This window comes from Bacillus cereus group sp. MS39 (genome assembly GCF_040448665.1).
Taxonomy (GTDB): Bacteria; Bacillota; Bacilli; order Bacillales; family Bacillaceae_G; genus Bacillus_A; species Bacillus_A wiedmannii.
On the sequence record NZ_CP123058.1, the window covers coordinates 3,623,432 to 3,681,102 of the forward strand.

Here is a 57,671-nt window from a genome sequence, read left to right on the forward strand (position 1 = left end):
TTCAGGAACTATCGAAGGAACTACCATACCGTTACTCCTTAAATTCACACCTGGCGGGAAAGTAGATGAGGTTGGGGTAAGGACGCCTCCGGAATCTTATATTATCCCGCATCCTAGATATGATCAACCTGCTTCCTATCAAGAACGTGAAATCGTCATTGGAAATTCTACCTATCCGTTACCAGCCACATTAACAGTTCCGAAACATAAGCCTGGTGAAAAGGTACCCGTAGTTGTTCTTGTTCATGGTGCTGGCATCCATGATCGCGATAGTACATATCTGGGAACAAAAATCTTACGAGACCTTGCGGTGGGCCTTTCGTCCAACGGCATTGCAGTGTTGCGCTATGAAAAACGCACCTTAGAACACGCATTAAAGATGAGTGCAGAACCTGTTACGTTAGACCGTGATACTACAGATGATGCCATATATGCAGCAAAATCAGCGGCGCAGCAGGAAGGCATTGATCCAAATAATATTTTCATTCTTGGACATAGTCTAGGAGCTGGCACAATGCCGCGTATACTGAGCAAATCACCTTCCTCACTTGTTAGAGGAAGTATCTTACTCGCACCACCTGCACGCCCATTAACTGACATTGCCATTGATCAGAATCAATACCTAGGGGCGCCAAAGGAAGTAATCGATGAACTAAAAAGACAGGCCGCTTTTATCCAAGATCCTACTTTCAACCCTGACCATCCTCCAGCTGGCTACAATTTTGGATCGCCTCATTTTATGTATGATGTTTCTAGGTGGCGTCCAGTTGAAGAGGCAAGATCACGAAAAGAGCCTTTACTGATTCTGCAAGGAGCACGGGATTATCAAGTAACAGTAAAAAATGAATATACAAAATGGCAGGAAGGGCTTTTAAACCACAGTAATGTTCAGTTCAATGAATACCCAAAATTGAATCATTTCTTCACGGAGGGTGATGGGGAATTAAGTCTTCCTAGTGAATATGAAATCCCTGCTAATGTTCCTGAGTACGTCATCCGGGACATTATTAAATGGGTCAACGAGACAAAAAAATAAGAAACATCAAAATCCTTCATATAATCATTATTACGTGAAGGATTTTTTGAAACTAGTGATTTTATCTAAATCATTCTCTTCTGTTTTATTGATCAACACTGATAAAAAATCTATCCTTTCCCTCTTTTTATCAATGTCGACACATAAAAAAGGTTCAGACACAAAAACAGGCTGTGGAGAAGACTTTCTCCACAGCCTAAAAATACCTATCTTTGCAAACCTCGTTTATAACGACTTGCTTCAAATATAATACGCTCTTCATCTAACGTTTTACATTCGCCATTCCAAACGACACGTTTTCCGTTAATAATTACATCGCTTATATCTTTTCCACTAGCAGCATATACAAGGTGTGATAACACTTCATCTGCTGGTTGTAAATGCGGCTTATTAGACGGATCAATCGTAATAAAATCAGCACACTTTCCAACCTCAAGTGATCCTGTTTGTTTCATGCCGATTACTTCAGCAGCTCCTTTAGTTGCAAGTGTAAGTGCTGTTTCAACTGGTAACGCTGTTGCATCTTGATGAATACCTTTTTGTAATAATGTTGCTATACGCATTTCTTCAAACATATCTAAATTGTTGTTAGATGCAACACTATCTGTTGCAATTCCAACTTTCATTCCTGCTTCTAGCATCGCTTTTACATTCGCTATACCCGATCCTAGTTTTAAATTACTATTCGGATTATGAGCTACTCGAACATCGTGTTCTGCTAAAAATGCACGCTCATTTTCATTTAACACTACACCGTGCGCAATGACTGTTGGGCGTTTAAACAGCCCGCAACTTGCTGCATATTCTACTGGGCGTTTTCCATACTGCGCTTCAATATCACGTACTTCACGCTCTGTTTCCGAAAGGTGAATATGAACCATCGTTTGATTTTCTACTGCAATACGTGCGCATTCTTCTAATAGTTCTGTGGAACATGTATATGGGCTATGCGGTGCAACCATCGTAGTTAACATACCACTTTCATTATAGTAACGCTTTACATATTTTTCAGCTTCTTCAATTGCTTTCTTTTCATCATCTTTCGTTCCGAAGCTAAATAAAGTTCTTGAAACAGCAGCTCGCATTCCACTCTTTGATACCGTTTCCATAATTGCATCTTGATCTACTCCAATTGGATTAAACATATCAGAGAATGATGTTGTACCACTTTTCACCATTTCAAGTAATCCTAATTCCGTACTAGCGACCGCAAGCTCTGGAGTAAATTGACTTTCAAGTGGCCAAATTCTTGTCTCAAGCCATGGCTGTAATAACATATCATCACCAATACCTCTTAAGAGACTCATTACAACGTGTGTATGTGTATTTACAAGCCCTGGTAAAACCCACTTTCCTTTCATGTCAATTACTTCATCTACTTCAAAATTATTAGCAAATTCTCCGCTTTTTACATCTATAATTTGATCATTTTCTACAATGATATATCCATTTTCTATCACTTCGTTTTGTTCATTCATCGTTACAATTGTAGCGTTTACATAAGTTGTTTTCAAAAGTATTTCCCCTTTCAACTCTATGAAGTTCCCTTTAATAAGTTACCACCATTATAGTAACTTATTAAAGATTAAGAGTCAAAAGATAATTTCAATTCTTTCATTTTTCAGCTTCTCCTACTATTAATTGTTTTACACATCATATTGCAAAAGAGGCAGTAAACGATCCTCAAAAACCGTTGATGGTGTCTCTCCTATTAACTTTGCTCCCATCTTCAAGTAAAACCCTTTTGCATTCGGATCACTATCAATTGTAAAACTTTTTATTCCTAGCTCATTTGCTTTTTCTAATACATACTCCCAAAGTATTTTCCCGTACCCTTTTCCTTTGTAACGAGGATGAATGTACAGGAAATCAAGAGCGTTATCATTACGTAAAAATGAGAAAAAACCAATCTTCGTATTATCGTTTTCTAAAACATATACATAATTATTTTTTATGTACTCATCAGTAATTGTTAAATCTTCCTTACAAGCAAGTATGAATGCTTCGCTATAGTTCCACGTTGCTTTTGAATGTAGTGCAAGTTCACTTAATTCATTTGCTTCACTTAATAACGCATTTCTTATCTTCATGATTCTTTCTCCTCACTTTCAATATGTAAACTACTAAATTGATTCGGAAAACACTTCAAAAAACCTTTTATTTTCATAGATTAGGGATAATTTTTATAAAACCAAAATGGCTGACCATATTATTGGTAACTGTTTGTAACAATTTCTTTAAATAAAAAGAACGCCATCCCTGAAAGTTGGCGTTCCCTTTTTTGAAAGTCTAATCTTCAAACTCAATCATTCGTTTTACTATTTCTTACGATACACACCTATACTGTTTCCACTACCGCTTCAAGCATCGTTCCATTTTTAGCATAATTCGTATGCCAAGAAAAAGCTTTTTCTAAAATATGAGGGGTTTGTCCACCTCTTGTTTTTGCTTCTTCGAAATAAGCTCGTAACTGGTCACGATACATTGGATGTGCGCAGTTCTCAATAATCAGTTCCACTCTTTCTCTTGGCGCCAGTCCTCTTAAATCAGCGTACCCTTGTTCAGTGACAATAACATCTACATCGTGTTCCGTATGGTCTACATGAGAGACGAAAGGAACGATACTTGAAATGTTACCACCTTTCGCAATCGATTTCGTAACAAAGATAGCTAGACGTGCATTTCTCGCAAAATCACCAGAACCACCAATACCATTCATCATTTTTGTACCTAAAACGTGAGTAGAATTCACATTTCCGTATATATCTAATTCTAAAGCAGTATTAATTGAGATTAACCCAAGGCGACGAATGATTTCAGGATGATTAGAAATCTCTTGCGGGCGCATCATTAATTTGTCACGATATTTTTCAAAGTTAGAAAATACTTGTTGCATTTTCTCTTCTGAGAGTGTGATCGAGCAGCAGGAAGCAAAATTGACTTTCCCAGCATCCATAAGATCAAAGACTGCATCCTGTAAAACCTCAGAATACACTTCTAAATCTTCAAACTCCGAATCTAACATTCCATGTAGAACTGCATTGGCCACTGAACCAATTCCCGACTGTAACGGCGCTAAGCGATTGGTTAATCGCCCTACTTCGACTTCTTTTCGAAGGAAGTCTATTAAATGCTGTGCCATAATAACAGTTTCTTCATCCGGAGGAACAATCGTCGATGGCGAGTCTAGTTGGTTCGTAAACACAATTCCCTTCACTTTTTCAGCATCAATTGGGATACCGATTGAGCCAATTCGATCGTCCGTTTTTACGAGCGGAATTGGAAGTCTTTCTCCTTGTTTACCTGGTTCATATAAATCATGCAGCCCCTCTAGTTGCGCGGATTGAGCCATATTCATTTCAATAATGATGGACTTAGCATTTAAAGAAAACGCCAAAGAATTTCCAATTGAAGTGGTTGGAATAATCATTCCATCTTCAGTAATCGCAACCGCTTCCAAAATAGCGACATCTATATCCATAACGTCAGCACGGAGTAACTCTGCTGTATGAGATAAGTGCTGATCTACAAATAAAAAGTCTCCGTTATTAATTCCTTTTCGCATAGTCGCATCGGCTTGGAAAGGTAACCTTTTCCCTAAAATTCCTGCTTCCGCAAATAATTTATCTACATCAGAACCTAAAGAGGCACCAGTATAAACATTCACTTTAAAAGATTTATCATTCTTAACTCGGTTTACAAGCGCAAATGGGACTGCTTTCACATCACCTGCACGTGTAAACCCACTTAAGCCTAAGGTCATTCCACTTTCAATCCATGAAGCTGCTTCTTCAGGTGTAACTACGCGATCTTTCAGACGTTGATCCCTAATTCTATCTAAATTATTCTCCATATGTAATCCCTCTCCCTGTGAATATTCATAATTATTTTACACTTTAACAGTATCTAAATAGGGATTTCAGTATACAATGCCGAAAATTCAGATAAAACAGCGAATCTAGGTTCTAAAGCAGAATAATCTAGAACCCTAGAAGTTTGCGAAAATAACTAGCGTATGATTGACTAACTGGTACCCTCTCTCCGTTATCCATCGAAAGTACAAAAGTAGAGTGCGTATCAGGATATATCGCTTTAATATGATTTACATTTACAATAAAGGCACGGTGGCATCTAATAAATGAATCTTTCGGAAGCAAGTATTCGAATTCTTGTAGCGAGTACTTATGTGTTCCTGTTAACTCTTCTGCATTCACATACGTTTTTTTATCTTTCGCCTCTAAATACATGACCTTTGAAAAAGGAACCGGAACCCATCCGTCTGTTGTTTTTAAAGTAACGACTGACTTACCATCCGTTAAAGCGGGATAAATTGCCGTCACGCAACCTTCAATCTTTCCATTATTTGAAAATGGTACGGCCATTCCATGATAAGGAATACCGAAAACATCCCGGTTAATAAACTCAGAGGCCTTTTGCTTCGTTACCATTGCTTTATGAGCAATTGTCCCTTCCTTAATAGGATCCCCAGCGCTAATCTTTAAATCAATTCGTTTACTTGGCCGATAATAAATATATTCTTTCGTATTCGAAACGGCGATTGATATTTCATCTGAAAACAACTCACCAACAACATCTAGTAGTATACCTAATGTTTTATCTTCCATATTATTAACACCTCATTTACTATTATACTACTATTTGAATAGGTATCTGTTGCTTTTAGATGTAGCGCAAGTTCATTGATTTCACCAGCTTCAATTACTATCAATTTTCTCACTCTCATAATTGTTTCTCTCCACCTTCAAAATATGAACTACTCAAACATTCCGAAAAGCAATTTAAAAACCGTTATTTTCATAGTCTTTAAATCAACTTGCTTCTTATATTACTTGCATTATAAAATAGAAAAGTATTCTAAAAAACATTTCATTTAGGGGGAATTGCCTATGCCGTTGGATTCCATTTCAGGTAACGAATATTCCAACATTTAAAGGAGTGCCTGAAATTTGTTAAATTCATATATTAATTCATTATTATATAAAAATACCGAAAAATTTAACGGAACAATCTTAATAGCCCATAAAGAAGAGACTCTTTATAATCAATCATTTGGAAAAGCTAATTATAATTGGGACATACCTAATACATCTACAACAAAGTTTCGTATTGGATCAATAACTAAAATCTTCACAGCAGTTTCAATTTTAATGCTTCTGGAAGAGGAAAAATTACAGCTACATGATACTTTAGATCGATTCATTCCAAATTTCCCAAAAGGAAATCAAATTATGATCAAGCATTTATTAAATCATACTGCTGGAGTCGGTAATATTACTGCTCAACATGACTTTTTACTACAGTCTGTTCAACCTCGAACACCGGATGAATTAATACAATGGATTATTGCGTGTCCCTTTGAATCTAGCCCTGGTGAAAAATTCAATTATTCCAATTCAGGTTATATTATTTTAGGGAAAATTATTGAAGTTATAAGTGGAATGTCTTATGAGGAATTTCTTAAAAAGAAGATTTTCTACCCACTCTCTATAATAAACACAGGTGTTGATTTAAATTATACCATTCAAAAACATAAAGCAACTGGGTATGAGTTACATCCAAATCATGGCCTACAGAACGCATCATTTATTGATATGTCTAATTCATATTCAGCTGGTGGATTATTTTCTACAGCCGAAGATTTATATAAATTTGATAAAGCGCTAAAAGAAAATTGCTTATTATCAAGTAGGATGACATCTCGCATGCTTACTGCCGAATCTTACGGATATGGTTACGGTTGGAATATTGCTATGACTGAAAGAAATAATAAACTTGTATTCCATCACGGTGGAATTAACGGCTTTACGTCCTCCTATTTACGATTAATTGACAAAGAGGCTACGATCATCATTTTAAGCAATGTATCTACATTATTAACATCGACTCTTGCTAATAAGATATCTTCTTATATAGAAAGTAATTTTTAAAACTATTATTATCTGTAAAACCGTTCAAATTGTTGAACGGTTTTACAAACAATTTAGTTCACCTTAGCCCCATAACATCTTGCTACTGCAACTGCCTGTGCTATATCTAATTTCACATTTTTTAAATCAAAACTTGTAAAATCAATTCGATCAACTACAGCTCCTCTTAAATCTGCGCCGCTAAGTTTCACCTTACCTAATTGGGCACCTGTTAAATCCGCTTCACGTAAATCTGCTTTTTCTAAATTACATTCATATAGGTCAGCTTCAATTAAACGTATACCCTTTAACATTTGTTTACTTAAGTTCGCAAACCTTAAATTCGTATATGACCAATCTCCCGATATTATAGTTATTCCGTCTAGATTCGCTTCTTCAAAATCAGAGCCAGTCATTTTACATTCTTCAAACTTCGATACAAATAAATTCGCACCAACAAACTTACAATTTGCAAATGTAGTTCCTTGATGGATAGAAGCGTTAAAAAGAGCACCCGTAAAATCACATTCTATGAAATTACAATTTTCAGTAGAAACTTCCGATGCATCTATCCCTCTAAAACGACATTTTAGGAACGTACAATTTTTCAATTCCTCTTCTTTAATCAAATCATGTTGAAAATCTATTTCTGTATACTCTTTATTTACAAATTCACTCATAACCATTCCTCCATTTCCTCAAAGAAACCTCACTTGAAAAAAGTGAGGTTTCTTCTCATACAATATGCCCATCTAACCAAGAAATCAAATCTTGAAATACTTCATCTCTATTTACTTCATGGAACATTTCATGTCTTCCATTTTCATATAAACGTAGTGTCACGTCTTTCACACCACATTTTTTATAGTTTTCGTATACTTCTTTTACACCTTTTCCCATATCTCCAACAGGATCACGGTCTCCAGAGAATATATGTATCGGAAGGGTTTTTGGCGTTTTCTTGTATTCTTCTAGTTTATTTACTTCTAATACACCAGAAAATAGTTCTCGATAAAAACTCGTCGTACAAATGAATCCACATAACGGATCCGCAATATATTTATCAACCTGATTATTATCTGAAGATAACCAATCAAATTTTGTACGATTTGGTTTAAAGTGTGAATTGAAGTTTCCGAAAGATAAAAAGTTTAGCATCGGACTTTTCGTTTTTTCCCCGCGTAATTTCATTTCAATTGTCGCTACTTTATGACCGATACTTCCTAAAAGCCCTGGATTTCCACCAGTTCCTGAAATAAGGAATCCATCATATAATTCACCTTTAAGTTGTACAGCACGTCTTGATAAAAAAGAACCCATACTATGTCCAAGTAAAAATAACGGGCATGTCTGCTCTTTTCTTATCGTTTCTGATACAAAGATAACATCAGAAACAGCCTCACTCCAACCTATATTTGGTTCAAAATGACCGTAATCCTCTTCTCTTTTCACTGTTTTCCCATGACCCTTATGATCATGCGCATAAACACCATACCCAGCTTCTAATAAAGCAACAATAAAATCTGTATAAACACCTGCATGTTCTGTCATACCATGTGCAATTTGAATAATCCCTTTTGGTTCACCTTCTGGTAACCACTTGCGTAAATAAATTTCCGATCCATCCAATGCCGTAACGAAACTTTCCTGTACGTTCATTTCGTCAGCTCCCAACTCTATTATGTATCTCAAAAAATGAATATCCATTCATTATCCTTATTATGTATTATATGCAATTGCTTTCATTATGACAAATGACGCACTTTTCCAATTAGCTCTTAAACTAATATATTGACGAACATAAAATAAAATTATATAGTTACTTACATAAAGTAATTATTATATTTTAGGGAGGTTACTATTATGATGCCATCATTATTTTTAGCACATGGATCACCGATGCTCGCTATTCAAGATACAGAATATACAAGTTTTTTAAAGACACTTGGAGAAACATATAAACCGAAAGCAATTGTTATTTTCACTGCTCACTGGGAAAGTGAAGTATTAACGATTTCCTCATCAGATAACGAATATGAAACAATTTATGATTTTGGAGGTTTTCCTCCTGAGTTATACGAAATAAAATATCGTGCGAAAGGCTCTTCTAACATTGCATCTATGTTAGAAACAAAATTTAAAAACAAAGGTATTCCAGTCCATCATAATATGACGAGAGGTTTAGATCATGGTTCATGGACACTCCTGCATCGTATGTATCCAGAAGCAAATATTCCTGTCGTACAAATATCAGTAAATCCTTTCCTTTCTGCAAAAGAACAATTTAAGATTGGAGAAGCATTAAAAGGACTTGGACAAGAAGATATTTTAGTAATCGGTAGCGGTGTTACCGTTCATAACTTACGAGCACTGAAATGGAATCAAACTACACCCGAACAATGGGCAATTGAATTTGATGATTGGATTATAAAACATATGCAGACTAACGATAAAGATGCATTGTTTAATTGGGAAAACAATGCGCCTCATGCACAATTAGCAGTACCAAGAGCAGAGCATTTTGTTCCTTTATTTATCGCTATGGGAAATGGTGAAAATAGCGGTGAAGTCATTCACCGTAGTTACGAGCTTGGTACATTAAGTTATCTATGTCTTAAATTTTAAAGAAAAGGATGAAGCAATCGTTGCTTCATCCTTTTTTCATTCACTTAGTTAACTAACTTCCAAATGTTGTTTCTCTGATACTTCTTCGTTCTTATTATGAAAATAAACCCAAATACACGCGATAAATAATAGTGATGAAGTAGAGAAGAACACATATTGGAATCCTGCATGTGCTGCAATTTGCCCCCCGAGTACTGGACCAATCATATTTCCTAAAAACTGAAACGATTGATTATATCCAAATATTCGTCCTGTAACGTGGGTTGGTGTATGTTGTTTTAGTAGAGTTTGTACGGAAGGTAATAATCCTGCTTGTGCGATACCTAATAAAAATCGAAGAATTAATAGTTGCCAAGCTGAGGTTACAAATGCTTGCGGGATAAAAATAACTCCTGCAGCAAACAACGCTACAACTAACGTTTTTTGAGGACCGATTTGATCTGATAATCGTCCTAATCTTGGTGCTGTCAAAATAACTGCTAATCCTGTCGCTGACATAACGGCACCCGCAATTGTTTCAATATGCGCAGTTTGAGGACCAACTAAATTTTTCACGTACAATGTAACAATTGGCTGAACAGACATATTAGCAAGTTGAATAATAAATGTTGTTACAAATAAACTAATAATTAAATGTTTTGCTGGGACCATCGTCCACACTTTTTTAGGTTGTATTTTTTTTGCTTGAGCGGAGTGATTTTCTTCATGTAGGAAGAAAAAAACGATGAGAAAGGAAAGGAATAAAAAAGCTCCTGTAACAAGAAAAACATGGCGCATTCCAATTAACTCAGACAAATACCCTCCAAGTAATGGACCAAGTAACGAGCCACTCACGCCACCAGTTGAAATTGTAGAAATTGCCCAACCTGAATGTTCTTTCGGAGTTTCTGCTGCGATGAATGTCATCGCCGTTGAAAGGAAACCAGATACTGCTCCCATCAAAAATCTTAGTGCGACTAGTTGATACACATCCGTTACAAACCCCATAAGCGTCATAATAATCGCCATACCAAGGCTAGCACGAATAAGCATCAATTTCCGTCCATGTATATCACCAAGCTTTCCCCATATTGGTGATACGATCGCACCCATTAAAAATGTTACACCAAATGCAAGTCCCGACCACTGTGCAATACTAGAAGTGCCAGTCACACCTAATTCCTCAATATAAAAAGATAAAAAAGGAATTACTAAACTCATACCGGCTGCAGTGGTAAAACAACCTAGCCAACAAATCATCAAATTTCGTTTCCAGCTGGCCATTTTCACACCTTCTTTCTTTAGATACCCATTCTACACCCTTTTATATAAAAAGTTTAGTAATTTGCTTTATTTGTAAGATTTACTACAAAACCCGCTATTTTCTAGTAAAAATCACTACAATCCCACATTTTTTTCATAATAAAACCAACTCCACCTAAATGAAGTTGGTTAATAATCCATTATCGGTATTAAACGTGCATTACAACATCGCTCATAAAACTCAACTGGACCCGCTTGTCCAATAATTGCATATTCATATCCCTCTTGCTTCATACTATGCAGACTACACTGTAACAATTGCTCCCCTACACCTTTCACACGATTTTGTTTCGCTGTGCCCATTGGACCAAACAATCCTTTTTTCCTCTCACTACGTCATAACAAGCAAAACCTACTATCACTTCTTCTTGTTCTGCTATATAAATAGGTAAATTTTCTTTATATGTACGAAATCCATACGCTATCGAATACAGCCAACGTTCACCAAATTCCGACTCAACAAAACTTGCTAATTTTTCGAAATCAGAAGAGTTAGCCTTTCTAACATTACAAGTTAAATGCTTATAAGTCGGAATAAAATATTTTAAATCGACCGCTAAATCTCTTGGCTCAGCTATAATGCGTAATATGTCTTTATGTATTTGTGGATTTTCAATAAACGTATCCGCGCGAAAGAGTGCATATATAACATGTCCTTCATTCATTAATACTTGCTGGAAATGTTTCATACGTTTCTGCGCTATTTGTAAAATTTCTAACACCTTATAAGATAACTTATATTGTCCTATTTTTTTATACCCTTGATCCGTTAAATCATCTTGTTTTCGTATTGAAAGTTTTTCTAAAAAATCCGTACTCACGTTACGAAACAAATACATATACAACTCGCTGCAAACGCCAGTACCTTCTTTACACATACCTATAAACAGATGAGTTGGTTGAATAATATTACATTCTGCCTCTTCTGCTGCAATCTGTAATATGTTATGAACACGTTTTGTAAATTTATATTCCTCCATATGTATCTCCATCCCCTACTACTTTACTAGTAAACCGTAACCATAAATAAGTGAAACAATTATTCCAACTACCACTATACCTGGTAGTAAATTTGCTACCTTGATTTTAATAACACCAAGTAAGTTCAATCCAATAGCGGCTATCATAATACCACCTGTAGCTGTCATTTCCACTATAAATTGATTCATTAATTCTTTCGGGACCAAACTATTAATTTGTGTTGCAAAAACCGCAATACCTCCTTCGTATAAAATAACTGGAATCGCCGAAAATACTACACCAATCCCTAAAGTTGTCGTTAATATAATAGAAATAAACCCATCGATAATCGCCTTTGTAAATAAAATATCATGATTTCCGCGAATCCCACTGTCGAGTGCACCAAGTATCCCCATCGCACCAATTGCAAAAATAAGTGTAGCTGTTACAAAACCTTCTGAAATGCTCCCTTTCCCTTTCGATCCAACTTTATTTTCTAGCCAATCTCCTAACAGTTTTAACTTTCCCTCTAGTTGTAGCCACTCCCCAATTACGGTACCAATCACTAAACTTAAAATGACAACAAGAAAATTTTCACTTTTCAATGCCATTTGAAGTCCAAGTACAGTAACTGCTAAACCGATTGCATGCATAATTGTTCCCTTCATACTCTCTGGAATCCTACTAAATAATTTACCTAGTAAAGTACCAAATATAATACAAACCCCATTTACAACTGCTCCTAATATAACCATTTCTTATTCTTCACCCTTCGAATTCTTTATTTCTATATTTTGGTTTATTCATTGATTTACAGGTTATCTATATGTTAACTTAATATTGAGAATATTAACAAATGTTTTCCACTACATAAGCCGCAATTTTTTGTAGCTATACATAAAATGAAACTTTAATTAGCGCGAGTTTTACTGCCCACTAATTGCGGGATAAACTCAAAAGGGAAGGTATTTATGAAAACTTTACTAAAACGATTTCTGTTAATAGCCTTTTGCATTACACCAATTGTTGTATTAATTAACTACTCTTTTACTTCAAAGGCGAAAGACAAACCCGATTTGCAAAATAAATCTAGTAAAACCGCTTCAAAAATTGAAAAGAAAATAGAAGACCCGGAAATTACCCTCACCTTCTCTGGTGATACAATGTTCGATTGGCAATTACGTCCGGTCATTGAAAAAAACGGAGCTGATTATCCATTCCAACATGTAAAAGAAGAAATAACAAAAGCTGATATTTCTTTCGTTAATTTAGAGTCGGCATTTACAACGAGAGAAAAGAAAACTCCTGGACAACTGTTTTGGATTAAAAGTGATCCATCCACGCTTCAAGCCATTAAAAATACTGGATATGACATCGTAAATATCGGGAATAACCATACACTTGATTACGGGCAAGAGGGATTATTAGACACAATCTCTCATGTGGAAAAATTAAAGTTCCCTTACATTGGAGCCGGAAAAAATGCAAAAGATGCATATACCGCACGAGAAATGACCGTAAAAGGGAAAAAGTTCAAATTTCTTTCCTTCGTTCGATTTATGCCTGATACGAATTGGGTAGCTGGTGACAATAAACCTGGTGTTGCGAACGGATATGATTTAAATCTTGTAACAAAAACAATTAAAGAGCAAAAACGAGATGCAGACTATTTAATCGTCTATATGCATTGGGGCGTTGAAAAATCAAATCGTCCGGTAGAATACCAAAAACAATATGTACCTAAAATGGTTGAAGCAGGAGCTGACGCGATTGTCGGGAGTCACCCGCATTGGTTACAAGGATTTGAGTATTATAATAAAGTTCCTATCGCTTATTCATTAGGTAACTTTTTATTCCCAAGTTATGTGAATGGGAAAAGCGCCGAAACTGGCGTATTAACTTTAACTTTTAAAGGAAAGGATGTCCAAATGTCATTCAACCCTTACATCATTCGCAACAACCAAGTTTCCCCTGTAAATGAGGAAGAAAAGAAAAAAGCTCTACAATATTTACAAACAATTTCAAATGATGTAGAAATTGATGATACAGGGAACATAAAAAACAAACGGAACTAGACAACGCAAGATCTATTTCTCTGTAACATACTTTACAGAATAGGTGATGAACATGCTGAAAAACTTATTAGAAAATGTAAGTTTGTTAGAGAATATTTATAAAATATCTATAGCCGTTCTACTTTTATGTTCATTTTTTTCTGTTAGACTTCTAAAAAAAATAAAACGTGAACGAAAGCTTACTACCTTTGAATTTACTATGTATGTAATCATTCGTATTGCGATACTCTTTTGGTTATCTAGCTTTCTACTGCTTGAATATGGAAAATATATAGTTTAATTATAAAAAGATAGATACAAGCAGTATTTCCGCTGTTTGCATCTATCTTTTTTATTTCTGGTACAACTGTATGTTACCTCTTTCCTTTTATTAAATAAGCAGATCAAACAAAACAGGGTTTTTATTAAGCTCCACAAATTGAATATTATTTTCTTTAAAACGAGTAATTAATTGCTCATAATCTTCTTTATGTTTTAACTCTACTCCGACTAACGCTGGACCATTTTCCTTATTATGTTTCTTGATATACTCAAAGCGAGTAATATCATCTTCTGGCCCTAATCCTTTATCCAGAAATTCTCTTAGCGCTCCCGAACGCTGCGGGAATTCAATGATGAAATAATGCTTTAACCCTTCGTAAATAAGAGAACGTTCTTTCATTTCTTGCATTCTATCAATATCATTATTTCCACCACTTAGCGTACATACAACTGTTTTCCCTTTTATTTCATCTCTGTAAAGGTCAAGCGCTGCAATAGATAGTGCACCAGCTGGTTCAGCTACAATTGCATTTTTCTTATACAATTCTAAAATCGTCGTACAGACCTTCCCTTCTGGCACTAAAACAATATCATCAATGACATCTCTACAAGTTTCAAACGTTAACTTCCCTACCTTTTTAACAGCTGCCCCATCCACAAAACTATCAATCTTTTCTAATGCAACATTTTCATTTTGAAGAAAAGCTTCTTTCATAGATGCAGCTCCCATTGGCTCTACGCCAATGACCTTTGTAGCAGGGCTAACACCTTTTACATATGTACCAACACCAGATGCTAACCCACCACCGCCGATTGCTGTAAAGATATAATCAACTGATTTTTCCATATCATGCATAATTTCAACAGCCACTGTCCCTTGGCCGGCAATTACATACGGATCATCAAACGGATGAACGAACGTCATTCTACTTTCCTCACAATAGCGCTGTGCTTCTTGGAACGAGCTATCAAATGTATCACCAACTAATACAATTTCCGCAAAATCACCACCGAAAAATTGTACTTGTGATACTTTTTGTTTAGGTGTCGTTGTTGGCATGAAGATTTTTGACGGAATCTTCAATAAATTACACGTATAAGCGACTCCTTGTGCATGATTACCAGCACTTGCACAAACAACACCGTTTTGTAATTGTTCTTTCGATAAACTTTGAATTAAATTGTACGCACCACGAATTTTGAAAGAGCGAATTAATTGTAAGTCTTCTCTTTTGACATAAACGTCACAATCATATTTTTCAGATAAAACTGTATCACGTTGTAACGGTGTTTTAATAACGATATCTTTCATGCAATTATGAGCCATTAAGATATCTTCAATTTTCACTCTCTCCTTTACCTTCTGCACCATTTCATATCATCCTTATCTCTTTTAAATTGGCTCAATCGAAATTCGGGATTTTTAGAACTGCACCTGTATTCGCCGATGTTACCATCTGTGCATAACGTCCAAGCCAGCCCGTTTTCACTTTCGGTTCTGGTCGTTTCCATTCTTTTTTACGTTTACCTAATTCTTCATCACTAACTCTTACTTCTAACAATCTTTCCTCAACATCGATACAAACGATATCCCCTTGCTTGAGAAGTGCAATTGTTCCGCCCGCAGCTGCTTCTGGCGAAATATGCCCTACCGAAATACCACGTGAAGCTCCAGAAAAACGACCATCCGTTAATAGCGCAACATCTGCACCTAATCCCATACCAGCAATCGCTGATGTTGGTGCTAACATTTCCGGCATACCAGGGCCGCCTCTTGGTCCTTCATAGCGAATAACAACTACATCGCCTTTCTTAACCTTTCCAAGCATAATGCCCGCAAGCGCCTCATCTTGTGAATTAAAAATAACGCAAGGCCCTTCAAATCGTTTCACTTCTGTTGCCCCACTTTTAATAACTGCCCCATCTTTCGCAAGGTTTCCTTTTAATATACGTAATCCCCCTTCTTCACTATGAGGGTTTTCGAGAGAATGAATAACTTCCTTATCTTTAATCTCTGCATGAGCAATGTTTTCTCTTAATGTTTGCCCAGTAGCAGTAATACGGTCTAAATGAAGCACCCCTTCTTTTCGACTCATCTCTTTCAAAATGGCACTAATCCCGCCTGCTCGATCAATATCTTCCATATGCCAATTGGAAGCAGGGCTTACTTTACATAAATGTGGTACACGTCTTGAAACGGCATCAATGCGGTTCATATCGTAATCTAAACCCGCTTCTTGTGCGAGAGCTAATGTGTGCAATACTGTATTCGTTGATCCACCCATTGCCATATCAAGTGCGAACGCATCATCAATCGCTTCTTCCGTTACGATGTCTCGCGGTTTAATATCTCTTTCAATTAAAATCTTTAATTTCTCTGCTGCTTGTTTAATTAATTCTTCGCGTCTTGGATCGATGGCTAAAATACTTCCGTTACCAGGAAGAGCTAAACCTAACACTTCACATAAACAATTCATAGAGTTCGCCGTAAACATACCGGAACAAGAACCACAAGATGGACAGCCATGATCTTCAATATCCTTTAATTCTTCTTCTGAAATTTTACCAGATTGATAAGCTCCTACTCCTTCAAAAACAGAACTTAAATCGACAACTTCTCCTTTAGATGTTTTTCCAGCCGCCATCGGACCACCTGAAACAAAAACAGTTGGAATGTTAATACGAAGTGCAGCCATCATCATACCGGGTGTGATTTTGTCACAGTTTGGAATACAAATCATACCATCAAACCAATGTGCATTTACAACCGTTTCTACTGAATCTGCAATGATTTCACGACTCGGAAGTGAATAACGCATACCGATATGCCCCATCGCAATACCGTCATCTACTCCAATTGTATTAAATTCAAATGGAACCATACCTGCTGCACGCACTGCTTCTTTAACAAGTTTCCCAAACTCATTTAAGTGCTTATGACCTGGAATAATTTCAATAAAAGAATTACAGATAGCTATAAACGGTTTATCAAAATCTTCATCTTTCAAACCAGTTGCTTTTAATAAACTACGGTGCGGCGCTTTATCAAAACCTTTTTTAATCATGTCACTTCTCATCTTGTCAAATCCCCTCTTACGTATTTTTCACTTACAATCGCTTACTCTATTTCTTTACTAATTCTTTCGGTGCATGAATCCAGCTCATCATTTCACGAAGCTCTGTCCCTACTTTTTCTAACTGATGATTTTGCTCTGCTTTTTTCATCGCATTATATGTTGGACGCCCAGCTTGATTTTCTAAAATCCATTTCTTCGCGAATTCACCTTGCTGAATTTCTGTAAGTACTCGTTTCATTTCTTTCTTCGTTTCATCTGTAACAATTCTCGATCCTGTTACATAATCTCCAAACTCAGCTGTATCGGAAATAGAATGGCGCATATTCGTTAAACCACCTTCGTACATTAAATCAACAATTAACTTTAATTCATGCAAACATTCAAAATATGCAATTTCAGGACGATATCCGCCTTCTGTTAATGTTTCAAAACCAGCTTTTACAAGTGCAGTTACCCCGCCGCAAAGCACCGCTTGCTCACCAAACAAATCTGTTTCTGTCTCTTCTTGGAAAGTCGTTTCAATTACACCTGCGCGTGTACAGCCTACACCTTTTGCATACGCTAGTGCTACACTTAATGCCATTCCCGTTGCATCTTGATGTACTGCTACTAATGCCGGAACACCATTTCCTTCTTGGAATACACGACGAACGAGATGACCTGGACTTTTTGGTGCGACCATTGCTACATCTACGTAACTTGGCGGATTAATTTGTCCGAAGTGAATATTAAATCCATGTGAGAAAAGTAACATTTGTCCTTCACGGAGATTCTCTTCTACTTCTGCTTTATACACATGTGCTTGCTGTTCATCTGGCAATAACATTTGTACAACTTGCGCGGTTCGAACTGCTTCTGAAACAGACATTACTTCAAACCCATCCGCTTTTGCTACTTCAAAAGACTTACCATGTCGAACACCAACTACTACTTCCACACCAGAATCACGTAAATTTTGTGCCTGTGCATGACCTTGAGATCCATAACCAATTACTGCAACTGTTTTCCCTTGTAATAACTCTACATTTGCATCTTTCTCATAATACGTTTTCATATCCATTCACTCCTTATAGTTTATTTACTTGCAGTACATCAATTAATTTTTTTAACTGACCAACAAGTAATCTCGCTTCATTTTCAGTACAAACTGCTGTGAGTTTCATTTCAGAAACGCCATTAGTATCTCTTTCGTTTAAATGTAAAGAAGAGATATAATAACCACGCCGAGCAAAGATCCCACTTATACGTAATAAGACGCTTGGCTCGTTATGAATAACGAGTGAAAAAGTATGACTCATTCTTCCCACCTCTTCATAATCATTTCGTTATTCCCTTTGTTTGGCGGAACCATCGGAAATACGTTTTCACCTTCCTCTACACAAAAATCAACTACAACAGGACCTTTATGAGCAAATGCTTCTAACATCACTTGTTTCGCCTCTGTTGAATTTGTTGCTCTTAACCCCTTCACTCCATAAGCTTCTGCCACTTTCACAAAATCTGGCGATCCAATTTTTGATTCTGATAACCGATTTTCATAAAACATTTCCTGCCATTGCCTTACCATCCCTAAAAATTTGTTATTTATAATAAATACTTTTACAGGGATATTATTTTCAGCAACTGTTTGTAATTCTTGAATGTTCATTTGAAAAGAAGCATCACCTGCAATACAAATGACGAGTTCTTCTTCTTTCGCAAGCTGAGCACCAACTGCCGCCGGGAAGCCAAATCCCATCGTCCCTAATCCACCTGACGTTAGAAAAGTCCTTGGGTTTTTCGCTTTATAAAAATGCGCAGCCCACATTTGATGCTGTCCTACTTCTGTCGTAACAATCGCTTCACCATTCGTTAATTCACTTACTAGGCTAATAACATGCTGTGGTTTTAACTCACATTCTGTTTGATTGTAGGAAAGAGGATATTCCTCCTTCCATTCCTCTATTTTCGTAAGCCATTCATTTGTTTGTGTATCAGTCGGCATATGTAACAACATATGTAACGCTTTTTTCACATCTCCAACAACCGGATACTCCACAGTTACATTTTTATGAAACTCAGACGGATCTATATCAATATGTACCTTTTTCGAATGCGAAGAAAAGAGTTCTAATTTTCCTGTTACACGATCATCGAAGCGAACACCTAACGCGAGTAGTAAATCACATTCTGTTACTGCCATATTTGCAGCATACGTTCCATGCATGCCGAGCATTCCTAAAAATAACGAGTCTCCCGGTGGATATGCACCAAGTCCCATTAAAGTGGAAACGACAGGAATACGATTCTCCTTCGCAAACTGAGTGAGTTCTTCAGAGCCACCTGCATGAATGACACCTCCTCCGATATAAAGAAGTGGACGTCTTGCTTTTGAAATGGCTTTAGCTACCTCTCTAAGCTTCATACTGTCTGGCATAGGCTCTAGTTTGTATCCTGGAATCTCAATTACTTCATTATAAAAACTTGTTACATTTTCATTTTGAACATCTTTTGGAATATCAATTAATACTGGTCCTGGTCGCCCGCTTTCGGCGATGTAAAAAGCTTCTTGTACAATGCGTGATAAATGATTCACATCACGAACTTGATAATTATGCTTCGTAACAGGTACTGTAATCCCGACAACATCTGCTTCTTGAAATCCGTCTTTTCCGATGAGAGGTTTTGCAACTTGCCCTGTAATAACAACTAAAGGAATCGAATCCATATAAGCATCTGCTAAACCCGTAACTAAATTTGTCGCCCCTGGTCCAGAGGTAGCAAAGACTACCCCGACCTTTCCAGAAGCTCTTGCATATCCTTCTGCCGCATGAATAGCAGCTTGTTCATGACGAGTTAATACGTGCTTCAAACCACTTCCGTATAACGCATCGTATACCGGCAAAATCGCTCCGCCCGGATAACCGAAAACAGTCGTTACACCTAATTTTTTCAAACATTGAATAACGTGTCCGGCACCTGTCACTTCTTCACAATGCAATTTCTCACATGCTGTATGCTGCTCCATTTTACTTAACTCCTCTCCCTACAGTAAGCTCTCCGCCAATCCTGGAACACGTACTCCTCTTTCTCTCGTTAACTTTTTAAACTCCTCTGTCAATTGTTTCGTTACACTTCCTGGTTTCCCATCTCCAATTTCTCTTGAATCAACTTTTACAACTGGAATTAATTCTGCTGCCGTTCCCGTTAAAAATACTTCATCTGCTACATATACGTCATGGCGAGTAAATGGCCTTTCCTCACACGGAATATTAAGTCGCTCACATAGCTCGATAACACTATTTCTCGTAATACCTTCTAGCGCTCCTAAATAAGAAGGGGGTGTTAACACTTTTCCATCTTTCACAACGAAAACATTATCACCAGATCCTTCACAAACATATCCTTGCTGATTTAACATAAGGGCCTCTAACACTCCCGCTTGTGCCGCTTCAATTTTTACCAGTACGTTATTTAAGTAGTTCATTGACTTAATGCGTGGGTCTAATGCATCTGGCGTGTTACGTCTTGATGCAACAGATACAACGCTTAGTCCATTATCATAAAATTCCTGTGGGAATAACTTTAATTGTTCTGCAATGATAATAACGCTCGGTTTCACACAACTTCTAGGATCGAGCCCTAAGTCACCTTTTCCTCTTGAAACAATTAATCGAATGTAGGCATCCGCATACTCGTTTTTTTGCAATGTTTGTAAAACTGCTTCTACCATTTCTTCAACCGTCAGCGGGATTGTAAGTAAAATAGATTTTGCCGATTCATATAATCGTTTTACATGTTCTTTTAAACAAAATACATTTCCACCGTAACTACGAATCCCTTCAAATACACCATCTCCGTATAAAAAACCGTGATCATATACTGAAACAACCGCCTTTTCTTTTTCTACAAATTCCCCATTCATGTAAATGTACTGGTTTCCCATCTCACATCGCTCCTCTTTTTTTCTCTCTATTTTTGCAATCTATTTCTATATCGATTGCTGAGATGAGTATTTTTAACAGAATATTCAGTATATAAACCTTAAAAATATACTCGTCTCAACAATCGATCACTTACACACTTGTAGCAATCCATTGCTGAGACGAGGGAATCGCGGTACCACTCAGCTTCCTTACACTTCTCACGAAATATAAGCTCTGCAAGTCCAATTAGACTTTTTGTTTTTCTATCGGAAACAACTCCGCTACTTTTTACTAATTTTCAAAAGTAGTGCTCCATGGTGATCTTCAATGATTAAATTGTTACCACCCTCACAGCTTCTAGGCAGCTCTCTGAAACAATTTTTATCATTTACTCTCCTCTTCTACGCATTCTCTTATTTTATTTTTTAAAATAAAAACTCTCGCCTCAGCAATCAACTACTACAATTTAGTAGCTTTGATTGCTGAGGCGAGAGTTTCGCGTTACCACTCAGCTTCCTTATACTTCTCACGAAATATAAGCTTTGTAGGTCCAATTAGACCCCCGTCCTTTTACCGGAGACGATGCCGCCGCCCTCTACTCAGTTTCCCTTTCGCAAGCGATGCTCCGAGGTGATCTTCAATGATTCGATTGTTACTACTCTCGCAGCCTTGGAGTAGCTCTCTGAAACGATCATAATCATCTACTTTCCTCTTCTTTGCATATACAACATATAAAGTTAGAAAATTCTTAATTAACTTTTATTTGTTAAACGTATTATAGGACGTTGTTCTTTTCATTGTCAACATGTTTTCAGAAAATATTTTTAATAATACATATATTTTCGAATCTTTTTTATTGCGCAATAAAAATTTTTGTATAATACTATATAAAACATATATATTTAGGAGGATTACAACAATGTTCGAAAAAACATACGAACTCGCAACCTTCGCAGGCGGTTGCTTTTGGTGCATGGTAAAGCCATTTGATAAACTTCCTGGTATTCATAAAGTACTTTCTGGCTATGCAGGTGGTCATGTAGAAAACCCAACATATGAACAGGTAAAAGCTGGTACATCTGGTCATTTAGAAGTTGTACAAATTACATTCGATCCTTCTATTTTTCCATATGAAAAATTACTAGATTTATATTGGCCACAAATCGATCCAACTGATGATGGTGGACAATTTTTTGACCGCGGTCCCTCTTATCGCACTGCTATTTTTTATCACAATAAAACGCAAAAAGAGCTTGCTGAAAAATCAAAACAAGCTCTTGCAGAAAGCGGTATGTTTAAAGAGCCAATCGTAACTGAAATTCGCCCGGCTGCACCTTTTTATGAGGCTGAAGAATACCATCAACATTTTTATAAAAAGAACCCAGAGAAATATGCTACTGAGCAAAAAGAATCTGGCCGTGAAGATTTTATAAAAGAAAATTGGCAAAAGAAATAATAAAAACGCATCGTGCTTTTTTAGTACGATGCGTTTTTATTTTTGATAAAAGTACCATACAATGATAAAAACAACAGCTGTTAATCTCCAAAGTACTATCTCGTTTTTTACTCTATTCTTTTTCTTACTCATTTCATCCCCTCCTAGTAGCAATTAAACATAGTCAAGACTTCCTTTGTTTAATTGTCCACTTGATGAATGTGAATAAATCCGTAAAAATTCTTATAGCAAGACCACCAATGATTCCGATTGCAATTGAAATTACTAACATCTGTACAAAACTAAGAGTAGTTGTGTATGTTATATAGAGAACAACGCATACAAGTAAAACATCCGGTAAAGAAAGCAAAAACTTTTTAAGCATTTCTTCAGCTCTCCTATGCTTTATTTATCTCTTCTACTGTAGCTTTGAAATAAAGCTTGTTCAAAAATTCCATTTAGACCCTCTTTTTAAAAAGGATCCTTATCTACATATCCTATTCCATAATTACTCCTAAAATAGAATAATATTACTAGTGATTTATTGTAAAGCAACCATTTTCATTCCATATCAACAAATCGTTATTAAAAACTAATTACCGGGCAATCGGATATTGTGCCAACTGCTTACAATGCATTGACCGTATGTATTATCACCTACTGCCACAACGGTGCCATCTGATTTCAGACCGACTGTATGCGCACAACCAGCCGCTATCGCTACAATATCACTCCAATCGCTTACATTACATTGACCATACTCATTCGAACCCATTGCCACTACAGTACCATCTGATTTCAGACCGACTGTATGCTTACTCCCTGCCGCTATTTCCACAATATCACGCCAGCTGCTTGCATCACATTGGCCATGTTTATTATTACCAACAGCCATCACCGTTCCATCCGATTTTAGACCTACAGTATGAAGATAACCTGCCGCCAATGCCACCATACCACTCCAGTCACTTACATCGCATTGTCCATATCGATTATTCCCCACTGTGGTCACTGTGCCGTCCAATTTAAGACCGACTGTATGCCAGTCACCTGCCGTGACCGCCACAATATCACGCCAGCTGCTTACATTGCATTCTCCTTCTTTATTTCGGCCCACCGCTATTACCGTACCATCCGGTTTAAGGCCAAGGGTACGACGCCACCCTGTCGCAACCGATACAATATTATGCCATTCGTTTACATCACATTGATCATGCTTATTCCACCCCACCGCTTCCACAGTATTATCACTTTTCAGAGCGATTGTATGGGCATTACCCGTGTTCGTCGCCATATGAACATTGCCCGCTGCGACTGCTTCAATATCACACCAACGGCTTACATTGCATTCTCCTTCTTTATTTCGCCCTACTGCCACAACTGTGCCATCCGATTTAAGAGCAACTGTATGACCACGACCTGCCGCTATCGTACCTTTAGGCCACCGTTTCACTTTTAATATCTCTTCGTAATTCATGTTTTACCTCCTTGCATATAAGCAACTGTATCCAAATAGATATTTTTATCTAATTTCATTATAAATGACCCGATTTTTTTATAAATTTACAACTATAAAAGAAGCCTATTATTACTTCTTCAAAAAATAAAAACCTCCAGTTTCAATACTAGAGGTTTTTTCTTTATTTCTTCAATCGTTCAATAAAATCGTTCAATTTATCAAGTGATTTCATATTCTGATTACAAGCTACACCATCTTTGCAAATATAGTTTCCCTTTTTAACGAAAGTTCCTTGTACATCACCTTTAATTTCAACTAAAAACATCCCTACTTCTTCATGTCCATGACATAATGAACAAATGCTTTTTTTATTTAAACTTTGGAACGTTCCTTGCAGACCAACAAACTTATTTTTATCATTTTTTGCTATAATAAATTTCCTGCTTGATCCCTTATCAATCCAACTTAAATAAGATAATTCTTTCATATCCAGTTCTTCCATATCAGGCAGTTTTAACTTTTTCGCTTTAGGAAATAATTTTTTTAATGTTTGTGCTGTAACTTCCTGAAATGGAATGACATACGGATTTATTTTCATTAAAAACGATTCTGCATCTTCTCTATTTTGAACTGTTAATACCGTATCCATTAACTCTTTTTGTTCATCCGTTAAATTCTCAAATACATGTATTATCTTTTCAATCGCTAGTGATTTTAACGCTTGAATTACACCTCTATCATTTGCCGTTGCATGCCCGTTTGCTAAAATATAAGCTTGTGACTTTATAAAATTATATTGATCACTTCTAATAAAAGCTTCCATCTTTATCACTCCATACAAATTGTTGATCTAGTTTTATTGTATACAATGATTCAGCTTTTTGATATGTAAAAGATAAATTAGAAACGAATATTACATACATCGATTATTCTCTACCGCTTCATTTCCTGACAAAAGAAGCCATCATCTGTCTTCCATTCTGCATATAATACGTCTTCAAATTTAGTAATCCCTTTTTGTTTTATTTGTTTATAAAGCCATCCTTCATCAAAGCCTGCTTCCCTCAAATTATCTTTCACTACTTTTCCATCACTAATTAATGAAATTGGTAAGTATACAGGCTTATGTTTCAAACTTAAATCATTTATAGTCGGTGATTCATACTTGCTCTTTTTCAGAACGCTTATGTTCCCATTAGGTTCCAAAATCATATACTCCACTTCTCGGATTGAAAATATATCTTTTTGTTGTCTTAGCATTTGTTGTAATTGGTTAATGTCCAAATGATTTACACTTAATTGTTCACGATCAATCTTTCCATTACGAATAATAATAGAAGGATACCCTTCAAAAAACCTTCTTGTTCCTCTTATTTTTTGTGTGATAACTTCTATTGTATAAATTAAAATTACCCAAACAAATACTGAATATAAAATAGACCACACTTTAATTTTAGGATCATATATTGAATTTCCAACAAGCTCACCAAGAACAATAGCAGAAATAAAATCAAATGGCGTCAGCTGAGATATTTGTGTTTTTCCTAATATTTTCGTAGCAATTAATAGAACAAAAAAACCAATTAAAAGCTCTATCGTTATTTGTCCAATATGATTCATAGATGGTCACCTTTCTGCTTTTCACTCAAATATTCTGTTTAATAAAAAAACGGCACATTTTTTCTATTATCTTTCCCATTCATACGCAACATATCCAATATTCACAAAACAAAAAGAGTCTAGTTCAAAATAATATTTGAACTAGACTCTTTTTATTTTCATTTAGAATACACAATCTTTTTAATCGTTTCTCCGGAAAGAAAATATTCCTCTGCAAGTTGATGAATGGAAATTCCGCTTTTAAACGCTTCTTTAATTGCTTTATTTCTTTCATCTAGTTGTTTTCTTCCTCCAGATCGTGTACCCCATTTATAATGTTTTGTTTCTTGTTTTGGAATGTAAATTGTTTCACCTTGTATATACTTTTGAATTTCAGTAATTAAACTTTCTGGTAAAACTGTCGCAGCTTTTACGTATTTCATTTCTGCTCGCCCCTTATTTTTTATGATTCATTTCAATAAGGTGCAAAGCCAAATATAAAAAATGATACGAGCTCATTTAGGCGATTGTATATTACTTGTCTACCTCACGCAAAGTATCGCCATTTCCATACTTGGCTTTGCATGAGACGTTGCAGTGTCCGGCAATTGAATTATAATCGCCATGTAAACACCTCCTAATATACCTTTTACATTTTATTATATGATAAATTCCTTCCCCTTGCATCCACATCCTTTTTAAAGCATGAAACTACTTAGTTTGATATAATACTTTTTAGTCCAATTCAAAAATATAGTGAGGTTGCTTTATGAAAAAGAAAATAATCATTACAATCGTTACATTATTCATTATTACTGTAGCATTATTCGGAACATACAAATTGATGAACGCAAGAAGTTTTCAATTGTTTGGAGATTTAACAAACCGAGTAGAAACAGATGAAAAAGTGGTAGCTTTAACTTTTGATGATGGCCCTACTAGCAATGTAAAACAAATATTACCGCTACTAGATAAATACAATGCAAAAGCTACTTTCTTTTTAATCGGAAATGAATTAGAGAAAAATCTATCGTTAGGAGAAGCTATCGCACACTCTGGACACCAACTTGGAAATCATACATATTCTCATAACAGAATGGTTTTTAAAACACCTTCTTTTATTAAAGAAGAAATTGAAAAAACGAATTCATTAATCCGCCAAACAGGATATACAGGCGAAATTGATTTTAGACCACCTAACGGAAAAAAGCTAATTGGTCTGCCCTATTATTTAAATAAAAACAATATCGAAACAATCACATGGGATCTTGAACCTGATACTTTTTATAAATCTGCTGCTGATAAAATTGAATATGTTAATAAAAATGTAAAACCAGGTTCTATCATTTTACTGCACTCTATGTATGATGAGTCTAATAAAAATTTACAGACCATTGAAGGTATTTTAGATTCTTTATCTAAGAAGGGATATCAGTTCGTAACAGTAAACGAACTACAAAAAAGAGCAAAATAAAGTGAAACTTTAATCAGTGGGGGCTTTTACGGGCAGTTGATCCCCCACCTAACTTCTTCGCTTTCGCTGAGTTTTGAGGCGGGGGTCTTACTTCCCGTTAATGCGGGATAAAAAGGTAGCGTATCATAAAATGATACGCTACCTTTCTCTTTAAATAATGCCAAGTACATTTAAGAATACGATAATTATCGCAATTGGTGCGATAAAGCGAAGTAAGAATAACCATAATACGAACAGTTTATAGCCTTTATTTTTACTTACACCCAGTTCTTTCATTAATACATCTTTCTTCATTTTTAAAGGAACAAAGATAGAAACTAATAAAACACCAAGTGGCATTAGTACGTTACTCACTGCATAATCCGCTAAATCAAAGATTGTCTTTCCGAAAATTTTCAAATCACCTAATATACCAAATGATAATGCTGATGGTACTCCCACAACGAAGATTAATACCCCTACGATTAAAGCCATTTTTTCACGTTTCCCTTTACCTTTTGCAGTTAAAGATGCAACGCTAATTTCTAACATCGAAATTGCCGATGTAATAGTCGCAAAGAAGAATAGTAATAAGAAAACGATGAAGAATAATTTCCCGAATGCCATTTTACTGAAAATAGCTGGCAGTACGATAAATAATAGCCCCGGTCCTTGAGATGGTTCCATCCCAAATGCGAACACTACTGGGAAAATTGCAAGCCCTGCAAGCAATGTAATTACCAGAGTTAAAGCTACGATAGAAAATGCTGAACGCGGTAAACTTTCCTCTTTCGGTAAGTATGAGCTATACGTTACCATAACGGCTACACCGACAGATAATGAGAAGAACGATTGTCCCATTGCATATAAAATGATTTCTGATGTTACGTTTGAGAAGTCAGGTTGTAAGAAGAAACGAACGCCTTCTCCAGCACCATCTAACGTAAGTGCACGAACGATTAATACAAAGAATAAAACGAATAATGCTGGCATGAAATATTTATTTACTTTTTCAACACCATTTTGTACACCTTTACTTACGATAAAAATAGTAATAAGGATGAATAATAGCTGCGAGCCAACTGCTAAATAAGGATTGGAAATGATTTCACCAAACGTAGCTTCGTATGAGCCATTTCCTTCCCATAGTCTACCTGTAATTGCATTCCATAAGTATAATAAAATCCATCCCCCTACAACACTGTAGAAAGAAAGTAATATGAAACAAGTTACAATCCCTAATTTCCCTAACCATGGCCATAATGTTTTTGGTGCGATTTCTCTATATGCATCAACAGCCTCTTTTTGTGTACTTCTTCCGATAACGAATTCAGCTAATAATAGCGGTAAACCAATTAATAATGTGAAACCGATGAAAATAAGGAAGAACGCGCCGCCTCCTCCGATGCCGGCCATATATGGGAATTTCCAAATCGCCCCAAGACCAATTGCTGAACCTGCTGCAGCTAATACGAAACCTAATTTCGATGTCCATTGCTGTGAATTCATCTGTTAATCTCCTCTCTTTCTCTTTTTCTGTTTTACAATTCGGTATTTATAGTGTTCATCCATACTCTTTTCTAATACGCTCACGTCCTCCCTAGTAATAAAAAACGCCCCTACGTAAATACGTAGGGACGACAAAAATATCGCGGTACCACCCTAGTTATGAAGATACACCAAAGTTAGAACCTAAATAAAAAACGTCCCTACGCAAATACGTAGGGACGATAAATTATCGCGGTACCACCCTAGTTATGAAGCCACAACAAAGTAAGACCTAAATAAAAAACGTCCCTACGTAAATACGTAGGGACGATAAATATCGCGGTACCACCCTAGTTGTGAAACAATCTTCACCACTTTATTTGATAACGGTATAAACTACCGTCTTTCATTTCCTCATAATGTGAGATTTATGAAAGATGCTCCAGGACGAACTTCATGAATAATCTATATACTGATTCACACCAACCATCAGCTCTCTGAAATAGGGAGATATTCACTACTATACCCTTTCATTGCCCAAATATTATTTTCCGAATTGATTACTATCATTTTTATCACACATTAAAAATAGTGTCAACTTATATTTTGAATTTTTATGTATTACATTCTATTTAAAAATGTAAAATATGACTTTTAAATGAATAGTATTAGAACATTTATGGTTTATACTGTATTAACTTCTCGAACAGGTTTATAGTAGTATACGATAAAGTGAAACTTTAATCAGTGGGGGGTTTTGTTCATCCCCACTGATTATTAGCCTTCACCAATCGGGCTTTTACGGGCAGCCGGATCCCCACCTAACTTCTTTGCTTCCGCTGAATTTTGAGATGGGGGTCTTACTGCCCGTTAATGCGGGACAAATGCAGGACAGCACGAGTAGGAGGAAAGAATTTTGTCTACTTCAAAAGTTTTAAAAGGAACTGCTTTATTAAGCGGCGCGACAATGATTTCACGTATATTAGGTTTTATATACTTCTTCCCTTTTCAACTATTAGTGGGAACACAAGGGGTCGCTTTATATGGATATGCATACTCTTGGTACGGTATTTTATTAAGCTTTTCAACTGCCGGTATCCCTATTGCCGTTTCCAAATTCGTTGCAAAGCATAATGCGCTTGGTGATTATAGTACAAGCAAAAAATTATACAACTCTAGCGTAAAATTAATGTTGTTTATGGGCTTTTTAGGATTTTTAATTTTATTTATTGGAGCACCATACATATCACAATTTATTATTCGCTCGAAAACGCCAGATCCACAATTTATCGCTGACGTAACACTTACGATGCGAGCATTAAGTTTTGCACTTATTATCGTACCAGCTATGAGTGTTACACGTGGTTATTTCCAAGGATTTCAACATATGAAACCAAGTGCTGTTTCTCAAGTCGTAGAACAAATTGCGCGCGTTGTTTTCATTTTAGTTGGTAGCTTCATCGTCTCAAAACTATTAGGAGGTTCCGTAGCCTCTTCTGTTGCAGTTGCTACGTTTGGAGCTGTTATCGGAGCGCTTGCCAGCGTTTCGATTTTAATGATGTACTGGAAAAAATATAACCGATTAAAGCCTCCCGAAGGAGAATTAAAGTCAAGAGCATCGAATATCCCATTAAAAAATATTTATATAGAACTACTTCGATATGCAATCCCAATTGTATTTGTCGGTATTGCAATTCCGCTTTACACGTTAGTAGATCAATACACTGTAGCTGATGTCCTTAGAGCAATGGGAGAGCCTTTAGAAACAGCGAATGCAGTTTTCGCTTATATAACGAACTATGCCCAAAAGTTAATTATGATTCCAGCTTCACTTGCAACTGGATTCTCATTAACGATCATTCCAGCAATAACGAAATCTTATACAAGCGGGAAACTAGAAGAATTACAAGAACAAATTTCAAAGATATTTCAAGTCTTATTATTCTTCACTATCCCAGCTGCATTCGGTCTTGCTAGCATCGCTTACGATGCATTCCGCATGGTTTATGTAGACCCTAAAATTGCACTTGATGGATCACAGTATTTAATTTCATTTGCACCTTCTGCTATATTAAGTGCTATTTTCACAGTTTCAGCAGCTATATTACAAGGAATCGATTATCAAAGAAAAACGATGATTGCATTCTCAGTCGGTATTCTCGTTAAAGTTTTAGTAAATACACCACTCTTACATTTGTTTGGCGGACACGGTGCTGTACTTGGAACCATTCTTGGATACCTCGTTTCCAATGTTATTATGTTGTACTGCATCGTTAAGTTTGCGAAATTTAAAATGGGTGAGACTGCAAAAACAGTACTTCTTATTACGATTTACTCCGCTGCAATGTCTGCTGTTGTAATTGCTTTAAAAACGATTTTAAAATGGTTAATTCCTGGACAATCTTATATCGAATCACTTCTCATTGTATTTATATGTGGCGCTGCAGGAGGACTTGTTTACCTTTTATTCGTCCTTACGAGCGGACTTGCTTCACATATTCTCGGTGATAGGATTCAACGATTACCATTACTAGGAAAATTAGTAAAATAAAAACGAAGAGATGTAACCCCTTGTTACATCTCTTCGTTTTTCACTTCGCATATTGAATACGTTTTTGTTGTTCAGCAATATTTAATTCTGGAACATGGTGTTCTACTAAATGTAATAGTTCTTCGATTAACACTTCTAACTCCTGTACACTATACTCCGGTTTCCCTATTAACGTATTCGCCATTCTCTCGTATAGATTTTCTGGCTTAATACTCATTTGTTCCACATTATTCGGCATCCATTTAAATGCTGGGTGATGTACATACATTTTATTCAGACCAAATAAGACCCCAAATATATTCCTTTGTACTTCACACATAACATCATATAGCATAAGCCAATCTTTTCGTTTTAAAAGAGCCTCTCGATTATGCCAGCGATTGCTTAACCAAAGATTTTCTGAAATCATCCGTTTCACTAAATCTTCTGGATACGCTACCACACTATCTTTTAATTCATTCACTTTCTCTTCTCCATACAAACTAACACCATCATGAACGGATGATACGATACATTGTTTTTCATAACTTATATCATATTGATCCACCACATCCGAAATCACTTTCTCTACTGTTTCTGTTAAAAAGTTACTAATCTCTAATTTAATTCCCTCTTTCGTCAAATATGTTTCCGACCATTCTTCTTCCTCGTAAGGATGATAGGACAAAATTGTTCCACCAATATGGTTAATAGGCCCTTTACGATCCTCATCCTCTAATGGTGCTGACCATAAAATATGTAATTCTATATCTGAATGTTCATCTTCTAACTTTCTAGCTACTGAACCCGCTAAAATAATAGCCTCCACTTTCGGATTTTGCCTATAAATCTCCGACATTTCTATCGCTTTCTCTTTTAATCCCACTTCATTTCCCCCTAAAATTGCAGTACACCCTTATTTTTTCCATTTATCTATTTCGATATTAAGCATTATATTTCCTTTTCAAAGTTTCACTAAATCATATTTCTACCCAATAACGCTGAATAATTTCACCAGTATGAGAAGAAACTACTTCATTTTCTAACACGCCGCCAACTTTTTGAATCGTTTTAGCCGAAGCGATATTAACTTTATCACAAGTTATTAACACTTTCTGCAACCCTAACTTTTGCGCTTCATCTAATGCGAGTTTTAATTGTTTTGTCGCGTAACCTTGGCGACGTTTATTCGGATGGACACTATATCCAATATGACCACTTTCCCACAATAATTCTTCGTTTAATCGATGTCTAATATTCACAAAACCTATAAGTTCCCCTTTTTCAAAACTTAAAAATTGGCTAGATGGTACTCGATTAGCTTGTAAGTTTTCTCCCACTTCTTGTATACTCATTTTTTCAAACCATTCATCGAGAGAATCAAAATTTTGTAAAGAACTACTACCATGTGGTTGTTCCTCAGCATTTAAAAATGCCTCCCGGTACTCCAAAATTTGTTCACTATATTCATGTGTTGGTTTTAATAGTTTCATTGTCATTCTCCCCTCTCTCCAACCTAAAACAAACACCTTAATCGTGACAATTTCACGATTAAGGTGTTTCTATCATTTTCATTCAAATAATCCCATACTTAAATAACGCTCACCTGTATCAGGTGCAATACATAAAACTTTTTTACCAGCGCCTAATCGTTTTGCAATCATAATCGCTGCATAAACAGAAGCTCCAGAAGATGGCCCTACTAATAAACCTTCTTGCCTAGCTAAGTTTCTCATTGTCGTTAAAGCCTCTTCGTCTGCAATTTGAATAATTTCGTTATACACTTCTGTATTTAAGTTTTTCGGGATAAACCCTGGACTTGTTCCTACTAGTTTATGAGGACCTGGAACACCACCTGATAAAACGGGAGATCCTTTCGGTTCTACTACTGCAATATATAAGTTTGGTAGTTTCTCTTTTAACGTTTCACCAGTCCCAGTAATCGTTCCGCCTGTTCCCGCCGTTGCTACGAATGCATCAAGCTCTCCATCCATTTGTTCATAAATTTCAAGTGCAGTTGTATAACGATGAATATTCGGGTTTGCTGGGTTTTCAAATTGTTGCGGAATAAAACTATTTGGAATTTGCTTTTGCAGTTCTAATGCCTTCGCAATCGCTCCTGGCATTCTTTGTTCTGCTGGTGTTAAAACTACTTCCGCTCCGTATGCTTTCAATAAATTTATACGCTCTTTTGACATATTATCTGGCATAATTAAAATCGCTTTATACCCTTTAGCAGCTGCATTCATCGCTAAGCCTATTCCTGTATTTCCACTTGTCGGTTCAATAATTGTATCTCCTGGTTTGATGAGACCATTCTCTTCTGCAACGTGCAGTAAATTATAGGCAGCACGGTCTTTCACACTGCGTGACGGATTAAACATTTCCAGTTTTACATACACATCTGCTGCGTCTTCTGGAATAAATTTAGATAATCGGACGACAGGTGTATCCCCTATTAATTCTGTTACGTTTTCACATAATTTCATAGCGCATCCCCTATTCTATCGTTTTCTTATCACTTGGTAATAACCAAGAAGTAAGTCCAATTAATGGTAGACAACTACATAGTAACATAATGAATTGTAGACTATATATATCAGCCAATTTCCCAAGGACTACAGATCCTAAAGCTCCGAGTCCAAACGCAAGCCCTACAATTAATCCCGATACCATTCCTACTTTTCCAGGAACAAGCTCTTGCGCATAAACAACAATTACACTAAAACTACTTGAACTAATAAAACCGATACATAAAAATAACGGTACAACCCACACGAGCGACACGTGAGGTAGCAAAAGTGCAAGTGGCGCCGAACCTAGCATTGAAAATACAATAATTGTTTTCTTTCCAAATCGATCTGCCAGTGGACCACCAAAGAAAGTTCCTAATACACCAGCAATCATAAATGCGAATACGAAATACTGGGCATTTTTTATAGATAAACCGTAATGCTCAATTAAGTAAAATTGATAGAAATTCCCGATACCAGCACCGTACCAAGATCGTACAAAAGTAAGAAAAACAAGAAGTAATATAACAAATTTAATATGTGTACTGACAATCGCATTTTCTGCCTCAAGCGCAGCCCTCTTTTTTCTTCTCACAGCGCCAGTTGCTAATTCATTCCTATACCAATTTGATACGAAAATTAATAACACAATTCCTACCGCTGCAAATGCGGTAAAACCTAAAGAACCAATTTGGCCGAGCGGAACGAAAATTAAAGCTGTAAAAATAGGAGCTAAGGAGTTCCCTGTATTTCCTCCTACTTGATAAATCGCTTGCGCTAAACCTCGCTTTGCACCGGACGCCATATAAGCAACACGAGCACCTTCTGGATGAAAGACTGCGGAACCTAATCCGATAAATAAAACAGAAATAATAACAATAATAAAGTTCGGTGCAAATGCAAGTCCAATCATCCCAAGCATACTCGAAAACATACCGAGCGGTAATAAAAATGGTGATGGCTTCTTATCTGAATACATACCAAAAACCGGCTGCATAATCGATGACGTCATATTTAATGCAAACGCAATCCACCCTACTTGCATATAGGATAAATTCATCGTTTTTTCCAAAATAGGAAATAATGCCGGCACGACTGCTTGCATCGAGTCATTTAAAAAGTGACCGAAACTAATCGCAAATAGTATTCGGTATATTGTCGGTGTTTCTACTGTGTTTTTTTGCGAAACTGCCTGCATATGTGTATTTCTCCTTCCTGTACAAAATATATATTTATTACAGCAGGTGTAATAAATTCTGACTTTTGAAACATTTCTATTCTATACTGGTTTCATTTCTTTTTCCAGAAATATCACTTTTTACATAATATATTTTCTCTATATGTTTTATCGGATTTATTTATAGAAATTTTCTATATTTTCTTTTATACTAAGGCAGAGATGAAGGAAAGGATGACAACTATGAAGAAAAAAACAAAAGGAATCGTTGCACTCTCAATCACGTTATCTATGTTTTTAACAGCATGTGGTCAAAAACAAGAGGCAACAACTACTGGAGAAAAGAAAAAAGAATCTTCAAAACAAGTATTAAACATTGTAGAAGCTGGGGAAATTTCTACACTTGATTCATCTATCGCAACCGATGGGTTTTCTTACGCTGCTTTAAACAACGTAATGGAAGGATTATATATGCCTGGGCCTGACAATAAACCTGTTCCTGCAGCAGCTGAATCATACAAACTGAGCGAAGACGGAAAAACATATACATTTACATTACACGATTCAAAATGGTCAAATGGCGATCCAGTAACTGCTCATGATTTTGAATATGCATGGAAACGTGCCGTAAATCCAGAGACTGCTTCTGAATACGCACATATTATGTTCGATATTAAAAACGCAGAAAAAATAAATAAAAAAGAATTGCCAATTGACTCATTTGGTGTAAAAGCAATTGACGATAAAACATTAGAAGTACAGTTAGAACACCCTGTTCCATACTTTTTAGGTTTAATGGGATTTGCAACATTTTATCCTCAAAACAAAAAGGTTGTAGAAGCACAAGGGAAAAATTACGGACTTGAAGCTGCAAATGTAGTTTATAACGGACCTTTCCAATTAAGTGAATGGAAACATGATACAAGTTATAAAATGACAAAAAACCCGAACTACTGGGATAATAAAAATGTGAAATTAAATGAAATTAATGTAAATATCGTAAAAGATACTTCAACAGCTGTTAATTTATTTGAAAGCAAACAAGTAGACCGAATTACAATTAATTCAGAGTTTGTTGATAAATATCAAAAAGATCCGAGCTTAAAGAAAATGGAACGTCCTTCCGTGACATTTTTCCGATTTAGCCAAAAGAATCCTTTATTAGCAAACAAAAACACTCGAAAAGCTATTTCGCTTGCTTTTGATAAACAGGGAATCGCAACAACGATTTTAAATAATGGTTCTATCCCTGCGAATGCATTCGTTCCGAAAGGATTCGTAAAAGGACCTGATAATACAGATTTTCGCAGTACAAGTAATGTAAAAGTAGAAACAAATGTGAAAGAAGCTAAAGCACTATGGGAAACTGCGAAAAAAGAAACAAACTTACAAAACACTTCTCTTTCAATCATAACAACTGATGAATCTAACGATAAAAAAATTAGTGAGTTTTTAAAAGGTGAACTAGAGAAAAACTTACCTGGACTAAAAATCACATTACAACCCCTTCCAGTAAAGGCATTTTTAGACCGTGAAGGAAATGGCGATTTTGAAATTTCACTTTCCACTTGGGGACCGGATTATCCTGATCCTACAACATTTTTAAATATGTTCGTCACAGACGGACCGTTTAATAAGATGAGTTACTCAAACAAACAATACGACGAATTAATTGAGAAAACGAGCTCTACTTTAGTAACTGACTTACCAGCACGTTGGAAAGCGTTCCAAGATGCAGAGAAAATCTTACTTGAAGATGATGCAGCTATCGCTCCAATCTTCCAATCAGGACTTGTATATTTAGAACGTCCAACAGTAAAAGATGTTGTTGTTCGTCCATTTGCAGGAATTTATTCTTATAAATGGGCCTCTATTACAGAATAAGAAAAAGGCGATCCTAAAGCATATTAGGATCGCCTTTTTTATTAAATTGCAAAACGCTTATACTTCTCGTAATCGCTCGTCTTACATTCTACTTCTAGTTTCGTACCTTCGTTTTCATAACTCGTAGATAGAACGTGCGCATGATTATTAAAATAAGAAACTACCTGTCCTTGATCATACGGAATTAACATTTCACACTTCGTATACTCTTTATAGATGTGTGAGCGAATCATTTCTACAAGTTCTTCAATTCCAACATGTTTCTTCGCTGATAAATAAACGCGGTCTTCTTGCACTTTCGGAATTTCAACATCTACCATATCTGATTTATTATAAGCATAGATTGTTGGAATATTTTCTACTCCAATTTTCTTTAACGTTTCATTTGTAATATCAATTAACTGTTCATAATTTGGATTTGCGTAATCTACAACATGAATAAGTAAGTCTGCTTCCGCTACCTCTTCCAATGTTGAACGGAATGCTTTTACAAGATGATGCGGTAATTTACTTACAAACCCAACAGTATCTGTTAATAAGAATGATTTGTTATCTGGCAAATCAATATTTCGTACAGATGTTTCTAACGTCGCGAATAACATATCTTTTTCAAATACTTGTTTTTCTTCTGTACCATTATAAATTTCAAGCATCGCATTCATCGTCGTTGACTTTCCTGCGTTCGTATAACCTACTAATGCTACAACTGGTACTTCATTTTTCTTACGTTGCTTTCGCTGTGTTTGACGCTGCGCAACAAGTGCCTCTAAATCCTTATTTAAAACTGAAATCTGCTCTTCAATTTTACGACGGTCTAATTCTAATTTCTTCTCACCGACACCTTTATTTTTCGTACCAACGCCGCCACTCTGTCTTCCTAATGATTCACGAAGACCGATTAAACGAGGCATCATATACTGAAGATGCGCTACCTCTACTTGCAACTGCGCTTCTTTCGTTTTCGCACGTTGCGCAAAAATATCTAAAATTAATATGGTACGATCAATAACTTTACAATCTAAATCCGCCTCTAAATTTCGAATTTGTGAAGGAGATAATTCGTCATTAAAGATTACCATATTCGCATCTACTTCATTTACATAGGCTGCTACTTCTTCAATTTTTCCTTTTCCAATATAATGGGATGGATTAACTCGTTGTAAATTTTGCGTCACTTGCCCAATTACCTCTACATCACAAGCTTCTGCAAGATTTGTTAACTCTTCCATCGAATAAGCAAAATCATCTTCCTTACCTAAATTTACTCCAACTAAAACTGCTCTTTGTAATAATTCTTCCATATATTTATTCCTCCATTTCGATTACGTAAAATAAAAAACACAGGTCGCTGCCTGTGTTTTCGTAAACGGATAAGGGTTCACCAAAGAAACAGGAGAAAGTTATATTTTCCTCCTACTTCATAGTCAAAAAGTCCCAAAATCATATACGTATCCACAATAAGTGTTCACCTATACGATCCCATTCTATTTATAAAGGCAAAACAAAAAGAGGGCGTATTCGTCCCTCCCTCTTTTTCACATATAAGCTTAATAAAGGGTTCCTTTAAAATAGGCAGACCAATCCCGTTCACTCTGTACACAGACAGAGCCTTTGAGCGCTATTCAATTATTGGCACAAAGTATTGAGACGTAATCTGATTAAGATCAAAGGAAGCCCCTCCGTTCATTTTAAGTTACATAAAGTGTAGCATAAGTAATTCGCTTTCACAAGATTTAACAACCTATCTCACGCTAAAGAAATTCTTTATATTTTTACTTTAAGCGTCATTTTTTGCGCGTTTTTCTTACAATAAAAATAACAACTGCAATAATCAATAACACACCTATAGAAATAACAGCAACTTGCCACCAACTTAAACCGTTCACCATCTCACCTTTTAAATCCACTTTCTTCGTTGGAGCTGACTCTTTTGCAATATGACTTAAGGCGTTTCTCTTCAGCTCTGCCTCATCTAATCTCTGTGTTCCACTACAAATAGATGTCTCTAATTTTTCCTCCCCTCTATAAGAAGAAAAGACTAAATATTCTCCTCCCTCTGCAAAACGAAATGTACAGCTACCAAAGCTTGTATATATAATAATTTGCGAAGAGCTTGTCCCTTTCCAAATTTTCTTCACTTCAAATAATGTTTTCATTTCCCCATCTTTCTCTTGAACTTCTAACACCTTACCTTCAAACACTACATTAGTTTTTTGTAACCTCTCTTCTGGTGATGCTTTCATACACTCACAAGCGTAAGACTTCTCTGCTAAAACAATAAGAATAAAACTACAAATAATGACAACAGGCAATATATACAAAGTTCTTTTCAAAGAGCCCAACTCTCTTCATAATCAATTTTAAAAACTTATCGTATATTATTTTTACACCACTCGCCAAATTCCTTCATAGTAAGTTAAGCATTATCACTTCAATACAATAAAAATCTTTATTGACATTTTCATAACCTGATATTAGCATCAAGTTATAAAAAAAGTTAGGAGATGCTCCCATGCATTCTAAATCTCGTATTACTGCAATTGGTACTTATGTTCCAAATCAAATATTATCTAATAACGATTTAGAGAAAATGATTGATACGAATGATGAATGGATTGTACAAAGAACAGGAATGAAGGAAAGACGAATCGCGAGCGAAGACGAATACTCCTCACACTTAGCCATTAAAGCAATTGAAAATTTATGTACAACTTTTAAAAAGAACTTAGAAGATATAGACTGTATCATCGTCGCTACAACAACCGCTGACTATATTTTTCCGAGTGTCGCGTGTCAAATACAACAACACTTCAACATACCTCATACAATAGCATTTGATTTAAATGCAACTTGCGCTGGTTTCACATATGGCCTGCACGTCGGTAATAGCTTAATCACTTCTGGATCACACGAAAAAGTACTTGTCGTAGCAACAGAGACATTATCTAAAGTTACTGATTACAGCGATAGAACGACTTGTATTTTATTTGGCGATGGTGCTGGAGCTATTTTATTAGAAAGAGATGAAAACAAACCGAGCTTTATTGCTGCTCATATGGGAACAAATGGGCACGGTGGCATTCATCTATACCGAACAAACTTATCTACTACTATGAATGGTACACCACTGCAAACAAATGAAAAAATCGTTCAAAATGGGAGAGAAGTATATAAATGGGCAACTCGCATAGTACCAGCAGGCATAAAAGAACTATTACATACCGCAAATATGAAAATAAATGATATAGACTGGTTTATTCCTCATAGTGCTAATTTAAGAATGATTGAATCTATTTGTGAAAAATCTCAAATTCCAACACAAAAAACATTAACGAGCGTGGAATATATGGGGAATACATCTTCCGTCTCTATTCCACTCGCTCTAGATTTAGCTAGAAAAAAAGAAAAATTAAATAACGGAGACACACTTTTACTATACGGATTTGGCGGTGGTCTTACGCATTTAGGCCTTATTGTGGAGTGGGATTTAAACTAACATTTTTCTTTTATATAACTAACTACAAAAAAGCTGCATTCAAAGATTGGTTACCTCCCTTTGAACGCAGCTTCTTTTATCTTAATTTTATTTACCTGTCCGAGCCCATATCACAATTGGAATAAGCATGAAAGCTAAAACTCCTCCAGCTAATGACAATGCCGCATAACTTGAATTCGCTACTACCATACCTGACATGGCTCCGCCTGAAGCTCCAGCTAGCGCAATAAATACATCTATTTTCCCTTGTGTTTTTGCACGTGTGGAAGGTATAGTTGCATCAACAATTTGAGCAGTACCACTTATTAAACCGAGGTTCCATCCTAATCCAAGTAAAGACAAAGCAACGATTAAAAGTATTAAAGAGTCGCTCGGCGCTAACGCAGCTATGACACCTGCTGCCAGTAAAATTACTCCACCAGCTATACTCATCGTAGTTCTTCCAATTTTATCAATTAGCATTCCCGTAACGAGAGATGGAAGATACATTGCACCAACATGAAAACCAATCACAAGCCCTACTTCACTTAATTCATGACCGTGGTGTCCCATATGAACGGGTGTCATCGTCATAATTGCAACCATCACGACTTGTGTAAGTATCATTACGATGGCTCCAACAGTAATACCTCGTTTGTTTTCTGTCGCTTCTTCTGTTACTGCTTGCCCTTTATATGTATGTTCTTGTTTATATGTTTCTATTATATTTGCAATAAGTAACGGATCTGGACGAAGCATAACAAAAAGGACAAGACCTGCCAGTATAAATGCAGCTGCTGATAATATGAATGGACCAGCAAGTTCAGGAATTCCAATTGAATGAGCAAACCTTCCCATTACTCCTACTAAATTCGGACCTGCGACTGCACCAAAAGTCGTCATTACCATAGTAATACTAATAGCAGTTGCTCTTTGCTTCTTATTCGCTAAATCTGTTCCAGCATAACGCGCTTGTAAATTCGTAGCTGTGCCCGCGCCATATATAAGTAAAGAAACTAGTAAAAGAATAATACTATTTGTTAAAGCTGCCACTACAACTCCAATAGCCCCTAGTCCACCTACTATAAAACCTCCTGCAAGCCCTATGCGGCGACCATGTTTTTGCGATAACTTCCCAACAAAGAAAGCTGCTACCGCAGATCCCATTGTAAACATAGCTGCCGGCAATCCTGCATATGCATCTGTCCCAAGCATTTGCTGCGCAAGAAGTGCACCTACTGTAATGCCAGCAGCTAACCCTGCTCCGCCGAACATTTGTGAAATACTTACGATTAGTAATGTTCTTTTGTATAATTTTTGTTGTTCTTCTTCTGTATATATATGATTACTTATTGAAGCATCTGCTGTATCTATCATTTTCTCACCCTTTCTATAAAACTAATACCTCTTGTTAATGTACTATAGAACAACAAAATCCCCAAATTTAAAATACTAAAATTTATTTATACATGTAAAGAACCCCACGGTTTATGTTTTCCCATTACCGAGGGGTTCCCAAACTTACAGGGTAACTCTACTTTATATTTCATATGTAAACTCTGTACTATTTTACAACTGCATCTTCATTAGTTGCAAAACCCTCTGTCTTTCCCTCTTTTATTTCATAATAATACGAAGGTAATTCTATATTATGTTCTAAGAGATAATCCTCAATTAATGAAATAATCACTTTCAACGTTTTCAATCGAGCATATAATTTATCGTTACTCGCGATAATTTGCCATTTCGCATTTGGCTTATTTGTTTTTTCAAACATGTCTTCCATTGCTTCAACATACTCATCCCATTTTTCACGGTTGCGCCAATCTTCGTCTGTAATTTTCCATTTTTTCAAAGGGTTGTTCTCTCTATCTTTAAACCTCTTTAATTGTTCATCTTTACTAATATGATAGAAGAACTTTCCGACTATATAATGATCATCTGTTAATAGTTTTTCAAAATCATTAATCTCATCATATGCTCTCGTCCACTCTTCCTTTGTAGCAAAACCTTCAACACGCTCAACTAACACACGACCGTACCATGAGCGATCAAAAATAGTAATTTGCCCGTACTGAGGTAATTTCCGCCAGAAACGTTGCAAGTAATGGTACCGTTTTTCATGAGGTGCTGGTGCTCCAATTGGATTTACTTGGAACCCACGTGGATCAAGGTGTTCTGTCACTCGCTTAATCGCTCCGCCTTTTCCAGCCGCATCCCAGCCTTCCATAACGAGCATCACTGCGATTTTTTCTTCTTTTACTATTTGCTGTAATGCTAATAAGCGCCTTTGATATTTTTCAAGTTTCTTATTGTACTTAGATTTCGATTCAATTCTTTTCGTTACATCTACTTTAGCAAGATGTCCATTTTCCATAAAACAAATCCCCCTTGTTGTATGACAATGTTATTTTAACATATTTTTGGGAATTTTTTCATAATCATATTCCTTTTGACTTATACTTCAAATCGAAAACCGAAATGATAAATCACATCCGTAAATACTTTATAGTACATCATTAACGAATGTATATTCCCCTTAAATCCAAAATAAAAACAACCATCATCTTCTACATAAACAAGATGATGGTTGTGTGAATTGAATAAAAAAGCTCTACACATGTTAACTATTCTCGATAAATATTTTCTAAGATTATATATTCATTGACTTTTCCTCACATCGATTCAACGCTACATAACAAGCTCCATATACACCAGCATCATTATGTAATGATGCTAAAACGATTTTCACCTTATTTTGATAGATGTCCATTATTTTGTCATAGAACCTTTCTTGAATTTGTTTCAAAAATGGTTCACCTTGCTCTGTAATACCTCCCCCAATAATAATTAATTCGGGGTTAAATATATAAGTAATATTTACTAAACCAGCAACAACATACTGTAGAAACTGTTCATATACATTTTTCGCCAACCGCTCTCCTCTGTACATACGTTCTATAATTTCTTCACCTGTGATTGTGCCTATCTCTAGCCCTTGAATTTTGGATGCTTCTTTATACTGACGAATCAATGCCGAAGTCGATGCATATCTCTCATAACATCCCTCTCCGCCACAACTACATTTTTCTCCATTATGAACAATTATCATATGACCAAGCTCTCCTGCTAGCCCTTTCACTCCCTGAAGCATTTTGCCATTTGTAATGATTCCACTACCAATCCCGGTTCCAAATATGTTCTTTCCCCCTCCCTGCTCCTTTCCACATTTCACCGAGGCAAGCTGAACGAACATCATTTTCAACTATCGCCACATACCCTGTCTCACTATAAATGTAATCTGCTATTTTTGTACCGCTATATCCCGAAATATTGGCAGAATACAGAACTTCCCCTTTGATATTATCGATAATCCCACACGATGATACACCTACAGAATGAATTTTATAGCTCTTTTCAAACTCATATAATACTTCACAAATACGATACAAAATTTCTTTCTTTTGATTTTGTACTGGTGTTGTTATTTTCCCTTGTTCATGTACTATTCCTTGTTCATCAATCATTGCATATTTTATAAAAGTTCCTCCAATATCAAAACAAGCAACGTACTTCCCCATATTTCTCCCCTTCCTACTTTTAGACAATTATAATTTCATTATAGAAATTCTCTACATTTTTAAGCTGTATGTAACCTGTTATTTCCTCAGCTGCGTTAGCCATTCCACACGCCACTGAAAAACGAAGTGCATCCTTTATCCCATACCCCTTTGCGAGTGCTAACGTTATTCCTGCAACCATTGCGTCACCTGAGCCAACAGCATTAATAGTTTTTATTTCTGAAATAATTGCCCTTATGCTTCCATCTTTCGTAATAAGTATCGCTCCTTCTCTTCCAAGTGATAACAAAACATACTGCACGCCCCTCTCGCAGATTTTAGTTGCTTCCGCAATCATTTCTTCCTGTGACACACGTTTTTTTTGAAGCAACTGGCAAATTTCTTGCCTGTTTGGTTTAATTAAAAATGGTTTTCCTTGTATGCCATGCAATAATGGTTCTCCACTTGTATCTAATATGAATTTTTTACCATTTCCAGCTGCCTTTTGTGCCAACTGCTGATAAAATGAATTTGGAATACCCTTGGGTAAACTTCCCGATGCAACAATAAACTCAAAATCTTTTACTATCCTTTCATATTTTTTTATAAAAAGAGCTATTTCATCCTCTGAAATAGCTGGTCCTGCTTCTAATACTTCAGTAGCTGACGCAGATTTTTTTGTGATTAACGCTATACAATTGCGAGTTTCTTCTTTAACGGAAACAAACTCATCAATAATTGATAAATCTTTCAAGTTTTTTCTTATGAACTCACCATTACTACCACCAAGTAACCCAGCTCCAGTTACTTCTTCTCCTAGCAAACGAAGTACTCTCGATACATTAATGCCTTTTCCACCCGCAGTTTTTTCATAGTCTTTCGTGCGATGTACTTTGTTTAGTTTTAATTCTCCTAATTCATATCGCATATCAACAGATGGATTCAATGTAATTGTCGCAATCATAAGAATATCTCCTTACACACGATTTAAACTTTTGCACATCTTTATTTTATCTGCAACAACCCGTTTCATCGCCATAATTGCATCTGAAAAATATTTACGCGGATCATTTTCTTCTGGATGAGAAAATAAATAATGACGTAATGCTGTTCCGAATGCAATTTTTAACTCTGTTGCGATATTCACTTTACAAATTCCTAAACGAATCGTTTCTTGCACTAAACTGTCCGATAATCCAGATGCACCATGTAATACAAGGGGAATATCAACTTGCTTTCTAATACTTGTTAATCTTTGTAAATCTAATTTTGGTTTCCCTTTATATAGTCCATGTGCCGTTCCAATTGCAACTGCCAATGAGTCAATATTTGTACGTTCTACAAACTCTTTCGCTTGGTAAGGATCTGTATAAATTGAGTTTTCCACTACTATATCTTCTTCTATTCCTGATAATTGCCCTAACTCAGCCTCTACTGTTACTCCATTTTGTTTTGCATACGCCGAAACTTCCTGAACAATCTGAATATTTTTTTCGAATGGATGATGTGATGCATCAATCATAACAGAGCTAACTCCTAAATCGATACAATTTTTAATATCACTTATATCTTCATGATGATCCAAATGTAGACTAATTGGTATATCATATCGCTTTCTCGCTGCTTCAATCATATGCAAAAGATATTCTTTTCCCATATATTTTATCGTGCCTGGTGTAGCAGCTATAATAACAGGTGACCTAAGCTCTACTGCTGATTCAATTACCGCTTTTAAAGTTTCTAAATTATGAATATTAAAAGCTGGTACTGCATAGCCCTGTTCTTGTGCATTTCTCAGTATAAATTGATTTGAAACAAGCATACTCTCAAATCCTTTCTTTTTTCTTTTTATATTTCATTTCTCCACCAACAACTGTTCCTATAAGATTTAAATCCTCTGTTAATATAAGAAAATCAGCTCTTTTCCCTGGTGCTATACTTCCAATTTCATTATCTACTCCAATACTTTTAGCAGGAATTAACGAGCCCATATGAACACATTCCCATAACGATGCATTTGTCCATTTCTCCATATTCTTCACACCATCAATAAATCGAAGTGTACTTCCTGCTAAAGAACCTGCCTCTGTTCGGGCAATGCCGTCTTGCACTTGGACAACAAATTCTCCTAAATTATATGTGCCATCCCCTAATAAGCCCGCTCGCATACAGTCACTAACTAAACATGTTTTGTCGTATCCTTTACATTTATATAAAATATTCACTACACTTGGATGTACATGATGTCCATCTGTAATGATTTCACTATACGCGTGCTCGGTTGAAAGTGCCGCTCCAACAACGCCAGGTTCACGGTGATGTAATCCTTTCATTCCATTAAACGTATGCACAAAAATCGTCGCTCCTGCTTGAATCGCACTCTGGCATATCTCATAGTTTGCATTCGTATGCCCAATTGCTACACGGACATTCTTTTTCACAGCATGACGTATACAAGCAATAGCATCTCTTCTCTCTGGTGCCATTGCAATTTTTTTAATTGTCCCTTCTGATGCAGCAATCCATTCCTCTAACATTTCAACGGTTGGATCAATAAAATATTTAGGGTTTTGTGCACCTTTATAGACCTCCGTAAAACAAGGTCCCTCAAGAAAAGATCCAATAATACTTGCCCCTTTCACTCCTCTTTTTTTTGCATGAGCTATATTTTTCAAAGCTCCCATTATATTTTCCGAAGAATCAGTTAATGTTGTAGGCAAAAAGCTCGTAACACCATTTTCCAATAACTTAATAGAGATATTGTTTAACGATTCATATGTGCTATCCATGACATCATGTCCCGCTACACCATGAATATGTGTATCAACAAATCCTGGAGAAATAATTCTACCTTCAAAATCCATTACTAACGCTCCGTCTACTATTTCTTCAACATGTTTTAGAAAGTATCCATTTACAATATGTAAATATCCACTTTCACGAACACCATCTTCTAGTAGATATATAGCTGCTTTGACGTAGTAGTTCATAAATTACTATTCCTTTCCTTTATAAGGATGTACTGTTACCCCTTGAACGATACGATTTACACTTCCACTTGGACAAGGGTTATCTGGAGTAATCCCTAATGCAATTGATTTATATAATGCTAAAATTTGTCCGTATAATATATAAATAAACGTAATATACATGTCATCTTTTAGATTTCGTCCTTCATTGCATAAAAACGTATTACAATGTCTCCTTGCTTCTTGATTATCTTGATGTGCTATAACAATAATCTCGCTCCTTTCTTTCTCTTGAAAAATCTCTTTTAATAAATCAAGATCATATTTTTTCGTATACTCATCATTAGATAAAAATAATACAACAACTGTATCCTTATCTAAAATTGATTTCGGTCCGTGCCTAAACCCAAGGGGGGTGTCAAACATAACTGGGATACGACCAGCAGTTAACTCTAGAAATTTTAAAGCAGCCTCTCGAGAAAGCCCTTCAAATACGCCTGATCCTAAAAATACAATTTTACGAAATTCCTTTTCTGCAATTCGTTGAATTTCCCGTTCTTGTTTTTTGATAACATCTTTTCCTATTCTTACAATATCCATAATGCTAGATTCTAAAAGATGGGGATGATTATAGTTACATAACATAAGTGCAGTTAACATCATAGAGGTAAAACTTCCTGTCATCGCGAACCCTTGATCATTTGCCTTCTGTGGCATATACATAACAAAAGCGTTCTCCTTATGTTGAAACTGCTTCGCTAAATTTCCTTCTTCATTACATGTTAAAATAATATGATAAACTGAATGAATAATTTGTTCTCCTAATTGCACTGCCGCTACACTTTCTGGACTATTTCCAGAGCGAGCAAAAGATACTAAAATTGTTGGGATGTCTGGCTGAAGATAGTAATAAGGACTTGAGACTATATTTGTTGTTGGAATACTTTCAATATGCATTTTCTTTAAATCTGTTATTCTTTTTATATATGGAACAATTGTGTCTCCAACAAAAGCGGATGTCCCTGCACCAGTGAAAATAACTCTCACTCGTTCATGCTTTCTTGAAATACTTGAAAAGAAACCTATAATTTCATGATGCTTGCTTTGAAAATTCAAATATACTTGCTCCCAAAGATCTGGCTGTTGTGCAATCTCTTTCGCTGTAAAACATGCTCCATATATTTCTCTTATTTCATCATTTGCATGTAATAACATTTGAGAACCCCCTTAATATTAGTTCATATCTTATCACGTCATCATTACCAGTTGAATTACAATAAGTATAACCATACTTATTGTAATTCAACTGTGTAAGTAAATTTATCTCCTCTTGCAATGGTCTGTGTGTATTCGATTATATTTTCTTTCGCATATGCAATCCGTTCTAGAGATAAAGATGGTTCATTCTTTTCAACTTGTAGCCATGTTGCATGCTCTTTTTCTGCTGCAATCGCTTTGAAACTTTCCACCGCGCGCGTGATATGGACTTGATATTTTGTACGAAAAATCTCGTACATTGGTGTTTCTTCTAATTCTTTCTTCGTTAAATATGGAAAGAACTTTACAGGAATATAAGATGTTTCAAATAGCATCGGTTCTTTATCAGCTAACCTTAGTCTTGTAATTTGATATACCTCTTCTTCATGATTAAGATTCATAATTTTCGATATTTTTTTATCGCAATGAATTATGGAAAATGATACGACTGTTGATGATGGAACCTTTCCAAATTTTTTCATTTCTTCTGTGAAACTATAAAAACGAACCAGGCTTTGATTAAATACACGAGGTGAGACAAAACTCCCTTTACCATGTTTTTTATAAATATATCCTTCTTTTTCCAGTTCTTGCATTGTCTGTCTTACTGTCGTTCTACTTACATCATGAATCTCACATAGCTCGCGTTCTGATGGAAGCTTATCATGTTCTTGTAAATTCCCAGTTTCAATTTGTTCCACAATAATATCCATTAATTGGTAGTATAATGGTGTTCGATTATCTTTTGCAATCATGTTTTACTCCCTCATCTATAAAGTTGTTATAACCAGTTTATGGCTATTATATCGAATGAAAATAGGAATTACCATCACTTTCTCACATAGAAAGATAAGCTTATTCCAACTGTTAAAATTTACTTTAATCGTACATTTAATTTGTTCCTTTATATGCGCTCTTCTTATTTTGCTGGATTCATCGATTCTTGTAAGTCTGTCACATATTGCTTAAGATTTACTGTTTCACCCGTTATTCTTGATCTTTCAGCCGCAAAGGCAATCAAATGACTATTTGCCGAAATCATTGCAGACGTTAAACTTTCTGTTTTATTGTTTTTTACCTTTTCGATAAAATCAGTCATAATTGCATTATCTGCTCCCATATGTCCACCTTCTATTGTTTCTGGGTAAATCGTTTCAACCTCACCTGAAAAATATTTGACCTTCAATTCATTTAATACATCATGACCATGAATTTCACCATGTGTTCCCATAATTTTAAACGTACGGCAACACTCTTTCGTAAACGCAGACATTGTAAAAGCAACTGTTACATCATTATCAAATAGCAAATTTACTACTTGATGATCTACAACATCATTGTCACAATGGTACACACAACGCCCATAAGGTCCTTTTTTTAATGCCTCCAGTCTATTTTCAATGCTTGTATCAATAGAAACTACATTCGCTGGCCATTCATCTCTCTCGTGTAAATACCATTTTAAAGCAGAATATTGGCAGTTTTCTTCAACTTCACAACCATCTGTACAACGTAGCGTCGAACCCTTAGGTGCATGTTCGGATTTAAAATGAGTCAAACTTCCAAAAGATGAAATCTTTTCACACTCTGCACCCACAAGCCATTGTAGCACATCCATATCATGACAACATTTTTGCAAAATCATTGAACTTGATTCAGATTTATTACGCCAATTCCCTCTTACAAAACTATGCGCTTGATGCCAATGACCAACATTTTCATTCCATTGAATTGAAACGATGTCCCCTATCTTCTTTTGATCAACAATTTCTTTTAAAGTCCTATAAAATGGTGCATACCTTAATACGTGACATACTGTTAATAATGCGTTATATCTCGTGGCAGCCTCTGCAATTTCCAATGTCTCTGTAGGGCTTGGTGACATTGGTTTTTCTAATAAAATTTTGTATCCCTTCTCAATCGCTTGCATAACAGGTTTATAATGAAACCGGTCGGGCGAACAAATAAGCAATACATCACAAAGCTTTTCTTTCGCTAATAACTCTTCCCATGTTTCAAATTGCATATCTTCCGAAACGCTATGCATTTCAGAGAATTTCCGTCTTTTTGCATTATCCAATTCTGCAACCGCAACAAAAGTTATCTCTGTTGGATGTTCTAACGCGTAAGAAGCATAAGCGTACATTCCACGACTTCCTGCCCCAATTAATGCCGCTGTAATCATTCATATCCTCTCCTATTCTATTATTCTTATTTTCCACCTGTAATTGTAATTCCTTCAATAAATTGTTTTTGTAAAAAAACAAACAATAACAACATTGGTAAAATCGCTAAAAATGATCCCGCCATTAGTACCGGATAGTTTGTTGCATATTGCCCTTGTAGTGAAGATAAACCAACTGACAATGTCATCATATCTGGTGAATTATTTACAATCATCGGCCACATCAATTCATTCCAAGACCAGAGTGTTGTAAATATACCAAGCGCAATTAAACCTGGTTTCGCAAGAGGCAGCATAACATACCAATAAATTTTGAAGTGATTGCAACCATCTAATCTTGCTGCTTCTTCTAGTTCCTTTGGAACGCCCATAAAAAACTGACGTAATAAAAAGGTACCAAATGCACTAAATAACCCAGGTACAATTACCGCTTGTAATGTATTCAACCAATCCAGTTTTACCATAATTAAATATTGTGGAAGCAAAAACACTTGAGCCGGAACCATTAGGACGGAAAGAGTTAGTAAAAACAGTACATTTCTACCTGGAAATTGTATTCTAGCAAAAGCATAAGCTGCTAATGAGCATAAAAACAACTGCCCGACCGTTCTAGCTATTGTAACAATTACAGTATTCATCATAAATTTAAAAAATGGTAATAAGTTGAATATTTCCGTATAATTACTCCACATAAATTGAGATGGGATAATAACTGGTGAAACTTGAACAGATTCTGTATAAGTTTTTAGAGACGTTAATATCATCCAAATAAAAGGACCAATAGTTAATAAGGCACCTATGATAAGTATTGCATGAATCATAATTGTATTTTTATTGACTGCACCTACTCTTTTATTCATCATAATGCACCCACTTTTTCTGTAATATCATTTGAATCGCTGTAATGATTAATATAATAATTAATAATACAACTGCTATGGCTGCCGAATATCCTTTCTCATTTAAAATAAAGGCATTTTGATAAAATAAATAAACAATAGATTGTGTATTTTCAATTACATTACTTGTTCTACCAATCATCATAAAGATGAGATCGAATACTTGAAATGCTCCAATTAAAGACATAATCGTTACGAAGAAAATAACTGGCGATAAAAGTGGCAATGTAATCTTAAAGAAAATTGTAATTGGCCGGGCTCCATCCATAATTGCCGCTTCATAGTATGTTTTAGGGATGTTTTGGAGACCAGATAGAAAAATAACCATGTTATATCCTATCCCCCCCCAAATCGCAACTATAATAATTGAATATAATGCAATGTTAGGGTTGGTAAGCCAATTAGGACCATCAATTCCAAACCATGATAACATGTAATTGAGTAACCCATAGTCAGAATTATAGATCCATTTCCATACCATAGCGATTGCAGCAGGCATTGTAATAACAGGTAAAAAATATAATGTTCTATAAAGGGATTTCCCTTTAATGTTTTGATTTAATAGCACCGCTAATATGATGGATAAAAATATACCGATTGGAACAGTAAGCACGATATAAATAAATGTATTTTGAAAAGCCTTTCCTAAATCTTTATCAGTAAACATCTTTTTATAGTTTTCTAGTCCAATCCATTCATAGCTACCAAACGCATCCCACGCTGTAAAACTAAAATAAATATTTTGCACAATTGGCCACATATAAAAAATGAATAACCCTAACATAGTTGGGGCAATCATGACATATGCCCATATATAATCTAATTTCTTTTTCTTTTTATATTTTTTTTGTATATGTGTATTTTTTTGCTCCACTACCTTTATTGATAGATCCTCCATCTCTTCACTCCTCCCATAATTTTTGATTTAAAGCAAGGAGAGGATCCCTCTCCTTATTTTTTAGAAAGAACTTCATTTGCTTTCTCTGTTAATTCTTTTGTTGCTTCTTCAACATTCAATTCTCCTCCCCATACCCTTTTTAATACTTTTGTTTCTTGCTCCCATAAAGCTCCTGTATTTTTCACACTCGGTAATGGGTAAGAATATTCAAGACCAGTGATATACGCTTGTAAATTCAAGTTTGGAACGGATTTAACCCACGCTTCTTGTGTTCCATTAAAAGCAGGAATGACTGTTCCAGTTTCTGCAAACACATCTGCTGCCTCTTTAGAACCTAAATATTTCACAAATTCCCAAGCTGCATCCGGATATTTTGTTTTCGCTGAGATGACATTTGCTAGACCATGAATCATAACAGCTCTTTCTTTTCCTTTTGGCATAACAGCAATATTTAAATCAGGATTTTTCTTATATTCTGGTACCATCCAAGGCCCGTCAAAAATCATCGCTACTTTACCTGATAAAAACAAATCAGATGCTGTTGTCTCTGTCATTTGAGCAAATGTTGGTGATAATCCTTCTTTAATAAAACTAATGTTATAATTAAATGCTTCAATTGCTTGTGGTTTATTAAATCCTACTGTTTTTTTATCTTTAGAAAGAACATACCCTTTATTTTGATAAATGAGATCATAATAACCACCTTGATTTCCCATTGCTGCTGCAAATCCCCAAACACCTTTTTCCTTTTTCGTCAATTGCTTTGCAGCTTCTTTCATTTTCTCCCAATCCCATGAATCATCTGGATATGCTACTCCAGCTTCATCAAATAATTTTTTGTTATACCAAAGTGCCGTTGTATCAAAATCTTTTGGAATACCGTAAGTTTTATTATCTACTGTATATAAATCAACTAAAGATTTTGGGTAATTTTCCAATTTATAATTATCTTTTTTCGCTTTATCATCCAAAGGCATCAATACTTTTCCCGAAGCGTATTTCACGGCATTTGGTCCATTCATCCAAAATACATCCGGCAATGCATTTCCTGTTGCTGCCGTTTCAAGCTTCTGAAAGTACTGTCCGTACGCTGTTAATTCTATTTTCACTTTAATATTCGGATGTTTTTCATTAAACTGTTGAACCACTTTCTCCACTGCTGGTAGTTGTTTCTTATCCCAAAGTGCATACCGTAATTCTATTTTTTCATCTTTAGATGACGTGTTAACTTTTTCGCCACTGTTAGAACATCCTACTATTGCCAATAGCAATGTTGACAAAAAGAAAATAAACCACTTTTTCATCCCTTTTCCTCCTCTAGAAACAATCATCTATATAACAAAATCTTTACTTATGTTTCTTGTAACTCACTGACAACAAATTAAACTAATATAATCAACTTTACAAAAGATTTGGAGCACCTTGTAAATAAAGCGTTCACAAACGAATTTTATTCATTTATAAAAACAATGCTCTTCTCTCCCTTCCTATCAATTTTAGTAGACTTATGTCATTACCAGTTGAAGGAATAAACTATCATTGATATATTATTTATACATATACCAATTCGATCACGACATGATGTTGTCATTACCAGTTGTTATGAAGTATAACACTATCACTTTTTCCTCCGCAATATATTTTCTGAATTTTTTAAATTTTTAACGCAAACTATGTCAATCCATTATCCCTATAGCATTTGTTATTAATAAATAATATAAAGATAAGGAGTGTTCATATGATTCAACAATTAAAAAGATATTACGATAAAGATATAAAAATTAATGAGGCCATACTTTCTGAAGATTACAGTTGGTTTTTGATTGATGGGAATAGAGTAGGAATTCGTAAATCTCGCTTACATAAACAAGAGTGTCAATTACTTTCATCCCTCTTAACTCCCCTCCATACTGACACATGCTATGAAACAGAAATAGAAAAGTATTGGTACGAAGCATTATATCAGAGTAAAGATATTCAAATAACATCTGTACGCTTTTTACATTTCTTCACAACGCATCCTATAACGGAACGAGAAGAATTTCATAATGCTTTACATTCAATACTTGGTTTTGATAATCCTACAATATGGGAAACTTCACAAACTGGAGTCCTCATCTTAACAGAAAATATATCTGAATATAGATTGCAAACAGCCCTTGATACGCTGGAAACAGATTTTTTTATATCCTTATCCTTTTTTGTCGGCAGACACTACACCCATACCAATCAAATTTCTCACTTGTATCAATGGGAACGAAATTTATTTTCTTATCTTTCTCCCTATCTATCAAAGAAAATTACATACATTGAACAACTCCTTCCTTATCAATTAATGACCTTATTACCAAAAGAAAAGAGGGAAAAATATACAAATCATTTATTAGCACATGTTTTCAATGATAAAGAGCTAATAGAGAGTATTAAAGTATTCTTCCAATGTAATTTAAATGTATCACTTGCGGCCAAACAATTATATTTACACCGAAATACTTTACAGTATCGAATTGACAAATTCATTGAAAAAACAGGATTGAATATAAAAACATTTGAAGGTGCTGTGGCTGTCTATTTGGCTTTTCTTTCTTTGAACATCTCGTAATTTTGCATAAAAAAATTAATATTTTTTGTGCAACTTGCCAATTCACCTTACAATCGATAAATCTTATAATTTAGTTAATTATAAAAATAGGGGTGATGTATAATGGCCGAACTCGTATTAGATCATATTTTCAAATTATATGATAATAAAACAACTGCTGTTTCTGATTTCAATTTACATATTCAAGATAAAGAATTTATTGTATTTGTCGGTCCTTCTGGTTGTGGAAAATCAACTACTCTACGTATGATTGCAGGTTTAGAAGATATTTCTAATGGCTCATTTTATATTGATGGTAAACTTATGAATGATGTCGCTCCAAAAGATCGTGACATTGCAATGGTATTTCAAAATTATGCACTATACCCACATATGTCTGTTTACGATAATATGGCGTTTGGTTTAAAATTACGAAAACTACCAAAAGATGAAATTAATCATCGCGTAACTGAGGCGGCAAAAATATTAGGTCTTGAAGATTATTTAAAGCGAAAACCAAAAGCATTATCGGGTGGGCAGCGACAGCGTGTTGCATTAGGAAGAGCTATCGTTCGTGACGCAAAAGTATTCTTAATGGACGAGCCTCTATCCAATTTAGATGCTAAATTACGTGTAAGTATGCGTTCAGAAATTTCTAAGCTTCATCGCCGTTTAAACACAACTACTATATATGTAACACATGACCAAACGGAAGCAATGACAATGGCATCACGCCTTGTTGTGATGAAAGATGGTATCATCCAACAAGTTGGTACACCAAAAGAAGTCTATGATACTCCTGAGAATGTTTTTGTTGGCGGATTCATTGGTTCTCCGGCCATGAATTTTTTTACTGGAACATTAAAAGATAACTATTTTCATATAGAAAACATTCGTTTTAAAGTACCAGAAGGACAATTACAAAAATTGCAGAAAAAGGGATACAACCAAAAAACACTTATACTCGGTATTCGTCCAGAAGACATTCACGATGAACCAATTGTCCTTCAATCTTCTCCTGATTCAACTGTCGAAATTAATATTGAAGTTGCTGAATTATTAGGTGCTGAGACTATGATACATGGAAAACTTGAAAATCAAAGTTTTGTCGCACGAATTAATGCTCGATCAGAACTGAAAGCTGGCGATAAGCTTTCAGTAGCCTTTAGTTTAACAAAAGCACATTTTTTTGATAGTGATACAGAAGTACGTATACGTAACAATTAAACAAGCTTAATTGGTTATCCTAAAGTCAGACGTACGAAAAAAGCTGTGTAGTATGGCCTCTACACAGCTTTTTCCTCTAATCCCCTAAATATATTGAATATACTATTTAACGTTCTAATGAGGGCATTCTGCTCTCAAACATTTTGATGTCACTCATTTTATTCGCAGGGCTAAGGAGTGATTGTCCGTGTACTTAAAAACAAATGAACGCGATTAGTATCACATAACATTACGATACTAACCATGTCAAGCTCGTTACATATCCCTTCAACCAATACTTTGAAACACTCTTCTATAATCATTTATTTCGGAAAAATCAAACAAAAAATCTGAAGAAACTACCTATACTTTGGATACTTAAATTACCACGAACCTTACGATTTTTAGTAGCATTCCGGATCCAGCTCCCCTTTCATTCTATGCCTAAAGGCGATCGGCTTTCTTGTTGGGGAAAAGCTGTACTAACACTAAGTATAAGCGTAACAACTGAGATAATGACTCCTAATCCGATATTCACAAAACAAACTCTTACATTATATGGTATACCCTTTCCCAAAAAGAAAATAATAATAAATAAATCCGTTACAGAATGGGAGCCCTCTAAAAATGAAACGAAAAATATTTTCTCTCTTTGCACTAATCTGTTTAGCACTACCAATACAAGCTAGTGCATACACATTTCAATCACTACCAATTGAATCAAAGTCAAAACAGTGGTATATCCAAATTGATAAATCTTATAACGCAAACAAGCAAGTAGTGCAGCCAAAACAGGGTGTGTATGATACATATCGTTTACTCGTTAAAAACATTGGGAGTGATGTATCCAATGTATCTGTAGAAATACTTGATAACAGTCCTACCTCTAAAGCTACTGTTAAACCTACGACACCTAATATAAACGTTTCTAAAAGTCAGACAGGCTCTGACTACATGGTATTCCCTTTAGACTTTAACAGCCATAATTTCAAAGTCGTCATTACTTGGGAAGAAAAAAATTTCTCGTATAATGGCCATCCGGTAAATGAGAGTGAAAAAATGAAACAAACATTTGTGTTTAATGAAGAGTAAGCCCTAATTTGATTAGGGCTTACTCTTGCTTTTTAAAACCAGCTTGTATCGCTTCTGTCACTTCTTTTGTGATTTCCATTTTTGTTGCTACCGTACTAATTTTCTTGTCCCAAATATATACGGTAGGCTTTTCGTTACAAAGATGCTTTATTAATACTAGTTGATTATATGTTAGCTTATTTCCTCTATGGGTAGCGATATAGACTGTGAAATTTTTTGCTTCAAATACCTTTTCTCCTAAAATATATTTACATCCCAACTCATCTACTAGTAAATCATGTAGGTTTTCTATATTCATATACCATATCCCCTTTTAGCTTACATAATCAATCGAACCGACGAATACTTGGTACAGACAATGCTATTCCAATTGTTACAAGTACTAAAATAGCTAGTGCTATAATCGTTATTTCGCCACCTATGACAGTAGCTAACCAGCCTACAACCACATAACCTAGTGGCAATAAAGCAAATGAACCTAACATATCAAGGCTTGCCACCCTTCCAAATGCTTCTTCTGGCACAAGCTCTTGTAAACTTGTTTCCCAAATGAGTCCAAATATCATCATACCGAACCCTTCAATTGCCATTAATCCAATTAGTGCAGGTGCCCAAGCAATAAACGGCATTATTAAAAGCGCACAACCACTTATTAAAACACCACCATAGGCAAGTAATCCCCGCTTATGCCACCGTTCCCTCCCACCAAATATTAGCGCGGCAATTACAGCTCCAACACCAGAAGATGCCATTCCTAATCCATACACGTATGCTTCAAAATGATGATGAACATTAAATAACCATGGAATTAATACGACGATAATGCCGGCATAACAAATATTT

The 57,671-nt window shown here is 35.6% G+C and carries 52 protein-coding genes, 2 pseudogenes and 3 other annotated features (2 of these 57 running past the window's edge); of the genes and pseudogenes, 13 read left to right on the forward strand and 41 right to left on the reverse strand.

The window, feature by feature from the left end:
• Positions 1-1,036 carry the 3' portion of an alpha/beta fold hydrolase gene (locus QEP67_RS18795; protein ID WP_001035252.1) on the forward strand. Its footprint begins 347 nt before the window's first position, so only the last 1,036 of its 1,383 coding nucleotides appear in the window; the start codon falls outside the window, past its left edge; its stop codon occupies positions 1,034-1,036.
• 206 nt (positions 1,037-1,242) lie between these two features.
• Here QEP67_RS18795 and QEP67_RS18800 read toward each other — a convergent pair whose 3' ends face one another.
• The 4 genes from QEP67_RS18800 to QEP67_RS18815 all read right to left on the reverse strand — a co-directional run bounded on the left by QEP67_RS18800 (position 1,243) and on the right by QEP67_RS18815 (position 5,661).
• On the reverse strand, positions 1,243-2,568 hold the full coding sequence (locus tag QEP67_RS18800; protein ID WP_002108551.1) for a bifunctional S-methyl-5'-thioadenosine deaminase/S-adenosylhomocysteine deaminase: 1,326 nt from the start codon (positions 2,566-2,568) through the stop codon (positions 1,243-1,245).
• A gap of 114 nt (positions 2,569-2,682) precedes the next feature.
• The gene (locus tag QEP67_RS18805) at positions 2,683-3,126 is read right to left on the reverse strand and encodes a GNAT family N-acetyltransferase (RefSeq protein WP_000702360.1); all 444 of its coding nucleotides are present in this window, start codon (positions 3,124-3,126) and stop codon (positions 2,683-2,685) included.
• A 248-nt stretch (positions 3,127-3,374) separates the two neighbouring features.
• Positions 3,375-4,889: an acetyl-CoA hydrolase/transferase family protein gene (locus tag QEP67_RS18810; protein WP_000429794.1), complete on the reverse strand. Its 1,515-nt coding sequence runs from the start codon at positions 4,887-4,889 to the stop codon at positions 3,375-3,377.
• Between the two features lie 127 nt (positions 4,890-5,016).
• On the reverse strand, positions 5,017-5,661 hold the full coding sequence (locus tag QEP67_RS18815; protein ID WP_016088397.1) for a LytTR family DNA-binding domain-containing protein: 645 nt from the start codon (positions 5,659-5,661) through the stop codon (positions 5,017-5,019).
• Positions 5,662-6,003: 342 nt separating this feature from the next.
• On the opposite strand from QEP67_RS18815, the gene QEP67_RS18820 reads away from it, so the two are divergent.
• On the forward strand, positions 6,004-6,984 hold the full coding sequence (locus QEP67_RS18820) for a serine hydrolase domain-containing protein (RefSeq protein WP_064470839.1): 981 nt from the start codon (positions 6,004-6,006) through the stop codon (positions 6,982-6,984).
• A gap of 53 nt (positions 6,985-7,037) precedes the next feature.
• Here QEP67_RS18820 and QEP67_RS18825 read toward each other — a convergent pair whose 3' ends face one another.
• A complete protein-coding gene (locus QEP67_RS18825; protein WP_001288918.1) occupies positions 7,038-7,643 on the reverse strand; it encodes a pentapeptide repeat-containing protein in 606 nt (201 codons plus the stop codon).
• A gap of 55 nt (positions 7,644-7,698) precedes the next feature.
• Positions 7,699-8,622, reverse strand: a complete 924-nt coding sequence (locus QEP67_RS18830; RefSeq protein WP_001102596.1) for an alpha/beta hydrolase — start codon at positions 8,620-8,622, stop codon at positions 7,699-7,701.
• A gap of 204 nt (positions 8,623-8,826) precedes the next feature.
• Between QEP67_RS18830 and QEP67_RS18835 the strand changes: the two genes are divergently transcribed.
• Positions 8,827-9,588: a class III extradiol ring-cleavage dioxygenase gene (locus QEP67_RS18835; RefSeq protein ID WP_000982937.1), complete on the forward strand. Its 762-nt coding sequence runs from the start codon at positions 8,827-8,829 to the stop codon at positions 9,586-9,588.
• 48 nt (positions 9,589-9,636) lie between these two features.
• Here QEP67_RS18835 and QEP67_RS18840 read toward each other — a convergent pair whose 3' ends face one another.
• From QEP67_RS18840 to QEP67_RS18850, 3 genes and pseudogenes are all read right to left on the reverse strand, one after another.
• Positions 9,637-10,851, reverse strand: a complete 1,215-nt coding sequence (locus QEP67_RS18840) for a multidrug efflux MFS transporter (RefSeq protein WP_000179296.1) — start codon at positions 10,849-10,851, stop codon at positions 9,637-9,639.
• A 168-nt stretch (positions 10,852-11,019) separates the two neighbouring features.
• Positions 11,020-11,870: pseudogene (locus QEP67_RS18845) on the reverse strand (GNAT family N-acetyltransferase).
• Between the two features lie 18 nt (positions 11,871-11,888).
• On the reverse strand, positions 11,889-12,605 hold the full coding sequence (locus QEP67_RS18850; RefSeq protein ID WP_000236059.1) for a DUF554 domain-containing protein: 717 nt from the start codon (positions 12,603-12,605) through the stop codon (positions 11,889-11,891).
• Positions 12,606-12,821: 216 nt separating this feature from the next.
• On the opposite strand from QEP67_RS18850, the gene QEP67_RS18855 reads away from it, so the two are divergent.
• Both QEP67_RS18855 and QEP67_RS18860 read left to right on the forward strand, forming a co-directional pair.
• Positions 12,822-13,925, forward strand: coding sequence for a CapA family protein (locus QEP67_RS18855; protein ID WP_000854525.1), 1,104 nt, complete (start codon positions 12,822-12,824; stop codon positions 13,923-13,925).
• A 52-nt stretch (positions 13,926-13,977) separates the two neighbouring features.
• Positions 13,978-14,205, forward strand: a complete 228-nt coding sequence (locus tag QEP67_RS18860; protein WP_353706372.1) for a hypothetical protein — start codon at positions 13,978-13,980, stop codon at positions 14,203-14,205.
• Positions 14,206-14,295: 90 nt separating this feature from the next.
• On the opposite strand, the gene ilvA is transcribed toward QEP67_RS18860, so the two are convergent.
• The 6 genes from ilvA to ilvE are packed head-to-tail and all read right to left on the reverse strand — an operon-like array spanning position 14,296 to position 21,188.
• Entirely contained in the window at positions 14,296-15,558 is a 1,263-nt protein-coding gene (ilvA, locus tag QEP67_RS18865) for a threonine ammonia-lyase IlvA (protein ID WP_000250349.1), read from the reverse strand.
• Positions 15,559-15,589: 31 nt separating this feature from the next.
• The gene (gene ilvD / locus QEP67_RS18870) at positions 15,590-17,263 is read right to left on the reverse strand and encodes a dihydroxy-acid dehydratase (RefSeq protein ID WP_001255824.1); all 1,674 of its coding nucleotides are present in this window, start codon (positions 17,261-17,263) and stop codon (positions 15,590-15,592) included.
• 46 nt (positions 17,264-17,309) lie between these two features.
• A complete protein-coding gene (gene ilvC / locus QEP67_RS18875) occupies positions 17,310-18,317 on the reverse strand; it encodes a ketol-acid reductoisomerase (protein WP_000861129.1) in 1,008 nt (335 codons plus the stop codon).
• A 13-nt stretch (positions 18,318-18,330) separates the two neighbouring features.
• Positions 18,331-18,561, reverse strand: coding sequence for an ACT domain-containing protein (locus QEP67_RS18880; protein ID WP_002108560.1), 231 nt, complete (start codon positions 18,559-18,561; stop codon positions 18,331-18,333).
• Positions 18,558-20,270 (reverse strand): acetolactate synthase large subunit, encoded by a 1,713-nt coding sequence (gene ilvB, locus QEP67_RS18885; protein WP_000434918.1) that lies wholly within the window; start codon positions 20,268-20,270, stop codon positions 18,558-18,560. Before ilvB ends, QEP67_RS18880 begins: the two co-directional genes overlap by 4 nt.
• Positions 20,271-20,288: 18 nt before the next feature.
• Complete coding sequence (gene ilvE / locus QEP67_RS18890; protein WP_353706373.1) at positions 20,289-21,188, reverse strand: branched-chain-amino-acid transaminase; 900 nt, start codon at positions 21,186-21,188, stop codon at positions 20,289-20,291.
• Between the two features lie 152 nt (positions 21,189-21,340).
• Positions 21,341-21,581 (reverse strand) — a binding site (T-box leader).
• 67 nt (positions 21,582-21,648) lie between these two features.
• Positions 21,649-21,894, reverse strand: a binding site (T-box leader).
• A gap of 193 nt (positions 21,895-22,087) precedes the next feature.
• Here ilvE and msrA point away from each other — a divergent pair.
• Positions 22,088-22,624: a peptide-methionine (S)-S-oxide reductase MsrA gene (msrA, locus tag QEP67_RS18895; protein ID WP_341056125.1), complete on the forward strand. Its 537-nt coding sequence runs from the start codon at positions 22,088-22,090 to the stop codon at positions 22,622-22,624.
• 163 nt (positions 22,625-22,787) lie between these two features.
• On the opposite strand, the gene QEP67_RS18900 is transcribed toward msrA, so the two are convergent.
• The 5 genes from QEP67_RS18900 to QEP67_RS18920 form a co-directional block, all read right to left on the reverse strand.
• A complete protein-coding gene (locus tag QEP67_RS18900) occupies positions 22,788-22,988 on the reverse strand; it encodes a hypothetical protein (protein WP_000913391.1) in 201 nt (66 codons plus the stop codon).
• 207 nt (positions 22,989-23,195) lie between these two features.
• Positions 23,196-24,080, reverse strand: coding sequence for a chromosome condensation regulator (locus QEP67_RS18905; protein ID WP_001105326.1), 885 nt, complete (start codon positions 24,078-24,080; stop codon positions 23,196-23,198).
• A 163-nt stretch (positions 24,081-24,243) separates the two neighbouring features.
• Positions 24,244-24,885, reverse strand: coding sequence for an elongation factor G-binding protein (locus tag QEP67_RS18910; RefSeq protein WP_000387080.1), 642 nt, complete (start codon positions 24,883-24,885; stop codon positions 24,244-24,246).
• A gap of 110 nt (positions 24,886-24,995) precedes the next feature.
• Positions 24,996-25,682 (reverse strand): DUF421 domain-containing protein, encoded by a 687-nt coding sequence (locus QEP67_RS18915; protein WP_001015533.1) that lies wholly within the window; start codon positions 25,680-25,682, stop codon positions 24,996-24,998.
• A 158-nt stretch (positions 25,683-25,840) separates the two neighbouring features.
• A complete protein-coding gene (locus tag QEP67_RS18920; RefSeq protein ID WP_000878310.1) occupies positions 25,841-26,104 on the reverse strand; it encodes a CD3324 family protein in 264 nt (87 codons plus the stop codon).
• Positions 26,105-26,430: 326 nt separating this feature from the next.
• Here QEP67_RS18920 and QEP67_RS18925 point away from each other — a divergent pair, with 326 nt between their 5' ends.
• Complete coding sequence (locus tag QEP67_RS18925; RefSeq protein WP_000726875.1) at positions 26,431-27,135, forward strand: polysaccharide deacetylase family protein; 705 nt, start codon at positions 26,431-26,433, stop codon at positions 27,133-27,135.
• Positions 27,136-27,285: 150 nt separating this feature from the next.
• Here QEP67_RS18925 and QEP67_RS18930 read toward each other — a convergent pair whose 3' ends face one another.
• Positions 27,286-28,623, reverse strand: a complete 1,338-nt coding sequence (locus tag QEP67_RS18930; RefSeq protein WP_353706374.1) for a sodium-dependent transporter — start codon at positions 28,621-28,623, stop codon at positions 27,286-27,288.
• Positions 28,624-28,922: 299 nt separating this feature from the next.
• Positions 28,923-29,145, reverse strand: a binding site (T-box leader).
• A 373-nt stretch (positions 29,146-29,518) separates the two neighbouring features.
• Between QEP67_RS18930 and QEP67_RS18935 the strand changes: the two genes are divergently transcribed.
• Positions 29,519-31,153, forward strand: coding sequence for a polysaccharide biosynthesis protein (locus QEP67_RS18935; RefSeq protein ID WP_000107874.1), 1,635 nt, complete (start codon positions 29,519-29,521; stop codon positions 31,151-31,153).
• Positions 31,154-31,193: 40 nt separating this feature from the next.
• Here QEP67_RS18935 and QEP67_RS18940 read toward each other — a convergent pair whose 3' ends face one another.
• The 4 genes from QEP67_RS18940 to QEP67_RS18955 form a co-directional block, all read right to left on the reverse strand.
• Positions 31,194-32,018 (reverse strand): DUF4037 domain-containing protein, encoded by an 825-nt coding sequence (locus QEP67_RS18940; RefSeq protein WP_000523191.1) that lies wholly within the window; start codon positions 32,016-32,018, stop codon positions 31,194-31,196.
• Between the two features lie 94 nt (positions 32,019-32,112).
• Complete coding sequence (locus QEP67_RS18945; protein WP_000771305.1) at positions 32,113-32,625, reverse strand: GNAT family N-acetyltransferase; 513 nt, start codon at positions 32,623-32,625, stop codon at positions 32,113-32,115.
• A 78-nt stretch (positions 32,626-32,703) separates the two neighbouring features.
• Positions 32,704-33,621: a cysteine synthase A gene (gene cysK, locus QEP67_RS18950; protein WP_000762271.1), complete on the reverse strand. Its 918-nt coding sequence runs from the start codon at positions 33,619-33,621 to the stop codon at positions 32,704-32,706.
• Between the two features lie 10 nt (positions 33,622-33,631).
• Positions 33,632-34,843, reverse strand: coding sequence for an MFS transporter (locus QEP67_RS18955; protein ID WP_001149431.1), 1,212 nt, complete (start codon positions 34,841-34,843; stop codon positions 33,632-33,634).
• Positions 34,844-35,065: 222 nt separating this feature from the next.
• Between QEP67_RS18955 and QEP67_RS18960 the strand changes: the two genes are divergently transcribed.
• Positions 35,066-36,706: a peptide ABC transporter substrate-binding protein gene (locus QEP67_RS18960; protein WP_048566890.1), complete on the forward strand. Its 1,641-nt coding sequence runs from the start codon at positions 35,066-35,068 to the stop codon at positions 36,704-36,706.
• A 41-nt stretch (positions 36,707-36,747) separates the two neighbouring features.
• Here the strand turns inward: QEP67_RS18960 and hflX are convergent, their stop codons facing one another.
• Entirely contained in the window at positions 36,748-38,007 is a 1,260-nt protein-coding gene (gene hflX / locus QEP67_RS18965) for a GTPase HflX (protein WP_000391873.1), read from the reverse strand.
• Positions 38,008-38,490: 483 nt separating this feature from the next.
• On the reverse strand, positions 38,491-39,039 hold the full coding sequence (locus QEP67_RS18970; RefSeq protein WP_048566889.1) for a cobalamin biosynthesis protein CbiN: 549 nt from the start codon (positions 39,037-39,039) through the stop codon (positions 38,491-38,493).
• Positions 39,040-39,218: 179 nt separating this feature from the next.
• Between QEP67_RS18970 and QEP67_RS18975 the strand changes: the two genes are divergently transcribed.
• Positions 39,219-40,202 (forward strand): ketoacyl-ACP synthase III, encoded by a 984-nt coding sequence (locus tag QEP67_RS18975; RefSeq protein ID WP_000555766.1) that lies wholly within the window; start codon positions 39,219-39,221, stop codon positions 40,200-40,202.
• 87 nt (positions 40,203-40,289) lie between these two features.
• On the opposite strand, the gene QEP67_RS18980 is transcribed toward QEP67_RS18975, so the two are convergent.
• The 12 genes and pseudogenes from QEP67_RS18980 to QEP67_RS19035 form a co-directional block, all read right to left on the reverse strand.
• A complete protein-coding gene (locus tag QEP67_RS18980; RefSeq protein WP_000567338.1) occupies positions 40,290-41,558 on the reverse strand; it encodes an MFS transporter in 1,269 nt (422 codons plus the stop codon).
• Between the two features lie 187 nt (positions 41,559-41,745).
• Positions 41,746-42,558: a UDP-galactose-lipid carrier transferase gene (locus tag QEP67_RS18985; protein ID WP_000427329.1), complete on the reverse strand. Its 813-nt coding sequence runs from the start codon at positions 42,556-42,558 to the stop codon at positions 41,746-41,748.
• Between the two features lie 276 nt (positions 42,559-42,834).
• Positions 42,835-43,762 (reverse strand): annotated as a pseudogene (locus QEP67_RS18990) (ROK family protein).
• 19 nt (positions 43,763-43,781) lie between these two features.
• Complete coding sequence (gene pfkB, locus QEP67_RS18995) at positions 43,782-44,705, reverse strand: 1-phosphofructokinase (protein ID WP_000562123.1); 924 nt, start codon at positions 44,703-44,705, stop codon at positions 43,782-43,784.
• Positions 44,706-44,717: 12 nt separating this feature from the next.
• On the reverse strand, positions 44,718-45,563 hold the full coding sequence (locus QEP67_RS19000; protein WP_000961386.1) for a tagatose-bisphosphate aldolase subunit GatY: 846 nt from the start codon (positions 45,561-45,563) through the stop codon (positions 44,718-44,720).
• A gap of 4 nt (positions 45,564-45,567) precedes the next feature.
• A complete protein-coding gene (gene nagA / locus QEP67_RS19005; protein ID WP_001110425.1) occupies positions 45,568-46,731 on the reverse strand; it encodes an N-acetylglucosamine-6-phosphate deacetylase in 1,164 nt (387 codons plus the stop codon).
• A gap of 6 nt (positions 46,732-46,737) precedes the next feature.
• On the reverse strand, positions 46,738-47,925 hold the full coding sequence (locus QEP67_RS19010) for an SIS domain-containing protein (protein WP_000924259.1): 1,188 nt from the start codon (positions 47,923-47,925) through the stop codon (positions 46,738-46,740).
• A gap of 77 nt (positions 47,926-48,002) precedes the next feature.
• Complete coding sequence (locus QEP67_RS19015; RefSeq protein ID WP_000560687.1) at positions 48,003-48,722, reverse strand: GntR family transcriptional regulator; 720 nt, start codon at positions 48,720-48,722, stop codon at positions 48,003-48,005.
• A gap of 164 nt (positions 48,723-48,886) precedes the next feature.
• Positions 48,887-50,152 (reverse strand): Gfo/Idh/MocA family oxidoreductase, encoded by a 1,266-nt coding sequence (locus QEP67_RS19020; RefSeq protein ID WP_000626889.1) that lies wholly within the window; start codon positions 50,150-50,152, stop codon positions 48,887-48,889.
• 26 nt (positions 50,153-50,178) lie between these two features.
• On the reverse strand, positions 50,179-51,012 hold the full coding sequence (locus tag QEP67_RS19025) for a carbohydrate ABC transporter permease (RefSeq protein ID WP_353706632.1): 834 nt from the start codon (positions 51,010-51,012) through the stop codon (positions 50,179-50,181).
• Positions 51,005-51,949: a sugar ABC transporter permease gene (locus QEP67_RS19030; protein ID WP_000389888.1), complete on the reverse strand. Its 945-nt coding sequence runs from the start codon at positions 51,947-51,949 to the stop codon at positions 51,005-51,007. The genes QEP67_RS19025 and QEP67_RS19030 overlap by 8 nt, the downstream gene beginning before the upstream one ends.
• A 53-nt stretch (positions 51,950-52,002) precedes the next feature.
• A complete protein-coding gene (locus tag QEP67_RS19035) occupies positions 52,003-53,253 on the reverse strand; it encodes a sugar ABC transporter substrate-binding protein (protein WP_353706375.1) in 1,251 nt (416 codons plus the stop codon).
• A gap of 434 nt (positions 53,254-53,687) precedes the next feature.
• Here QEP67_RS19035 and QEP67_RS19040 point away from each other — a divergent pair, with 434 nt between their 5' ends.
• The 3 genes from QEP67_RS19040 (at position 53,688) to QEP67_RS19050 (ending at position 56,828) form a co-directional block, all read left to right on the forward strand.
• The gene (locus tag QEP67_RS19040) at positions 53,688-54,551 is read left to right on the forward strand and encodes a helix-turn-helix domain-containing protein (RefSeq protein WP_000615936.1); all 864 of its coding nucleotides are present in this window, start codon (positions 53,688-53,690) and stop codon (positions 54,549-54,551) included.
• Positions 54,552-54,653: 102 nt separating this feature from the next.
• A complete protein-coding gene (gene ugpC, locus QEP67_RS19045; RefSeq protein ID WP_000829431.1) occupies positions 54,654-55,757 on the forward strand; it encodes a sn-glycerol-3-phosphate ABC transporter ATP-binding protein UgpC in 1,104 nt (367 codons plus the stop codon).
• 606 nt (positions 55,758-56,363) lie between these two features.
• Entirely contained in the window at positions 56,364-56,828 is a 465-nt protein-coding gene (locus QEP67_RS19050) for a hypothetical protein (RefSeq protein WP_000823169.1), read from the forward strand.
• A gap of 19 nt (positions 56,829-56,847) precedes the next feature.
• Here the strand turns inward: QEP67_RS19050 and QEP67_RS19055 are convergent, their stop codons facing one another.
• Positions 56,848-57,126 carry a hypothetical protein gene (locus tag QEP67_RS19055; RefSeq protein ID WP_001019603.1) on the reverse strand — a complete coding sequence of 93 codons (279 nt, stop codon included), beginning with the start codon at positions 57,124-57,126 and terminating at the stop codon, positions 56,848-56,850.
• A gap of 28 nt (positions 57,127-57,154) precedes the next feature.
• On the reverse strand, positions 57,155-57,671 hold the final stretch of the coding sequence (locus tag QEP67_RS19060) for an MFS transporter (RefSeq protein ID WP_353706376.1). The gene runs 746 nt beyond the window's last position; only the last 517 of its 1,263 coding nucleotides appear in the window; the start codon falls outside the window, past its right edge — the gene reads right to left on this strand; the stop codon is at positions 57,155-57,157.

Coding starts and splice junctions, on each gene's coding strand:
- cysK (WP_000762271.1), bottom strand. CDS start 33,621: ATGAAATTATGTGAAAACGTAACAGAATTAATAGGGGATACACCTGTC.
- ilvD (WP_001255824.1), bottom strand. CDS start 17,263: ATGAGAAGTGACATGATTAAAAAAGGTTTTGATAAAGCGCCGCACCGT.
- QEP67_RS19000 (WP_000961386.1), bottom strand. CDS start 45,563: ATGCTTGTTTCAAATCAATTTATACTGAGAAATGCACAAGAACAGGGC.
- QEP67_RS18850 (WP_000236059.1), bottom strand. CDS start 12,605: ATGGTTATATTAGGAGCAGTTGTAAATGGGGTTTGTATTATATTTGGT.
- QEP67_RS18980 (WP_000567338.1), bottom strand. CDS start 41,558: ATGATAGATACAGCAGATGCTTCAATAAGTAATCATATATATACAGAA.
- hflX (WP_000391873.1), bottom strand. CDS start 38,007: ATGGAAGAATTATTACAAAGAGCAGTTTTAGTTGGAGTAAATTTAGGT.
- ilvC (WP_000861129.1), bottom strand. CDS start 18,317: ATGAAAACGTATTATGAGAAAGATGCAAATGTAGAGTTATTACAAGGG.
- QEP67_RS18975 (WP_000555766.1), top strand. CDS start 39,219: ATGCATTCTAAATCTCGTATTACTGCAATTGGTACTTATGTTCCAAAT.
- ugpC (WP_000829431.1), top strand. CDS start 54,654: ATGGCCGAACTCGTATTAGATCATATTTTCAAATTATATGATAATAAA.
- QEP67_RS18855 (WP_000854525.1), top strand. CDS start 12,822: ATGAAAACTTTACTAAAACGATTTCTGTTAATAGCCTTTTGCATTACA.
- ilvE (WP_353706373.1), bottom strand. CDS start 21,188: ATGGGAAACCAGTACATTTACATGAATGGGGAATTTGTAGAAAAAGAA.
- QEP67_RS18910 (WP_000387080.1), bottom strand. CDS start 24,885: ATGGAAGCTTTTATTAGAAGTGATCAATATAATTTTATAAAGTCACAA.
- QEP67_RS18830 (WP_001102596.1), bottom strand. CDS start 8,622: ATGAACGTACAGGAAAGTTTCGTTACGGCATTGGATGGATCGGAAATT.
- ilvA (WP_000250349.1), bottom strand. CDS start 15,558: ATGGTGCAGAAGGTAAAGGAGAGAGTGAAAATTGAAGATATCTTAATG.
- QEP67_RS18900 (WP_000913391.1), bottom strand. CDS start 22,988: ATGCTTAAAAAGTTTTTGCTTTCTTTACCGGATGTTTTACTTGTATGC.
- QEP67_RS18920 (WP_000878310.1), bottom strand. CDS start 26,104: ATGAAATACGTAAAAGCTGCGACAGTTTTACCAGAAAGTTTAATTACT.
- QEP67_RS18945 (WP_000771305.1), bottom strand. CDS start 32,625: ATGAAACTATTAAAACCAACACATGAATATAGTGAACAAATTTTGGAG.
- QEP67_RS18925 (WP_000726875.1), top strand. CDS start 26,431: ATGAAAAAGAAAATAATCATTACAATCGTTACATTATTCATTATTACT.
- QEP67_RS18930 (WP_353706374.1), bottom strand. CDS start 28,623: ATGAATTCACAGCAATGGACATCGAAATTAGGTTTCGTATTAGCTGCA.
- QEP67_RS18825 (WP_001288918.1), bottom strand. CDS start 7,643: ATGAGTGAATTTGTAAATAAAGAGTATACAGAAATAGATTTTCAACAT.
- QEP67_RS18960 (WP_048566890.1), top strand. CDS start 35,066: ATGAAGAAAAAAACAAAAGGAATCGTTGCACTCTCAATCACGTTATCT.
- QEP67_RS18880 (WP_002108560.1), bottom strand. CDS start 18,561: ATGAGTCATACTTTTTCACTCGTTATTCATAACGAGCCAAGCGTCTTA.
- QEP67_RS18835 (WP_000982937.1), top strand. CDS start 8,827: ATGATGCCATCATTATTTTTAGCACATGGATCACCGATGCTCGCTATT.
- QEP67_RS18915 (WP_001015533.1), bottom strand. CDS start 25,682: ATGAATCATATTGGACAAATAACGATAGAGCTTTTAATTGGTTTTTTT.
- ilvB (WP_000434918.1), bottom strand. CDS start 20,270: ATGGAGCAGCATACAGCATGTGAGAAATTGCATTGTGAAGAAGTGACA.
- QEP67_RS18815 (WP_016088397.1), bottom strand. CDS start 5,661: ATGGAAGATAAAACATTAGGTATACTACTAGATGTTGTTGGTGAGTTG.
- QEP67_RS19030 (WP_000389888.1), bottom strand. CDS start 51,949: ATGGAGGATCTATCAATAAAGGTAGTGGAGCAAAAAAATACACATATA.
- pfkB (WP_000562123.1), bottom strand. CDS start 44,705: ATGATTGCGACAATTACATTGAATCCATCTGTTGATATGCGATATGAA.
- QEP67_RS19035 (WP_353706375.1), bottom strand. CDS start 53,253: ATGAAAAAGTGGTTTATTTTCTTTTTGTCAACATTGCTATTGGCAATA.
- msrA (WP_341056125.1), top strand. CDS start 22,088: ATGTTCGAAAAAACATACGAACTCGCAACCTTCGCAGGCGGTTGCTTT.
- QEP67_RS19055 (WP_001019603.1), bottom strand. CDS start 57,126: ATGAATATAGAAAACCTACATGATTTACTAGTAGATGAGTTGGGATGT.
- QEP67_RS18840 (WP_000179296.1), bottom strand. CDS start 10,851: ATGGCCAGCTGGAAACGAAATTTGATGATTTGTTGGCTAGGTTGTTTT.
- QEP67_RS19010 (WP_000924259.1), bottom strand. CDS start 47,925: ATGTTATTACATGCAAATGATGAAATAAGAGAAATATATGGAGCATGT.
- QEP67_RS19040 (WP_000615936.1), top strand. CDS start 53,688: ATGATTCAACAATTAAAAAGATATTACGATAAAGATATAAAAATTAAT.
- QEP67_RS19015 (WP_000560687.1), bottom strand. CDS start 48,722: ATGATTGCAAAAGATAATCGAACACCATTATACTACCAATTAATGGAT.
- QEP67_RS18905 (WP_001105326.1), bottom strand. CDS start 24,080: ATGAATTACGAAGAGATATTAAAAGTGAAACGGTGGCCTAAAGGTACG.
- QEP67_RS18810 (WP_000429794.1), bottom strand. CDS start 4,889: ATGGAGAATAATTTAGATAGAATTAGGGATCAACGTCTGAAAGATCGC.
- QEP67_RS19050 (WP_000823169.1), top strand. CDS start 56,364: ATGAAACGAAAAATATTTTCTCTCTTTGCACTAATCTGTTTAGCACTA.
- QEP67_RS18985 (WP_000427329.1), bottom strand. CDS start 42,558: ATGGAAAATGGACATCTTGCTAAAGTAGATGTAACGAAAAGAATTGAA.
- QEP67_RS19025 (WP_353706632.1), bottom strand. CDS start 51,012: ATGAATAAAAGAGTAGGTGCAGTCAATAAAAATACAATTATGATTCAT.
- QEP67_RS18805 (WP_000702360.1), bottom strand. CDS start 3,126: ATGAAGATAAGAAATGCGTTATTAAGTGAAGCAAATGAATTAAGTGAA.
- QEP67_RS18860 (WP_353706372.1), top strand. CDS start 13,978: ATGCTGAAAAACTTATTAGAAAATGTAAGTTTGTTAGAGAATATTTAT.
- QEP67_RS19020 (WP_000626889.1), bottom strand. CDS start 50,152: ATGATTACAGCGGCATTAATTGGGGCAGGAAGTCGTGGAATGTACGCT.
- nagA (WP_001110425.1), bottom strand. CDS start 46,731: ATGAACTACTACGTCAAAGCAGCTATATATCTACTAGAAGATGGTGTT.
- QEP67_RS18955 (WP_001149431.1), bottom strand. CDS start 34,843: ATGCAGGCAGTTTCGCAAAAAAACACAGTAGAAACACCGACAATATAC.